The organism is Gaoshiqia sediminis (assembly GCF_025907915.1).
Classification (GTDB): Bacteria; Bacteroidota; Bacteroidia; order Bacteroidales; family Prolixibacteraceae; genus Gaoshiqia; species Gaoshiqia sediminis.
In genome coordinates, this window is sequence record NZ_JAPAAF010000004.1 from 173,015 (window position 1) to 230,685 (window position 57,671).

Annotated in this window: 43 protein-coding genes (2 of these 43 running past the window's edge); 26 read left to right on the plus strand and 17 right to left on the minus strand. The window is 45.7% G+C overall.

The features are described 5' to 3' along the window. From N2K84_RS04785 to N2K84_RS04830, 10 genes are all read right to left on the minus strand, one after another. A protein-coding gene (locus tag N2K84_RS04785) for a GH92 family glycosyl hydrolase (protein ID WP_282590641.1) crosses the window boundary here: on the minus strand, nucleotides 1-116 show its start. Its footprint begins 2,200 nt before the window's first position; the window shows 116 of its 2,316 coding nt (coding positions 1-116); its start codon is at nucleotides 114-116; the stop codon falls past the left edge of the window. Between the two features lie 2 nt (nucleotides 117-118). After that, the gene (locus N2K84_RS04790; RefSeq protein ID WP_282590642.1) at nucleotides 119-1,900 is read right to left on the minus strand and encodes a hypothetical protein; all 1,782 of its coding nucleotides are present in this window, start codon (nucleotides 1,898-1,900) and stop codon (nucleotides 119-121) included. Between the two features lie 164 nt (nucleotides 1,901-2,064). Further along, nucleotides 2,065-3,684, minus strand: coding sequence for a RagB/SusD family nutrient uptake outer membrane protein (locus tag N2K84_RS04795; RefSeq protein WP_282590643.1), 1,620 nt, complete (start codon nucleotides 3,682-3,684; stop codon nucleotides 2,065-2,067). Nucleotides 3,685-3,708: 24 nt separating this feature from the next. Next, complete coding sequence (locus N2K84_RS04800) at nucleotides 3,709-6,990, minus strand: TonB-dependent receptor (RefSeq protein WP_282590644.1); 3,282 nt, start codon at nucleotides 6,988-6,990, stop codon at nucleotides 3,709-3,711. 194 nt (nucleotides 6,991-7,184) lie between these two features. Continuing rightward, complete coding sequence (locus N2K84_RS04805) at nucleotides 7,185-8,237, minus strand: FecR family protein (protein WP_282590645.1); 1,053 nt, start codon at nucleotides 8,235-8,237, stop codon at nucleotides 7,185-7,187. Nucleotides 8,238-8,382: 145 nt separating this feature from the next. Next, the gene (locus tag N2K84_RS04810; RefSeq protein ID WP_282590646.1) at nucleotides 8,383-8,973 is read right to left on the minus strand and encodes an RNA polymerase sigma factor; all 591 of its coding nucleotides are present in this window, start codon (nucleotides 8,971-8,973) and stop codon (nucleotides 8,383-8,385) included. Between the two features lie 83 nt (nucleotides 8,974-9,056). Then, a complete protein-coding gene (locus N2K84_RS04815) occupies nucleotides 9,057-11,534 on the minus strand; it encodes a helix-turn-helix domain-containing protein (RefSeq protein WP_282590647.1) in 2,478 nt (825 codons plus the stop codon). A gap of 171 nt (nucleotides 11,535-11,705) precedes the next feature. Continuing rightward, nucleotides 11,706-12,320 (minus strand): copper homeostasis protein CutC, encoded by a 615-nt coding sequence (locus N2K84_RS04820; protein ID WP_282590648.1) that lies wholly within the window; start codon nucleotides 12,318-12,320, stop codon nucleotides 11,706-11,708. A 311-nt stretch (nucleotides 12,321-12,631) separates the two neighbouring features. Beyond that, nucleotides 12,632-14,170 (minus strand): tetratricopeptide repeat protein, encoded by a 1,539-nt coding sequence (locus N2K84_RS04825; protein ID WP_282590649.1) that lies wholly within the window; start codon nucleotides 14,168-14,170, stop codon nucleotides 12,632-12,634. Nucleotides 14,171-14,527: 357 nt separating this feature from the next. Next, nucleotides 14,528-14,659 carry a ComC/BlpC family leader-containing pheromone/bacteriocin gene (locus N2K84_RS04830; protein WP_282590650.1) on the minus strand — a complete coding sequence of 44 codons (132 nt, stop codon included), beginning with the start codon at nucleotides 14,657-14,659 and terminating at the stop codon, nucleotides 14,528-14,530. Between the two features lie 336 nt (nucleotides 14,660-14,995). Here N2K84_RS04830 and N2K84_RS04835 point away from each other — a divergent pair, with 336 nt between their 5' ends. Further along, nucleotides 14,996-17,692, plus strand: coding sequence for a CHAT domain-containing protein (locus tag N2K84_RS04835; RefSeq protein WP_282590651.1), 2,697 nt, complete (start codon nucleotides 14,996-14,998; stop codon nucleotides 17,690-17,692). Nucleotides 17,693-17,775: 83 nt separating this feature from the next. Here N2K84_RS04835 and N2K84_RS04840 read toward each other — a convergent pair whose 3' ends face one another. Next, complete coding sequence (locus N2K84_RS04840) at nucleotides 17,776-18,321, minus strand: glutathione peroxidase (RefSeq protein ID WP_282590652.1); 546 nt, start codon at nucleotides 18,319-18,321, stop codon at nucleotides 17,776-17,778. 215 nt (nucleotides 18,322-18,536) lie between these two features. Here N2K84_RS04840 and N2K84_RS04845 point away from each other — a divergent pair, with 215 nt between their 5' ends. From N2K84_RS04845 to N2K84_RS04865, 5 genes are all read left to right on the plus strand, one after another. Beyond that, nucleotides 18,537-19,640, plus strand: coding sequence for a DNA polymerase III subunit gamma/tau (locus tag N2K84_RS04845; RefSeq protein WP_282590653.1), 1,104 nt, complete (start codon nucleotides 18,537-18,539; stop codon nucleotides 19,638-19,640). An 86-nt stretch (nucleotides 19,641-19,726) separates the two neighbouring features. Then, nucleotides 19,727-20,284 carry a hypothetical protein gene (locus N2K84_RS04850; RefSeq protein WP_282590654.1) on the plus strand — a complete coding sequence of 186 codons (558 nt, stop codon included), beginning with the start codon at nucleotides 19,727-19,729 and terminating at the stop codon, nucleotides 20,282-20,284. A 200-nt stretch (nucleotides 20,285-20,484) separates the two neighbouring features. After that, nucleotides 20,485-20,997 (plus strand): ferritin, encoded by a 513-nt coding sequence (locus N2K84_RS04855; protein WP_282590655.1) that lies wholly within the window; start codon nucleotides 20,485-20,487, stop codon nucleotides 20,995-20,997. 79 nt (nucleotides 20,998-21,076) lie between these two features. After that, the gene (locus tag N2K84_RS04860; protein ID WP_282590656.1) at nucleotides 21,077-23,263 is read left to right on the plus strand and encodes a RelA/SpoT family protein; all 2,187 of its coding nucleotides are present in this window, start codon (nucleotides 21,077-21,079) and stop codon (nucleotides 23,261-23,263) included. After that, on the plus strand, nucleotides 23,241-24,389 hold the full coding sequence (locus N2K84_RS04865) for a glycerate kinase (RefSeq protein ID WP_282590657.1): 1,149 nt from the start codon (nucleotides 23,241-23,243) through the stop codon (nucleotides 24,387-24,389). The genes N2K84_RS04860 and N2K84_RS04865 overlap by 23 nt, the downstream gene beginning before the upstream one ends. On the opposite strand, the gene N2K84_RS04870 is transcribed toward N2K84_RS04865, so the two are convergent. Continuing rightward, the gene (locus N2K84_RS04870) at nucleotides 24,379-24,975 is read right to left on the minus strand and encodes a nitroreductase family protein (RefSeq protein WP_282590658.1); all 597 of its coding nucleotides are present in this window, start codon (nucleotides 24,973-24,975) and stop codon (nucleotides 24,379-24,381) included. The two genes, N2K84_RS04865 and N2K84_RS04870, sit on opposite strands and share 11 nt — an antisense overlap. Before the next feature lie 159 nt (nucleotides 24,976-25,134). Between N2K84_RS04870 and N2K84_RS04875 the strand changes: the two genes are divergently transcribed. Beyond that, nucleotides 25,135-27,270, plus strand: a complete 2,136-nt coding sequence (locus tag N2K84_RS04875; RefSeq protein WP_282590659.1) for a Tex family protein — start codon at nucleotides 25,135-25,137, stop codon at nucleotides 27,268-27,270. Nucleotides 27,271-27,301: 31 nt separating this feature from the next. Here the strand turns inward: N2K84_RS04875 and N2K84_RS04880 are convergent, their stop codons facing one another. Together N2K84_RS04880 and N2K84_RS04885 are read right to left on the minus strand one after the other, a co-directional pair. Then, nucleotides 27,302-27,499: a PspC domain-containing protein gene (locus N2K84_RS04880; protein ID WP_282590660.1), complete on the minus strand. Its 198-nt coding sequence runs from the start codon at nucleotides 27,497-27,499 to the stop codon at nucleotides 27,302-27,304. A gap of 11 nt (nucleotides 27,500-27,510) precedes the next feature. After that, a complete protein-coding gene (locus tag N2K84_RS04885; RefSeq protein WP_282590661.1) occupies nucleotides 27,511-27,771 on the minus strand; it encodes a hypothetical protein in 261 nt (86 codons plus the stop codon). Between the two features lie 214 nt (nucleotides 27,772-27,985). Here N2K84_RS04885 and N2K84_RS04890 point away from each other — a divergent pair, with 214 nt between their 5' ends. The 3 genes from N2K84_RS04890 to N2K84_RS04900 are packed head-to-tail and all read left to right on the plus strand — an operon-like array spanning nucleotide 27,986 to nucleotide 32,616. Then, entirely contained in the window at nucleotides 27,986-29,665 is a 1,680-nt protein-coding gene (locus N2K84_RS04890; RefSeq protein ID WP_282590662.1) for an alanine/glycine:cation symporter family protein, read from the plus strand. A 21-nt stretch (nucleotides 29,666-29,686) separates the two neighbouring features. Next, nucleotides 29,687-30,076: a response regulator gene (locus N2K84_RS04895; protein ID WP_282590663.1), complete on the plus strand. Its 390-nt coding sequence runs from the start codon at nucleotides 29,687-29,689 to the stop codon at nucleotides 30,074-30,076. A 53-nt stretch (nucleotides 30,077-30,129) separates the two neighbouring features. After that, nucleotides 30,130-32,616 carry an endonuclease MutS2 gene (locus N2K84_RS04900; protein WP_282590664.1) on the plus strand — a complete coding sequence of 829 codons (2,487 nt, stop codon included), beginning with the start codon at nucleotides 30,130-30,132 and terminating at the stop codon, nucleotides 32,614-32,616. 453 nt (nucleotides 32,617-33,069) lie between these two features. Here the strand turns inward: N2K84_RS04900 and N2K84_RS04905 are convergent, their stop codons facing one another. After that, a complete protein-coding gene (locus N2K84_RS04905) occupies nucleotides 33,070-34,437 on the minus strand; it encodes a sodium:solute symporter family protein (protein WP_282590665.1) in 1,368 nt (455 codons plus the stop codon). A gap of 113 nt (nucleotides 34,438-34,550) precedes the next feature. Between N2K84_RS04905 and N2K84_RS04910 the strand changes: the two genes are divergently transcribed. From N2K84_RS04910 to N2K84_RS04920, 3 genes are all read left to right on the plus strand, one after another. Next, nucleotides 34,551-36,161, plus strand: coding sequence for a thiamine pyrophosphate-dependent enzyme (locus tag N2K84_RS04910; protein ID WP_282590666.1), 1,611 nt, complete (start codon nucleotides 34,551-34,553; stop codon nucleotides 36,159-36,161). An 11-nt stretch (nucleotides 36,162-36,172) separates the two neighbouring features. Further along, complete coding sequence (locus N2K84_RS04915; RefSeq protein WP_282590667.1) at nucleotides 36,173-36,754, plus strand: indolepyruvate oxidoreductase subunit beta; 582 nt, start codon at nucleotides 36,173-36,175, stop codon at nucleotides 36,752-36,754. A gap of 174 nt (nucleotides 36,755-36,928) precedes the next feature. Further along, nucleotides 36,929-38,161, plus strand: a complete 1,233-nt coding sequence (locus N2K84_RS04920; protein WP_282590668.1) for a nucleoside recognition domain-containing protein — start codon at nucleotides 36,929-36,931, stop codon at nucleotides 38,159-38,161. Between the two features lie 10 nt (nucleotides 38,162-38,171). On the opposite strand, the gene N2K84_RS04925 is transcribed toward N2K84_RS04920, so the two are convergent. After that, complete coding sequence (locus N2K84_RS04925; RefSeq protein WP_282590669.1) at nucleotides 38,172-38,585, minus strand: Dabb family protein; 414 nt, start codon at nucleotides 38,583-38,585, stop codon at nucleotides 38,172-38,174. Nucleotides 38,586-38,603: 18 nt separating this feature from the next. Further along, nucleotides 38,604-39,410 carry a 3-deoxy-8-phosphooctulonate synthase gene (kdsA, locus tag N2K84_RS04930; protein WP_282590670.1) on the minus strand — a complete coding sequence of 269 codons (807 nt, stop codon included), beginning with the start codon at nucleotides 39,408-39,410 and terminating at the stop codon, nucleotides 38,604-38,606. Nucleotides 39,411-39,944: 534 nt separating this feature from the next. On the opposite strand from kdsA, the gene N2K84_RS04935 reads away from it, so the two are divergent. The 13 genes from N2K84_RS04935 to N2K84_RS04995 form a co-directional block, all read left to right on the plus strand. Then, on the plus strand, nucleotides 39,945-40,685 hold the full coding sequence (locus N2K84_RS04935) for a sensor histidine kinase (RefSeq protein ID WP_282590671.1): 741 nt from the start codon (nucleotides 39,945-39,947) through the stop codon (nucleotides 40,683-40,685). After that, the gene (locus N2K84_RS04940) at nucleotides 40,675-41,760 is read left to right on the plus strand and encodes a response regulator (RefSeq protein WP_282590672.1); all 1,086 of its coding nucleotides are present in this window, start codon (nucleotides 40,675-40,677) and stop codon (nucleotides 41,758-41,760) included. The genes N2K84_RS04935 and N2K84_RS04940 overlap by 11 nt, the downstream gene beginning before the upstream one ends. A gap of 259 nt (nucleotides 41,761-42,019) precedes the next feature. Then, a complete protein-coding gene (locus tag N2K84_RS04945) occupies nucleotides 42,020-42,559 on the plus strand; it encodes an RNA polymerase sigma factor (protein WP_282590673.1) in 540 nt (179 codons plus the stop codon). A 135-nt stretch (nucleotides 42,560-42,694) separates the two neighbouring features. After that, nucleotides 42,695-43,687: a FecR family protein gene (locus N2K84_RS04950; protein WP_282590674.1), complete on the plus strand. Its 993-nt coding sequence runs from the start codon at nucleotides 42,695-42,697 to the stop codon at nucleotides 43,685-43,687. A 177-nt stretch (nucleotides 43,688-43,864) separates the two neighbouring features. Next, nucleotides 43,865-47,224, plus strand: coding sequence for a TonB-dependent receptor (locus N2K84_RS04955; protein ID WP_282590675.1), 3,360 nt, complete (start codon nucleotides 43,865-43,867; stop codon nucleotides 47,222-47,224). Nucleotides 47,225-47,236: 12 nt separating this feature from the next. Then, nucleotides 47,237-48,838: a RagB/SusD family nutrient uptake outer membrane protein gene (locus tag N2K84_RS04960; RefSeq protein ID WP_282590676.1), complete on the plus strand. Its 1,602-nt coding sequence runs from the start codon at nucleotides 47,237-47,239 to the stop codon at nucleotides 48,836-48,838. A 98-nt stretch (nucleotides 48,839-48,936) separates the two neighbouring features. Then, nucleotides 48,937-49,932: an amidohydrolase family protein gene (locus tag N2K84_RS04965; protein WP_282590677.1), complete on the plus strand. Its 996-nt coding sequence runs from the start codon at nucleotides 48,937-48,939 to the stop codon at nucleotides 49,930-49,932. A gap of 136 nt (nucleotides 49,933-50,068) precedes the next feature. Continuing rightward, nucleotides 50,069-51,238 carry an esterase gene (locus N2K84_RS04970; protein WP_282590678.1) on the plus strand — a complete coding sequence of 390 codons (1,170 nt, stop codon included), beginning with the start codon at nucleotides 50,069-50,071 and terminating at the stop codon, nucleotides 51,236-51,238. Between the two features lie 157 nt (nucleotides 51,239-51,395). Continuing rightward, nucleotides 51,396-52,217: an MBL fold metallo-hydrolase gene (locus N2K84_RS04975; RefSeq protein WP_282590679.1), complete on the plus strand. Its 822-nt coding sequence runs from the start codon at nucleotides 51,396-51,398 to the stop codon at nucleotides 52,215-52,217. A 124-nt stretch (nucleotides 52,218-52,341) separates the two neighbouring features. After that, entirely contained in the window at nucleotides 52,342-53,199 is an 858-nt protein-coding gene (locus N2K84_RS04980) for an alpha/beta hydrolase (RefSeq protein ID WP_282590680.1), read from the plus strand. Nucleotides 53,200-53,290: 91 nt separating this feature from the next. Further along, nucleotides 53,291-55,576, plus strand: coding sequence for a glycoside hydrolase family 3 C-terminal domain-containing protein (locus N2K84_RS04985; protein ID WP_282590681.1), 2,286 nt, complete (start codon nucleotides 53,291-53,293; stop codon nucleotides 55,574-55,576). Nucleotides 55,577-55,599: 23 nt separating this feature from the next. Then, complete coding sequence (locus tag N2K84_RS04990; RefSeq protein WP_282590682.1) at nucleotides 55,600-57,270, plus strand: carboxylesterase/lipase family protein; 1,671 nt, start codon at nucleotides 55,600-55,602, stop codon at nucleotides 57,268-57,270. A gap of 340 nt (nucleotides 57,271-57,610) precedes the next feature. After that, nucleotides 57,611-57,671: the 5' portion of a glycoside hydrolase family 3 C-terminal domain-containing protein gene (locus N2K84_RS04995; RefSeq protein ID WP_282590683.1), read on the plus strand. 2,390 nt of this gene lie beyond the right edge of the window; the window shows 61 of its 2,451 coding nt (coding positions 1-61); it begins with the start codon at nucleotides 57,611-57,613; its stop codon lies beyond the right edge, outside the window.

Consider the following 57,671-nt stretch of genomic DNA (forward strand, 5'->3'; position numbering starts at 1 on the left):
ATCATCGGGTTCACGTAGTCAACCAGACTGGTTGTTCGCGTGGTGCTTTGGCAACTGCCCAATACAACGCAGCTTCCAAGCAGGATTCGGGAAAGGTATTTGATTTTTTTCGTCATGCTTATTTTAGGCTTAATGTATGTTGAAAGGGAGTAAAGCCGGTAAAGTAAAGGTGCAGGCCTTTTCCTTTGGCGGTTCCCCGGTGCGTGCTGTACATTTCACCGTCGATGAGGTCGGTACGGTTATGTTGAAACAAGCCCGGCCCAACCCGGATGGTATCAGTCCCTGATGTGAAGGTGGCATATTCACCGGTTTCGAGGTAAAATTCGGAATCGTTCTCCGATTTCAGCACCTGTTGAAGTTGTCCGTTATCCCGAAAGCAAAGTTCTAATGTGACTTCAGTGCCGGGCTCTCCGTCAATTTGAATATCCAGTTCAAATTCACCCTCATTTTCGCGAACGTTGATGGTTGACTCAAGCGTCTGTAGGTTACTGACCGGCCGGTTCTCAAAGTCCATTTTGCTCCAGTAGCGTCCGTCAAGCGACTCGGTCAGCGGGTAATCGCCGTCGGGGTGGAGTAATTCTGCCGGCATTGGTTGGTAATAAACGGCTTCTTTGCGTTCACGGATTCGGAACTGGTTTCCGTCTGCCTCCAGTCCGTTTCCTCTGACATAACCGGTGTTGAAGAAGGAGGTTGAAAGCCGTGCATATTCCAAAATGGCTTCGCCTTTGCGCAGCGTGAAAAAAGTCGGGTTGGTTGCGCGTCCTGATGCAATGACGACCGGAAAATCGTTGCTTGCGTTGATGGTTGCGGTTGTTGATCCCCGCTTCAACCGGGCCATTCCGGTCAGCGGAAACAGACGGGTATAATTTTCGGAAAGCTTCTCCGGGGCAGGCAGTTGTTGGCACAACAGGTCAAATTCGTTGAAATGGATGAGCGAATTTGACAGAACCTGGCGGTCGAAATCGGTGAACTGTTCGATTTGGCGAGCGATGGCCGCCAAAGAAGTATCGTTCTGGTAAATAGCCAGATAGCGGTAAGCTAAATAGAAGATGCTCATGGAGATGTTCATGTATTGATCCTGTCGTCGCGAGTCCAGGGTAACCAATTCGCCGCTTTCTTCCATCAGATAATAGGTTGAAACCAGGTTTTTCCGGACAATTTCCAGTAAACCGGGGCGGTTCAGGTAATGCGCAATGGTTAGCAGGGCGCTGGTTTCAACCCGTGAATAGATTCGGCTACGTTCGGGGAATTGCCCATCGGCATCGATATAAATGCTATCGGCCAGCCATTGGTCTGCGCGGTTCAGGTAACGCTTGTCGCCATATAAGTAGTACAAGCGGGCCAGTGCTGCCGCAATTACCCAGCGATGGTTGGGTGTATGAACGCCACCGGTTAACAGTGCTTCGCCTGCTTTTTTGACAAACGCTTCGGTTTGTTCCAAAATTGGTAGAAGCGGGACCATGGTTGCTTTGCGCAGGAGCAGGATTACCGGGCAAAGGTATTCGAGCAAAAAAGCGGTATCCGGAGGCGACTGCCGGTTTCCACCGGCATCAACGGTTCCGTTGGGGTGTTGGGCCGCAAGCAGTTTGGAAACGATTGCTTTCAGGTAGGCCAAAACTTCGGCTGCCTGGTAATAAGCAGATTGCTCATTTGTGTACGAGGCCGACATAACCGCTAGGTTGCGTGCCAACGTTCTTGTGACTGGAAGTTTAGCTTCTATCGGAATTGATTTCCGGGATAAAATGAGTTCAACTTCCGAATCATTTGCTTCCAGTAACTGGTCGAGCAGATCTTGGTCTGTTTCATCCGATTGATTTCCGTTTTGGGCCCAGGCATAGCCGGGTAGGAGAGTGCTAATGGTTCCAATTGTTCCCAGTTTTATGAATTGACTTCGGTTCATCTTTTCTCGGTTTATGTGATTCGGGTGAATGGCTCTTGCTTGGTGCCGGTTTAGTTTGAGCGAAATAGTTTCTTGTTTTTTTCGAAGAAGAGGTTGAAAAAGAAATGGAGAAGAAGATTTAACCTTCTTCTCCATTAAATTATCCTTTAGTTTGAGGATGCAGATTAATTGTATCCTGGATTTTGTACCAGCAGTGAGTTTAATTTCATCGCATCAGTTGGGATGGGTAAAATACGACGGTAAGTTTCGTTGTTGGTTTTGAAACCCCAGCTATCTTCAAATTTCCCGAACCGGATCATATCGTTCCGGCGCCAGCATTCATACACAAGCTCACGGCCCCGTTCGCTGTAGAGATCTTCGAGCGTTACCGTGGTCCAGGCTGGCGAAGTAGAACGGTTTTCACGTACCATATTGACCAAAGATAAGGCCGTATGACCCAGCGTCGGCGTACCTCCGCGCAGGATCGCTTCTGCTTTCATCAGGATAACATCGGAATACCGGAGATAGGGAACGTCGTTATTCTGGTTCCGGTTGGTCGATGAAGCATCGGGGTAGAACTTGATGTTCCGATACCCCATGTTCCAGGCAATTTCGTCGTTTCCGCAGTCAAACAGATCCGGGTTCTGACGCAAGGTGATATCAGGTGACAAAGTAACATGGTAGGTGTAAGGCTCACCGCCATCGGCACCGGTATAGAATTGGTCATAGCCTTTTTTGGTGGTCGTTACCATAATTGGCGTAACGCCATCATTCATATATTGCGGACCGGTTAGCCATTGGTCGTTTCGGATATCGCCCGGATCACTAAAAATAGCGTAGAATTCGGGCAGGGTACTCATTGGTGCACTTGGGCGGAACGGCAATTCAAATTTAGCCTGAAGCGAACGCGGCACATCGTAACGGGCACGGTACATCTGTCCGTTTGTTCCGGGGTAAGCCGCAGCCGACGGGTCGAACGGAACGGCAAAGATGAATTCTTTCATTTGCGGTCCGTTATCGGGATAGAACATTTGCAGGTAGGAAGAACGTGGTTCGATAGCGAATTTTCCCGAGTTGATGACCGCATCGGCAGCCGCAATGCAATCGTTCCAGCGAGCTGTTCCGGTGTAGTATTCGGCGTTCAGATACATTTTAGCCAGCAGGGCTTGTGCTGTCCATTTGGTTGGGCGGCCATAAGTAGCATCACCGGTTTCTTCACTCAGGTTGGGAATGGCTTTTTTTAGCTCACTTTCGATGAACTCGAAAACCTGAGCACGCGGGGTGTTGGTACGCGGTTCAAAGTCGCCGTACACCGTATCCAGCGGAACATTACCGTAAAAATCCATCATGATAAAGTACGAAATTGCCCGCATGGTTCTAAGTTCTGCCAACGTCCTGTTTTTATTGGCGCCTTCAGGCATAACATTATTCAAAATGTAATAGGCTTGGTTATTCACTCCAATTGCTTTTTCAGTGATGTACCAAAGATAGTTGGTTGCTCCGTGGTCTTTGTCCCAGTTATGATAATGCATCTTCATATAACCTTGGTTATCGTACCAGTTTCCTCCCCGGGCAGGAAGAATTCCCTCATCCGTGCTGATGGTGCTCAGAAAGAAAAATGAATGGGCATATTCTCCTCTGAATGCCGAATAAACAGCGCCGGCGGTTTGTGCGTATTGCTCTTCATTTTGGGGGAAGACATCCGGGGTCATTTGGGTCGTAATCGGAACATCAATATCATGACATGAAGCCAGAAGAAGTCCGGCAACAGCGGATAATACGAAATATTTAATTTTATTTTTCATTGTCTGCTAATTTTTCGATTTTACTTAAAATGTCGCTTTTAAGCCGAATAAGACGGTTCGGGTTTTGGGATAGAAGTTATTAGAATCAACTCCGGGAGCAATGCCACCTTGCTCTACTTCCGGATCGATGCCTTTATATTTTGTAATCGTGAAGAGGTTATTTACAGATGTATAAATACGCAAGTTCTTCACTGATTTGCCGGGATTCCTGAAATTGTATCCCAAGGTCGCATTATCCAAACGAATGTAACTTCCGTTTTCGATGAAACGGGATGAATACTTGTAAGAGTTCAAATCTAGGGGAGACTCGTTGGCAACATCCACCAGAATGTTTGCCGAGTGGGCTGTACTGGGGCGGAACAGATCGGCCCGGGTTGCATTGAAAACTTTATTTCCGAATACCCCGCGAATGAAAATGTTCAAATCGAAGTTTTTGTATTTGAAATCATTTGTCCAACCCATTAACAGTTTGGGTTGCGGACTTCCCATGTAGTGGTAATCTACGCCAATGGCAGGGTTAGTTGTCAGACTGCCGTCGGCGGCAACATACTGCGAAACCCCTTCCGAATTTTTGCCGGCATATTCCAGCGTGAAGAACTGACCAATCGGTTTTCCTTCTTTCAGAATCTGAAGGGTACTTCCGGTTTGGCCGCCACCGTCGGGTTGTGTAATCCGGACGGAGTCGCCACCTGTGAACAATGCATTTTGCAGTTTCTCAATCACGTTTTTATTGTGGGCCAGGTTGATGCTGCTGGTCCAGGTAAAATCCTGGGATTTCACCGGAGTTACATTCAAACTAACTTCAACCCCTTTGTTCGACATTTCGCCTCCGTTGGCTGTAATAACCCCGGCTGGAACCAATACCGTATTAACATTGTAGGTATAGATCATGTCTGTGGTTTTTTTGTTGTACACTTCAACATAACCACTTAATTTCCCGTTGAGTACCGTAAAATCCAAACCAAGGTTGGTGGTGGCTGTTTTTTCCCAGGCCAAATCAGGATTTGCTGCCTGGTTCGGACCGTAGGCAAAGATTTGGTTGCCTTGCGAGTAATAAGTACCCAGCGGACCAACAATAAACTGAGCAGTATAAGCATTAAAGCCTGATGAGTTTCCGGTTACCCCGAAACTACCGCGTAGTTTTAAGTCGCTGAAGAGACTTTGCGATTGCATAAATTCTTCCTGGTCAATTCGCCAGGCTAATCCTACCGAAGGGAAATATCCCCATTCGTTGTTTTCGCCGAACACCGAACTGCCATCCCGGCGAATAGAAGCCTGCAACATATATTTGTTATCGTAGCTATAGTTTAAACGGGCAAAATCGGAGATCAAGCGGGTTTTCTGGTAAGCGTAAGCATCACCAAAATTCACAATGAACCCATTTACTGCAGCGTAGTTACCTAAGGCTAAGTTGTTATAGCTCACGTCATCGACAGGGAAATTCGTGTTCGATGAAGTAAAACCGTCGCCGAAAACGTTGTCCTGCCAGGAATATCCCACGACAGCGTTGATCGTGTGTTTTTCGAACTCACGGGCCCAGGTCAGGTAGTTTTCGAGGATGATATTGGTATTCTCATAAGAACTTCTGGATGCAAGTCCGTTCGATCCAAAGTTAATGATTGAATGCGTTGCCGGAGGTTCCGGATTATTATAAAACTGTGCACTGTTGTAATTGGTTGCATAATAGCTGTTGTAATATTCGCCATTTAGCGATGCACTTCTCTGGTAGGCCACATTCAGGTTGTATTTAAATCCGTAGGGCAGGGTTATTTCGGTTGTGAAGTTCCCCAGCAAGGTATTGATTTTTGAATCGTCATCAGCCTGCTCAATGATGGCCAGCGGGTTAAAATACCCCGAGTGGTTGAAGTTTTCGAAATAAGTACCATCTTCATTTTTTGGGCTGGTTACCGGCAGGTACTTGGCCGCTTGCAATAAGGCTGTGTTTCGCTGAGGTACTTTTGTGTTTTTAATGTTAGAGTTTGTCACGCTCAGCCCGAATTTAACCTTGTCGTTGAATGCCAGTTGTTCTATTGCCATGCGGGCAACAATGCGGTTTTGGTTGCTGCTGAGCAAAATACCCTGTTTGTCGATATAGGTAATGCTGGCGATGTAATTGCTACGCTCATTGCCTCCGCTGTACGACAGGTTGTGGCTGGTTGAAATTGCCGCTGAGCGCTGGATTTCTTTTTGCCAGTTGGTATTCGCGCCCATATCATCTTCGGGAGCAAAATTCATGTTGTTTTTATCAAGGAAAGATCGCAACTGATTGGCATCCATCATGTCGAGTTGATTTGAAACACTTTCGATGCCAACATAACCGTTGTAGGAAATTTGCTCCAGATCTTTTTTCCCTTTTCTGGTGGTAATCATGATCACACCATTCGCAGCGCGGTTACCATAGATTGAAGTTGCTGCCGCATCTTTCAATACATCAACTGAAACGATATCGTCGGGGGCAACCAGTGAGATGTCGGCGCCGGGAACCCCATCAATCACATAAAATGGGCTTTGCGAACTGTTAATGGTTGATGCTCCGCGCATGATAATGGTTGCTCCGCGTGTTGGGTCTCCACTGGATGAGATATTCAATCCGGGTACTTTACCCTGTAACAAGGTTCCAACATCGGCAATAGCTCCCCTGTTCAAATCGTCTGACTTTACAGAGGTAACAGCGCTCGATAGGTTTTTACGCGAGTTCCTTCCATAACCGATGGCTACAACCTCTTCCAGGCCAACAACATCAGCTTTAAGGGTTACGTTGATGGCTTGCTGACCAGTGTACCCAACTTCTTCACTCTTCATTCCAACAAAAGAGATTACCAGGACTGGATTGCTTCCCGATACTTCGATGCTGAAATTCCCGTCAAAGTCGGTGATGGTTCCCTTCGAAGTGCCTTTTTGCATCACGGTTGCCCCGGGGATAGGACTGCCACTTTCATCGGACACCGACCCACGGACCAAGACGGGTTGTTGACTGGTATAAACTGAGCCAACATTTTCTTGTTGTGCCGGACTGAGGATAATTTGCCGGTCTTTGATGTCGTATTTTACATTAGTTCCGCGGAAAACTTCGTCCAGCACTTCGCTTACCTTTTTATCCGAAAGATTAATGCTCACTCTGCGGTTGACATCAATCAACTCATTGCTGTACAAAAAGAAAAATTCGCTGTTTTGTTCGATTTCCATCAACACGTTTTTCACGGTGGTGTTACTCATATTCAGCGACAACCGTGTTCCTTGTGAGTAGGAATTGATCGCCAGCGCCTGGCTGATGGCGATAATAACCAGTAGTGCAGTTAGTTTCATACATCTTACAATTTTTTTGACTTGCGGATAATAACTATCCGGGCCAAACCTTTTACGATTTTTTTCCATAATTTTGTAATGGTTTTAGTTTGACAATAATTATCGATGTTGTTATTCTGAGCGAACCACAAGGGAAGGTGTTGCAGCACTTTCCCTTATTTATTTTTCTTCTTTTCTCATTGGCAAAGGCATGTTTAATTGTGTCTTGAGATCACGTATTTAGTTCTTGTCATGCTGCTGCTTTGTTGCGGGCTTATGGTATACTGTTCTAAACGAAATCCGGCAGCATTGGAAACATACTCCAACACCTGGGGTAACGTTTCGTTTTGGATGGTCATCGTGAACGGATGTTTGCCCAGTTTTCCGGTCGGGTCTTTCAATTCAATTTCAGTATTGTACCATCTGCTCAAACGGGTGATTACTTCTTCCAGCGGGTCATTTCTGAAAATCAGTTTTCCTTCGGTCCATGCGGTATATTTATCCACATCAACTATTTGTTTGGTCAGCGAGCCGGATTGTTTCCGGTATATGACTTGTTCGTTTGGGTTCATTTCCAGTTTCTTTTCCAAATTGTTAGCCGGTGCGAAATACACTTTCCCTTCTTCCAGTACAACCGATGAATGGTCGTCGTCGGGGAATGCCGAAACATTAAATCGGGTGCCGGTAACCGTGATGATGCCATCGGTTGTTTTTACTTCAAACGGATGCTTTTTGTCGGATGAAACATGGAAATAGGCTTCTCCGGTGAGGATGACTTCGCGATTTCTTTGTGTGAACTGACTTGGATACTGCAGGGTTGTTCCGCCGTTTTGCCAAACTTCGGTGCCATCGGGCAATACCGTTTTCAGTTTCGAGCCCATGGGCGTTTCCAGTGTAATATATTGTCCGCTTGTGGCATGATTGGTGTTTTGGTAGAACATCCAGACACTGGCTAGCAGCAGCGGGATAAACAGGACGGCGGCAGCCCGCTGAGCGTACTGGTAAAATTTTCGGAGGATTGGTTGTTTTGCTTTTTGTTCCAGATTAATCTGATGATGAATGGAGTCGAGCATTTGGTTAAGTTCGTCTTCCCTGATTTTGTGCCGGTTTGATGGCGAATGCTGCCAGTATTCGAAAAGCAGCATCCTCAATTGTTCCTTGTGCTCATCCGATTGAAACAACTGAATCATCCGGGCAAGCTCTTCCGGATTGCAGGTATTGTTCAGGTATTTTTCTATCAGTGAAACTATATTTTCAGATTTGTCCATTTGATAATGATTTAAAAAACTGAACTCTGGTTAGCTCCAAGCCAGGAGTGATTGTCAGAAGTTCACAGGTATTACGTAGAAGATAGTTGTATCCCCCAAGGGAAAATATAGAAAAATTAATCCGTTTTTTATAAGTTGTTGTTGGTTAGATGAATAAGGAGGTGAAAAGAAATGATTTTAGTTCTCCTGAATTCAATTTTCTCCGGATGGATTTTAAGGACAGGTTGATTTGGTTTTCAACCGTTTTTACGGAGATGTTGAGTTTTTTTGCGATTTCGGCATGACTGAGGCCTTCCTCCCGGCTCATCTGAAAAATAAGTTTGCGTTGTTTGGGTAATTGCTGAATAGCTTCTTGAAGCTTGTAAGTCAGTTCGTTGAAATGAAAAAGGTTCTCTGTTTCTGTTCCCTCTTTGGTTACATGGGTTTTTAAATATTCGGCATACTTTTCGTCCTTCAGTCGTTTTCGGATCAGGTCGATGGAAATGTTGTGGGATATGGTGAAGAGATAAGCATTCAACGATTGGTTGGGTTGGATTTCCTTACGTTTGTTCCACAGTTTCAGAAAAGTATCCTGTACAATCTCTTTGGCATCTTCGCGGTTTTTCAGAATGGAAAAGGCAAAACTATACAGCCGTTCACTGTATTGACGGTAAAGTATATCGAAGGCTTTCATGTCTTCTTCTTTTAGCCTCTTTACCAGCTGTTTCGTATTTTCACTCGCCGGAGTTCCATTCATTTCAGCACTGTTAATTGCGGATAAAACTATCAATATTTTTCAATTAAGTGATTAAGGAACGATGAAGATGTTTTTGGTGTAGCTTATTTTGCTGATTGATTGGTTACTTCCAGATATTTTAATACATATCGGATTTCAGAGTAAGTGTAACTTTCTCCCAATGCTGCTTTAAGTTTGCCAAATGACAGGTTTGGATTCTTACCGACCAATTCAACAATGGTTTTTTGCTTTTCAGGGGCTACCAAATGTTTAATTTCCAATTCGCCGGTGCCCACGAAATGGGCCAGGTGCCCTTCAATGGTCGAAAGAGCCATTTCCCGTTCCCGGGCAATTTCATCAACTGTTTTACCCGATTTGAAAAGATTAAAGCTTATATTTTTGGAGTCGAGCATGGCTTTGGCGGGTTCTTTTTCAGCTCCGACGGGGAGTTCCATGCCTTTTTCCTTTCGGTAAGCAATGGTCATTTCCAGGATTTCTTTGCCATATTGTTGCAGTTTCTTTCCGCCCAGTCCTTTTATCGCTTTTAACTGGATAAGTTTGGCTGGCAGTTTTTCGGCGATTTCGGATAAGGTTTTCTGAGGAATGATTTTGGAAACGGGAACTTGTTGTGCTTTTGATTTTTTCAGTCGCCAGGTGCTTAACGTGTTGAAAAAAGCGGGATGAGAAGACGTAGCCGCCATGGCATGATCACTAGCGTGGGTTTTGAATCCGGGCGTAATGGTGGCTTTTGCTTTTGTTTCCAGATAGGTTTTCAATTGGAACCCATTCAGGCAACAGTTCAGCACACTTTTCTTTATGGCAAGTTCGCGGTGTAGCTTTTCCATCCCTTCCTGAAAACTTTTGCGGATGGCAGCGTTGTCGGTTTGAAAGCCTGTCTTCTGAAGGGGGTTGATGATGAGGTTTTCCAGTTTCTCCAAAAAGTAGGCGCTGGCTTTTGTTACCCGTTCCTGAAGTTGGTCATTTGCTTCTGCATCCGCTGTCAGGGTGATCAGTTGCCGGATTTGACGGTCGAACTTTTCGGATACTTCCAGCATATCCGTTTTCAAGTGAGGCAACACCTGTTGAAGTGTTTGCGGCAGGTTGCCCAACAACAAGGCGCCGTGTTCGGTGCATAATTTCTGAAGGTATTGGAGCTGCCAAAGTAACGGTTTGAAATCGAAAAGTTCGCTCAGCAGTTGTTGCTGATAAATTTTTCGAGAATTGGTCAGTTCTTTCTCACCGGGTTGGTTTTGTTCAACCTGTTGGGTGAACGAACGGACGGTGCCGTCATTTTTGATACTTTGCGTTTCAATGGGCGAACTCAGCACCAGTCCTTCCAGAGATTTGCAGCGGCTGAGCGCCACATAAACCTGTCCGTGGGCAAATGATAATCGCGCGTTGATGATGGCTTTTTCAAAAGTAAGTCCCTGACTTTTGTGGATGGTAATGGCCCAGGCCAGTTTCAGCGGAAACTGCTCAAAGGTCCCAATAATTTCTTCTTTTATTTCTTTGGTTTCGGGGTCGAGCGAGTATTTGGCATTCTGCCAGGTTTCGCGTTCTACGACAATTGGTTCAAAATCACCTTTACACGAAACTTCGATCTTATCTTCCCAAATACGTGTGATTTTTCCAATCTTTCCGTTGAAATATAGCTTTTCCGACGAACTGTCGTTTTTTACAAACATCACCTGTGCGCCGGTTTTTAATACTAGTTCAAAGTCGGTTGGGTAAAGGTATTCCGGAAAATCAAGATGCACATTGGCTTCAAAAAAATGTTCTCTGCTTTTCAGTTCTTTCAGCTTGGTTTGGTTGATTTGTTGTGCTTGGTAATTGTGTGTCGTCAGGGTGATGTAGCCTTCTTCGTCGGTTGGCTTAAAACCGGGGATATAGCGTTTGTTCAGTTCGGAAAGGGTGTTTGCGTCGGCATTGTTTTCTCGGATTTGGTTGAGAAGATGAATGAATTTTTCATCGCTTTGGCGATAGATGTGACGCAATTCGATGCTGATGAAATTCGATTGACGGAGGGCACGGCTGCTAAAAAAATAGCAGGTGTCGTAATAGCTTTTCAGGATGTTCCATTCTTCTTCCTTCACCACTGGGGCGAGCTGTTGCAGATCGCCGATCATTAAAAGTTGTACGCCGCCAAAAGGTTTTCGCCGGTCGCGGAAACGGCGCAATACCTCGTCAATGGCATCTAGCAAGTCGGCACGGACCATGCTGATTTCATCAATCACCAATAAGTCGAGGCTTCGGATGATGTTGATTTTTTCCTGGCTGTACCGTTTGATGTTGGTAGGCGCATTTAATCCTGATTGGCTGCTAATGCTCATCGATGGATTTTCCTGAGGAACCTGTGGCCCGAATGAGACCTGGAAGAAGGAATGAATGGTGACCCCGCCTGCGTTGATGGCAGCCACGCCGGTTGGCGCAACTACAACCATGCGCTTGGGTGACTCGCGTTTCAGGTTTTTCAGGAAGGTGGTTTTTCCGGTCCCGGCTTTTCCGGTCAAAAAAATGTTTTGGTTGGTGTAGCGTACGAAATCCGAAGCCAATTGAAGCTGGTCATTTTTAATTTCTGCCATGATCGATAGGGTTGTTATTTTTGATGGAAATTGATAGGGGCGTCCCAAGAATTTCTGCTTAACTAAAATACAACATTCTCGCGGAAACAAAAACAGCCTGTTCAACTTTGTTGGTTAATCCGACTATGGCAGTTTATTTTGCCTTTTTACTTGATACTTACGAGAAACAGATTATACAATCTTCTTTCCGTGAAATTCGTTGGTGCGTATTAATTTACTTAGCTCAGGCAAGTTTTCTCTGGTTACTTTTCCGGCTGCCACAATGATGGTTCGTCCGCTTGCTTTTTCTATCAATTGGTTCAGCATGTCCATACCTTCTTCGGCTGTTGCTTTTGTTCCCGAGGTAAGTATTCGGTCGGCGCCTATGCGGATCAAGATTTCCATTCCGGCCAATGGATCGGTCAACTCGTCGAATGCTTTGTGAAAAGTGACCTGCATAGGCCTGGCATGTTCAATTAGTTCGCGTGTATTTTTTACATCAATCTCACCGGTCGGGGTCAGCAACCCGAATACAACCGCAGGTACACCTAGTTGCTTGCAGATGTCAATATCGGTCTTCATAATTTCCAACTCTTCCGTCGAATATACAAAGTTTCCTCCGCGTGGACGGATCATGATGAAGGATGGAACAGCCAGTTTTTGAACACACGTTTTAATCGTACCATAGGATGGGGTAGTGCCGCCAACCTGCAGGTTTTCGCAGAGTTCAACCCGGTTGGCGCCGGCTTGCTGTGCGGCCAGTGCTTCGGCAAAATTTTCTATACAGGCTTCTTTTATCATGATCATTTTTTGTTGGAGCGGTAAAGATAGTTGGTTTGATTTTTACACACACCTGTCTCGACCAATTTTCATCAATACCAAAAGCCCGGAGCTACCGGGCTTTTGCTGTATTAACCATTTATTTGAAAAACTTTACTTGCGAATGAAGGTATTCAGAATTACTTTTTGAACAGGTAAGGATAGGATAATTAAGAATTTCATTTTGAATACCGTGTGAAAAATGAACGCTTTGACCAGGATAATTTGAACTAAGGAATTTTGAACTAAGGATGTTGCCAGTAACGCTTCACTTTTCTGCTAACTATATATTGATCTTTTTATTCGATGTATTTCATCTTTCGTAATATGGCCGAGGCTTTTTCACTGTAGTAGCTATTACTTTCGGCTATCTTTTTAAATTTTCTGAAGGCTTTTTTCCGCTCGTCGGTTTGCAGGAAGCAAAGTCCGGCGTACCATTCAGCTTGTTCTACAAAAAGGTTGTTTTTTGCTTTAATAACCGATTCGAAAGAGGTAATTGCCTGGTTATATTCTCCCGTTTGCTGATAAGCCATCCCGGCGTAAAAATTTCCCACAGGGTTGTCTTGGTCAATGGCGAGCACATCGTTGAAGAGTTGCAGTGCTGCCGGGTAATTTTCGTCATTATATTGGTGCAGGGCCAAGGTGATTTTATTATCGAGCGTAGCATGACCCGACCTGAAAATGCCTGCTGCCTGATACGTTTCGTAATATTGACTGTATAATTGGTCGTTACTGGCTGCTTTATTCCGGCTGATCAGGCTGGTGATGCTGATTATCAGTATCAATGAAGCTGCAACTGTGGCAATGGCAACCCGAGAGTTCGGAATCCGGGCGACAAACGAACGTTCTTTGCGTTTTTCTTTGATGATATCTTTGCTGATATGGTCCAGTTTTTCCCTCAATCCCATGACATCAGTTTCCTGAATTGCGCGGTCAATGTCTTTGTAGAGTTCCAGCTCGGCAACCAAATCCAGGTTGTTGGTAAGTTCAGATTCGAACGAAGCCAATTCATCTTCTGAAAGTTCGTTGCTCAGATACTGATCAATCTCCTCGATTTTGCGGGATGTTGATGATTCGGTATGCTGAATGCTTTGCAGGCTGGCCCTCAAATCCATAATATCCGTTTCGGCAGCTGCCTGGTCAATTTCCAGGAAGAGTTCAACGTCGCGTGCTAATCCCTGATTGATAACCAATTCGTTTTCAAATTCGGCCAGGGTAGAAGCTTCCAGTTCTTGATGAATGTATTGCTCAATTTCCTGGGCGCTGCGTTCGTGGGTCGGAATGTTGGCAGCAATTTGTTGCAGGTTAGCCCTCAGGTCCAGAATGTCTTTCTCGGTCATGGCCTGTTCGATATCGGCAAAAATGGCTTCATCGTGCGGGGTGAGCGAAAATTCGTCTTCTGCGTGAACGTCCTGTTTTTGTTGTTCTTTGTAGAATTGATGAATGTTTTCTTTTTCAGCGTATTTATGCTGGGCCATATGCAGAATAGGCAAACTTTGGCCGAAGCTGAAAATATCGTTGATATTGACCGGGTTAGTGAATTCTTTGAAAGATGACAGTTCTTCTGACAAGTCGAAGTTGTAAGATTGGTGTTCCATGTGAACCAGTTCTTCCATTTCTTCAGTTTGTTCTTGAGCCATAATGCTTTGCAGGCTATTTCTCAGAGAAGCGATCTCTTTTTCCTGCATGGCGCTTTCGATTTCCTGGTGAAGTTCAATTTCTTCCCTCAGGTCCGAATTGATGGCCAATTCTGCATTGAATTCCCTCAGCTCGTCGCCGGTCAACTCCAGGCTCAGGTATTTGTCAATGTATTCGGTGTATTGTGACTTGCGTATCATCTTTCAAAATTTGGTAAATTTTTTCTACAAAAAGAACAGTGAACGGTTGTTTTTGCCAGTGTACTTATTATTGCAATATGATCAGGAAAAACGTGTTTTTGAAATAAACAATCTAATCGGTTTGCAAAAAATACGGGCGAAAGAACAGAAATTTTTTTGGTTGATTTTGCTTTGTTTAAATTATCGTCGCTTGATTGATTGAATCTCTTCTGAAAAGTCTGGCTTTGTTTGGGCTGTTTGATCTTAAAATTTGACGTTGAAGATTGTTGTGAAGTAAAATCTTATTTGTCAGTATTTTAATGATTTGTTTATTCAGAATGTTTTTCAATTTTTTGACGGGGTAATTTTCACAAAAATTTAGTCCAGATCTTCGATATAAGAATCTAAATCACGGGAAATTCCGCCTTTAACTTCGTTTAATTCTTCTTTTGTTAAAATTTCGAATGATTCAAAAAGGTTTTTTTCGTTGTTAGCAAATAAAGTTTTCATTACTTTTCGTTTTTAATGGTTAATGTTTAAAATTCCTTAATTATCCTTTGTTCGTGATTTTATCCGGTAAAGGTGAAAAAGGTAACCCCGGTAGAATTGAAAAAAATGAAAGAAAAATACCTAATAATTGCTAAGTGTTTGATTGAATGTCGTTTGTGTTTGTTTGTTTTTTTTATTTTTTTTGGGGAAACTCTTTATTCTTATTCGCAGCCATCAAAAATTTCAGCTACTGATCAGGATAGTTTGTTGATGATTGAGTACAATCGAGAAGGTATTAAGGCCGGGAGAATGGGGGATTTCGAACTGGCAAAATCATATTTTCATAGCGTATTGAAATTGAGAGAAAGAATTTATGGTGTGAATTCTTCTCGATTGTCTGCTGTTCTGAATAATATCGGAATTCAGAACAAGAATTTAGGTGAATATGATTTAGCTATTAATAATTATTTACGCGCTGAAAAATTATATGTAAATGATTTTGGCGAGGATTATTCTCGACTTGGGTATATTTATAGTAACATAGGTACAATTTATAAATTGAAAGGCGATTACATAAAAAACTTTGAGTATCAACAAGGAGCTTTGCGTGTCTTATTGTTGAATTATTCTTCGAACAAAGATCAGGTTGAAATTACACGTTACAACATCGCCGAATCCCTCTTTCTGTTAAAACGCTACGAAGAGGCCATTTCCAGTTGTATGGCCAATATTTCGGGAGTTGGCAATGAAATTCGTTCGTTTTATACCAGCCTGTTGGCCCGCATTTATGCCGAGAAAGGCGATGCTGAACTGGCGGACCGGTATTACCATGAAACGTTCAAAATTTTGGCAGCTGTGTCGGGTGAGGATAGCTATGATTTAGGGCTTGAATATGCCAATTACGTTTCTTTTTTGTTGTCGGAGAAACAATTTGATCTGGTGCCTGAGTTTAATGCGCGTTCGGAGAAGATCATTGAGAAGTATTTTACCCATAAAAGTATGCAATATAGTCAGGTGATGCTGAACTATGCCGATTATTATTTCGGGCGGAGCTCTGAGGCTAGTTTGCCGGCTGATTTCAACCGGAAAAAACAGGAAGACATGCAACTGGCCCTGGCTTATTACCAAAAGGCAGTAGTTGCCGTCACCGATTCATTTTCCGATTTAAACCCGCAGGCGAATCCCGAAATCAGCGAGGCAATATCCGAAATTCAATTATTGGAAATTCTGAAAAAAAAATCACACTGCTTCGATGTGCTGGGTGATTTGAATCTGACTATTTCAAAAAAGAAAGAATCGGTTGAAAATTATCGGGCAGCGCTCGATGCCATTTCGCTTTCAGCCGACCTGGTCCACCAAATCCGGACTGGCTATGTTTCGGAAGAAAGTCGCCTTTTCCTTTCTGAAAACCAGGAAGCCACCTTTATTGAGGCTGTGCACCTTTGTTTTAAATTGTATACACAAACCAGCGACCAGGCCTATGCGCTGAAAGGTTTCGAGTTTACAGAGAAGAGTAAATCGGCCAGCTTTTTGGCCGCAGTAAAAGATTCGCGTGCCAAGCAATTTGGCGGCATCCCCGACAGCTTACTGAACCGTGAGGATGTGTTGAAGCTGAATATTTCGAACTACAAGCAAATGTTGTTTGAAGAGCGCCAACTCGAAGAGCCGGACCCGGAGAAACTGGCGCTGTTCAATTCAAAAATTTTCCAATATTCGGAACAATACAGCCAGTTGACACAATATCTGGAGGATTCCTTCCCGAACTATTACAATTTTAAGTACCGAAATGAAGTGATCGACCTTGAGTCGGTCCGGGCTAACCTGAAGAGCAGGGACGCTATCGTCGAATACCTGATTGAAGAACCGGATGATGAACAGAAGTCGGGAAAATTGTTTCGGTTTGTGATAACGAGCGACCAACTTAGCTTTACCAAAACTAATATTGACACCGGTTTTGTGCGGAACATCGAAACCGTTTATCAGTTTCTGACCAGTCCGGCCTATTTATATACCGGGCTGAACGAATACCGGGATTACGCCGTTTCTGCCCATCAATTATATTCGGATTTATTGGCCGGAGTTAAATCGCAGATTGGAGGGAAGCATTTAATTGTAATTCCTGACGATAAACTGGCATATATTCCGTTCGATGCCTTGCTCACTTCGCTGCCCGATACGTCGGTCATGAATTTCAGGCTTTTGCCGTATTTGGTGAAAGATTATTCGGTCAGTTATACCTATTCAACCACCTTGCTTTACAATTATTTTGGCAAAAAGAAAGTGGCACCCAAAGACTTACTGGCCTTTGCGCCCAGTTACCTGAACGATGGTCGTGATTCGCAGGACTTTGCCACCTTCCGTTCAGGTTTGTTGCCCCTGCCAGCCGTTGAGAAGGAAGTGAAAATGATCAGCAATTATGTGTCGGGCGATATTTATCGTGATTCGTTGGCGCAGGAAATGCAGTTCAAGCAAGTGGCTTCGGAATACGACATTTTGCACCTGGCTATGCACACCATTCTAAATGATACGCTGCCCATGTATTCGCGCCTGGCTTTTTCCAAGCCCCTGTCTAATGCCGAAGATGACGGTTGGCTGAATACGAGCGAAATTTACACGATGAAGCTAAATGCCCGGATGGCGGTGTTGAGCGCTTGTAACACGGGCAGCGGGAAGTTGCAAAAAGGCGAGGGCGTTATGAGCCTTGCCCGCGGGTTTTTGTATGCCGGTTGCCCTTCTATTATTATGACACTGTGGGAGGTGGAAGATGAGTCGGGCGCAATAATTATGCGCGATTTCTACAAGATGCTTTCTAAAGGAAAAGACAAAAACGAAGCTTTGCGTATGGCCAAATTGGCCCACATCGAACAGGCCGATCCGCTGAAAGCCCATCCTCATTATTGGCTGGGATATGTGGCCGTGGGAAATACCGAGCCATTGTTTGCCAGTAAAGACATGTATTTTGTAATGATTATCTTTGGGCTATTGATCTTGTTCTTTATCGACCAGGCCTACCGCAAGCGGCAACGGGCAAAAAGTAGTGAGGAAAAGAAATAAGCACAGAAATAACCACCGGAGAATAAAAAAGTCAGCAGAAACCGGGCGAATTCTGTTCCTGCTGACTTCTTCTTTTTTCCACCTTAGTTGGCTTTCCCGGTAATCCAGTTCACAATTTTCGGATCATCGGGTTTGGTTTTTGGGCTGAAAAAATCAACCAGTTGTCCGTTTTCGTCAATCAGGTATTTTTGAAAGTTCCAGCCAACTTCTGAGTCCATTACACCGTTTTTTGATTTTTGAGTTAGCCATTGGTAGATCGGCGCCATGTCGGAGCCTTTCACCGAAATTTTCGACATCATGGGAAACGACACGCCATAATTACGCTGGCAAAATTCCTGTATTTCGTCATCGCTGCCTGGTTCTTGCCCCAAGAAGTTGTTGGCCGGAAAACCAATGATGGTGAAGTTAAGACCACCGTATTGTTTGTATAACGCTTGCAAAGCCTCGTATTGCGGGGTCAATCCGCATTTGGAAGCCGTGTTGACCACCAGTACTTTTTTCCCTTTCAGGCTGGAAAGACTAAAATCCTGTCCTTCGATGTTCTTCACCGTAAAATCGTAAAACGACTCTTGTCCAAAGCCAATGGTAGCAATCATGGCAAAAAAAATCAGTAGGGTAAATTTCTTCATACACGTTATTTTTAGTTGATAGTTGTTGAATCCTTTTCACTGGACGGTAGCACTGTAATTTCTTGTTTTTACAAGCTATCGTCCAGTTTTGAAAACAGTTTTCAGCCGAAAAAGTTTAGGCAGAAATAGTTACAAATCATGCTTCGCTTTGTTGATAAAAAAGCTCCCTGAAAATAGGGCAAAATGTTTATCTTTGATTTTCATTTCGCGAAATTATGGAGAATTTTATTGTTTCTGCACGAAAATACCGGCCAGACACCTTTCAAACAGTTGTAGGACAGGCATCGATTACTGCGACCCTGAAGAATGCCATCAAAAACAGCCAGTTAGCCCATGCATACTTGTTTTGTGGTCCGCGCGGGGTTGGAAAAACGACCTGTGCCCGTATTTTCGCCAAAACCATAAATTGCCAGAACCTGACCGCCGAAACAGAACCCTGCAATCAATGTGAATCCTGCCAGGCATTCAATAGCAACCGGTCGTACAATATTCACGAGCTGGATGCTGCTTCAAACAATTCGGTGGACGATATTCGTAACCTGACTGATCAGGTACGTATTCCGCCGCAGATCGGTAAGTACAGCATTTATATCATCGACGAGGTACACATGTTGTCGCAGGCGGCTTTCAACGCTTTTCTGAAAACTTTGGAAGAACCGCCAAAGCATGCGATTTTTATTTTGGCAACGACAGAAAAGCATAAAATTATTCCAACGATTTTGTCGCGTTGTCAGATTTTCGACTTTAACCGGATCAAGATTGGAGATATTTCTGAACATCTGGGTTATGTGGCCCGGCAAGAATCTGTTGATATTGAATCGGAAGCGCTGAACGTAATCGCGCACAAGGCCGATGGCGCCATGCGTGATGCCTTGTCGATTTTTGACCAGATTGTAAGTTTTTCGGGCCGGAGCATTTCGTATAAAGATGTGATTTCGAACCTGAACGTGCTGGACTATGATTATTATTTCAGGCTGATCGAAATGCTGTTGAAGAATGATGTGCCCGGCGCATTGATGTTATTTAATGATGTGCTTGACCACGGTTTCGACGGGCATCATTTTATTACGGGCCTGAGCAGCCATTTGCGCGATTTGTTGGTATGCAAAGATGCCGTGACCGTGCAATTGCTTGAGGTGGGGGGCGAAATCAAAGAAAAATACAAATCGCAGGGAGTAGCTTGCGATGCCGATTTTTTACTCGAAGCGCTAAAAATCAGCAACGAATGCGATATTCAATACAAGGCAAGTCAAAACAAGCGGTTACTTGTTGAGCTGAGCCTGATCCGGATGGCACAGCTTTCCTTAAAAAAAAAATAGCTGACGAACCCAACTCCGACGAGTTAGCTCCGATTTTTAATAGCGATTCCCCCGGTCAGCCTGCGCCAAAAGCTGTTTTGCCACAGGTGCAACCAGCTGCCAAGTCGGCCGGAGCCGATGAGCAAAAAACTTCCCGCGTTTCTGTCAAACGGATGATTAAGCGAACCGGAAGCGGATACACTCCCTCTATCAAAGATGCGATTTCCGGTAAGCTCACCGACGACACGCAAGTAGAAGATGCCAAGGAAAAGATGAAATATTATGCCGGCGAAACCTTGCACGAACCTTTTACAAAAGAACAGTTCGAAGCCAAATGGGCCGAATACCTCCGTCGGCTGGATGAACGCCCGAACCTGAAAGCCACGCTTTCGCGCACGCCGGAAATTTTTGAGAGGCACAAACTCCAACTGAAAATTGAGAATTCGGTTCAGGATGGTGAGATCAGTAAAATAAAACCCGACTTGGTTTCCTGGTTGCGAAAGGAATTGCGCAACACCGATATCGAACTGATCACAGAGATCATAGTGTCGGAAGTCGAGGTTAAACCCTATTCCGAAACTGAGAAATTGATTGAAATGATCAAAAAGAACCCCAATGTCAATTTGTTGAAACAGACTTTTAACCTGGATTTTGGAGAACATTAATTCCAGAAAGAAAGTAAACGTAACTAATTATAAGGCGGCAAATCGGGAGTTTGCCAAACAATATTTTTAACGGAAGAAAAATATTTTGCAGGCTTTGCTGACGGATTAAAACATTCTTAAGAAATAAAAGAATGTTATTTGGATTGCAGGAAATATAGCTTTTTTAAGTATTTTTGAAAGAAACCAAAAAAATAACTGTTATGCTTAAAGATACCGTTTTAAAAGCGTTGAATGATCAAATTAATGCAGAGATTCATTCTGCTTATTTGTATTTGTCGATGTCGGCCTGGTTCGAAGCAAAAGGATTGGGTGGGTTCGCTAACTGGATGAAAGTACAATATCAGGAAGAGTTGACCCACGCTATGAAATTTTTTGATTATGTACACGAACGCAGTGGCCGTGTGATTCTTGAACCAATTGCCGGTGTTCAAACCGAATTTGAAAGTATCATTGATGCGTACGAGAAGACGCTGGAGCACGAACAGAAGGTAACTGCGCTGATTAACAATTTGGTGGATGTCGCGATGGCAGCCAATGATCATGCCACGCAAAGTTTTCTTCAATGGTTTGTCAATGAACAAGTAGAAGAAGAAAAGAACGTGAACCAGATTTTGGATGACCTGCGTTTGATTAACGGGCAAGGAAATGGCTTGTTTATGATGAACCGTGAACTGGCATCGCGCGTATTTACAGATGAAACAAAGGCAGAATAAGTAAAAAAGAGATTGATATTTTTTGAAAGGCTGCCATTTTGGGTAGCCTTTTTTATTGTTGTTTTTAAAGCACAAATCCATGAACAAACGAATTGAAGAGGCCTGGAATGTCCTGCTGGACTCGTGCCGTTCGTATTTGGGTGAGCCGGAAGTGGCAGAAATTAACCGGGCCTTTGATTATGCCTGGAAAATTTTAGGCGAAGCTACCTGGCCAAACGGGGAAATCATTCTGATTCATTCTATTGAAGTCGCACAGGTAGTCAGTAAAGAAATTGGACTGGGGGCCGACTCGATTATTTCAGGTTTGCTTCATAATGTGGCTTACGAGGATGTTCCGAACCGGCCTGATTTTAAGGAGATAGGCAAGCATTTTGGCCCGACAGTGGGCGGTATTCTCGAGGGAATGGCAAAAATCAATGCGCTTGGAACCGACACGGTTGACCTTCATTCCGAAAACTATCGGAAACTGATGCTTGCGTTGGCTGGCGACGTACGCGTAATCCTGGTGAAAATTGCCGATCGTTTGCATGTGATGCGAAATCTGGGAAAATACAGCCCCGATGTTCAAAAGAAAATTTCGGTGGAAACTTCCCATTTGTATGCGCCGCTGGCCCACCGGCTTGGTTTGTACAACATGAACTCCGAATTGCTGGATTTGTGCCTGTTATACTTGCATCCGGAATCGTATAAATTGGTTGATGAGCATTTGAAAGAATCGGAATCCGAACGACGCAACTTTGTGGCCGAATTTGTAAAGCCGATTGAGGAGAAGTTGCGTTCGCGAGGCTTTCAGTTCGATATGAAGGCGCGGACGAAATCCATCAACTCCATCTGGAACAAAATGAAAAGTCAAGGTGTTGGCTTTGACGAAGTGTATGACCTTTTTGCTATTCGCGTTATTCTGGATTCGAAACCGGAGATGGAAAAATCGGATTGCTGGCAGGTTTATTCTATTGTTACGGATGAATATCAGGCCAACCCGGAACGGATGCGCGACTGGATTACCGTGCCAAAATCCAACGGCTACGAGAGTTTGCATGCCACTGTACTTGGTCCGAACAAAAAGTGGATTGAAATTCAGATTCGCACCAAACGGATGGATGAGGTGGCCGAAAAAGGACTGGCTGCGCACTGGAAATATAAAGGCGGATCAAGTTCGTCCGAAATGGAACAGTGGTTGGCCGGTGTGCGCGAGATTTTGGAAAATCCCGATCTGAACGTAGTTGATTTTATTGATGAATTCCGGACAAATATTTACAGCGACGAAATTTTTGTATTCACGCCGAAGGGTGATTTAAAACGTCTTCCGGCCGGGGCAACCCTGCTCGATTTTGCCTACGAAATCCACTCGGTGGTTGGCGATCGGTGTGTTGGCGGAATGGTTGACGGCAAAAAAGTAACCTTGAGGTATCAGTTGAAAAATGGCCAGCAAATTTCGGTGGACACTTCGAATAATCAAAAACCAAAGCTCGATTGGCTTGATTTTGTAGTAACCAGCAAGGCAAAAAACCGCATCAAAGCGAGCTTGAATGAAGAACGAAAACGAGAAGCCGACAATGGGAAAGAGATTTTGCTGCGGAAGTTGAAGAACTGGAAAATTGATTATAACGATGAGGTAATCCGCACATTGCTGAAGCATTACCAGCTGAAACTGGCGCAGGACCTGTATTACAATATTTCCACCGAAAAAATTGATACGCTGGATGTTAAAGAAGTGCTGATTGCCAAAGATGAAGAGCAATCGGTGCGCCAAAAACTGGAGGAGATTATTCCCGGTGAACAGATCAAAGAGTTCGATTTTTCCGGGGGCGACGATTACCTGATCATCGACAACAACATAAAGAACGTGAACCATAAGCTGGCGCCTTGTTGCAACCCGATTTTTGGCGATGACATATTTGGTTTTGTCACCATTAACGAGGGGATCAAAATTCATCGGCGTACATGTCCGAATGCCAAACAGCTTTTCGAACGTTATCCGTACCGGATTATTCCGGCCAAATGGCGCGATTCCAACAAACGGACTTCTTTCCAGGCAACCATAAAAATGTCGGGAACTGATGAGGTGGGCATTGTTGCGCAGATTTCACACGTCATTTCGAAAGACATTGGCGTGCAAATGCGTTCGATCAACATCGATTCGGTCAACGGCGAGTTTGAAGGGACCTTACGGGTGTATGTAAACAACATCGAACACCTTGACTTTTTAATGAGAAAGCTCCAGCATATTAAAGGCGTGTTACATGTTTCCAGGGCCGACCAGTAAATATCGGGTCATTGCGGCGCCCAATAGCATGAAAGGCAGCCTGGATGCATTTCTTTTTGCCGAAATCATCGGGAAGGCTTTTCGTTCGGTTTCCGATCGTTTTGAGGTGATTGAGCTTCCGGTAGCCGATGGGGGTGATTTTACAGCTGAAGTGTTAATTCGTGCATTACAGTTGAGCCGGGTAACTTCTCCGGTTCACGATCCGTTGGGCCGTATGATCGAGGCAGAATACGGATTTGGCAACCAGTTGGCTGTTGTTGAAATGGCCAACGCCAGCGGATTAAAACTGCTTAGCCTCTCCGAACTCACTCCGCTTGACACTTCGAGTATTGGAACCGGAGAGTTGATTCGGGATGCGGTGGAACGTGGTGCAAATACTATTTTGCTGGGGGTTGGCGGAAGCGCCACTATCGATGGTGGAATGGGACTGTTGGAAGGTCTTGGCGTTTCCTTTTATGATGAACATGGCGAACGCATCCGGGCTTCCGGTGCAAATGCCGGGAAAATCCATTCCTGGGATGAGGTAGCACTTAGTCGCTATGATGAAATAAGCGTTAAAATAATCTGCGATGTTGATAACCCTTTACTTGGGGCTTCGGGCGCTGTGGCGGTTTTTGGCCCGCAAAAAGGAGCAACCGGCTCCATGATGCCGGTTTTGGAGAAAAACCTGGAGCATCTTGCGAACGTAATTTTTCAGAAAAAAGGATTGGATTTAAAACAGGTTCCGGGAATGGGGGCAGCCGGGGGCATCAATTTGGCCTTGTGTGGCTTCTTGAAAGCTGAACTTGTGCCGGGAGCCGAATTTATCCTTGATGTGCTAAACTTTGACAATCAGTTGCCGGGAGCGGACCTGGTAATTACGGGCGAAGGTCGCATTGATGCGCAAACGGCCAATAACAAAGCGCCTTTCGCCGTGGCCCGGAGGGCAAGGCAACGGGGCATACCAGTCGTGGCCATTGGCGGCGAGATCACTCCCGAAGGTGCTGCTTTGTTCGATGAAACTTATTCGTTGGTCAGCCATCATGTGGACCGACAAACGGCCTTGCAGCAAACGGAACGGCTTGTTTATGATCGGGCGCGGCAGGCCGCGGTTGATTTTTTTGAAAGATGCCAATCTAATCCCTGATCCATTCCGTTTTTTCGCCTACCGGAATTCGCATGCGCGGCGGACGCTGCACGGATGCATCCGGCTCGCCCAATATGAAAAAGCCAATAGGCTCATCCTCCTCGCCCAGTGCCAGGAACCTGTGCATTTGCTGTGAGTAGCAAACTTCGCCGGTACTCAGGTAGCCGCCAATACCAAACGCTTCCAGACTGAGATAAATGTTCTCGACAGCACAGCCTACAGAAACAATATCTTCCTGCTTCGGAAACCGTTTGTACGGATCACGTTTTGCGATGATAGCAATAACATGCGAAACGCGTTTCCACTTATCATCGTAAGCTTCGTATTTGAAATCGAAGAATTTATCAGCCGGGGTAATTTGTTTGTAAATTTCCTTTTGCACCGCAAAAAAGCGTTTTACCGCTTCGCCTGCAAACACTTTGAAATGCCAGGCTTGTACCAGTCCGTGCGACGGAGCCCAACTGGCATTTTCCAGAAGTTGTTCAATAACCTGATCGTCAATTTTACTGCCTTCTTTCAACCCGTTCACAAAAGTTGATTTCCGGCTTTTTATCCATTTCGAAACCTGTTCTATCGTATATTCCATCTTGATAATTTTATGTTTTCAATAACAAACAGCAGGCTGATTGGTTTTTTGAGTGGATCTTGTGTGTTGTTTTATTTCGCACAAAGTCAAAACCTCCCTTGAAATTCCGCAGAACTTATTTTTCTGTGTATCTTCGTTCCCCCAAATAAAAAATGCAAGATGACTCCGGAATTGATTCAACGTATAGCCGGTTTGCTCAATCTGAGCCCGGTACAGGTGAAAAATACGATCGACTTACTAAATGACGGCGCTACCGTTCCCTTCATTTCGCGCTACCGGAAAGAACGTACCGGCAGTTTGGACGAAGTTCAGATTGGCCGGATCAAAGATGAAAAGGCCAGCTTGGAAGAACTGCTGAAACGGAAAGAAACCATCCTGAAAACGATTGATGAACAGGGGCAGCTTTCATCTGAACTTAAAAGCCGGATTGAAACCTGTTTTGATGCCACGGAGCTGGAAGATATCTACCTTCCGTACAAGCCAAAGCGTAAAACCAAGGCTTCGATTGCCCGCGAAAAAGGATTGGAACCTTTGGCAAAGATCATCATGAAACAACAGGAGAGGGACATAGAGGGCCGGGCCATGACCTTTGTGAAAGGCGAGGTAGAAACGGTTGAAGATGCCCTGGCAGGCGGCCGCGACATTATCGCCGAATGGATCAACGAAAATGAAAAGGCCAGGAATATGGTCCGCCGTGCTTTCGATATAGGGGCAGTCATCAAAAGTAAGGTTGTCAAAAGCAAAGAGGAGGAAGGCGAAAAATACCGTGACTATTTCGATTGGGAAGAACCGTTGAAGCGCTGTCCGTCACACCGGTTGCTGGCCATGCGCCGGGGCGAAAACGAGGGCTTTTTACGCTTATCTATTTCCCCCGACGAAGCCGGTATTCTGGAGCGGCTCGACCGCTTTTTTGTGCGGTCGGAAAGTGATTGCGGTCGGCAGGTTTCGCTGGCCGTAAAAGACAGCTACAAGCGTTTGCTGGCCCCTTTTATCGAAACGGAGTTTGCCAATGCTGCCAAGCTAAAGGCCGACCAGGAGGCAATTCGGGTGTTTGCCGAAAACTTGCGCCAGTTGTTGCTGGCTGCGCCGCTTGGACAAAAGCGGGTGTTGGCCATCGATCCGGGCTACCGCACCGGCTGTAAGGTGGTTTGCCTGGATGCGCAGGGCAACCTGTTGCATAACGAAACCATTTATCCGCACAAGCCGCAGGAAGAAACCAAGCAAGCAGCGCGGAAAATTACATCGCTGGTAAGTGCATACCAGGTTGAAGCCATTGCTATTGGCAACGGAACGGCCAGCCGCGAAACGGAGCATTTTATTAAAAAATTGCGTTACGACCGTGAACTGAAAGTGTTTGTGGTTTCGGAAGATGGCGCCTCGGTGTATTCGGCATCGAAAGTGGCGCGCGACGAGTTCCCGCAGTACGATGTGACAGTGCGCGGCGCGGTTTCTATTGGCCGCCGGCTGATGGACCCGTTGGCCGAACTGGTAAAGATTGACCCGAAATCAATCGGCGTGGGACAGTACCAGCACGATGTTGACCAGAAAATGCTGAAAGAAAGCCTCGATACAGTGGTGGAGTCTGCCGTTAACCTGGTAGGCGTGAATGTGAACACCGCATCGAAGCACCTCCTGACCTATATTTCAGGGTTGGGGCCCCAGTTGGCCCAAAACCTGGTGGATTACCGGAAAGAAAACGGCGCCTTTTCGTCGCGAAAAGAATTGCTGAAAGTGCCCCGCATGGGAGCTAAAGCCTTTGAGCAGGCTGCCGGTTTTTTACGGATCCCCGATGCAGATAACCCGCTGGACAATTCGGCTGTGCACCCCGAATCGTACCGCGTTGTGGAAAGAATGGCCGGCGATTTGAAGTGTACCGTGGCCGAATTGGTTGCTGATAAAAGCCTTCAGGAAAAGATTCATTTGGAAAAATACGCGGATGGAATCATTGGGATTCCAACATTGAAAGATATTCAGGCAGAACTGGCTAAACCGGGAAGGGACCCGCGGCGGGGCATTAAGGTGTTCGAATTTGCTGACGGCATTTATAAAATAGATGATTTGCAGGTGGGCATGATCCTGCCGGGAATCGTTACCAATATTACTAAGTTTGGAGCTTTTGTGGATGTGGGTGTTAAACAGGACGGGCTGGTGCATATTTCGCAACTTGCCGACCGGTTTGTGAGTGATCCCAATGAAGTGGTTAAACTTCATCAGCATGTAAAAGTGAAAGTTACGGAGGTAGATATTGCCCGGAAAAGGATACAACTAAGCCTGAAAGATGTTCCTCAGGATTAGTTGTATGTTTTGGTGCCGGATGTTGTGTGGATCAACTTTTTTTCGGCATGACCAGCCAAAGGATCACATAAATCAGTAATCCGGGAAAGCCTGCCGTAAATATAGACAACAACACGTAAATAATACGTACGATGGTCGGATCAAGCTCGAAATACTCGCCCAAACCGGCCAACACGCCAGCAATTACTTTATTGTCAGAGCGTGTTAGTTTTTTCTTTTCTGGTTCCATCAGTTCCGGCACTAATCTTCGTCTTCTTCGTCTTCGGCATATAAATTATCCTGGTTCTCAAATTCTTCTTCCAGGAAGTTTTCTGCATCTTCCAGCAACGCTTTGATTAGTTCTTCCGACCCGGGAGCTTCACTTAGCCAGTGAACTTTCTGGTTCGACCAGAAATCTTCAATGTCACTTTCAACAATAAATTTAGGTTCTTCGGTATGTACCACAAAGATGGTGTCCGGACATTCCTGAGAGTTGTCTGCAAGTAAGAATTTTGGTAGCATAATGGATCTGTTTAATTGTTCGTAAACAAAAATAGGCAAAAACCAATTCATAATGTTGATTTGTTTTTGAATTTTCAGTAAAAAAATAGGCCAGGTTCAGGAGTCGTTTTTTATTTTATGTTACTAATCGGTTGGTTTGTGGATAAAATGTTTTATTTATTTGGTCTTCAAAAAAACTAAATTGTATTTTAGGCTGGCAAATTAAACGGGGCTTATGAATAATTTAAACGGATTTCTTTCGGTAATTGATGGTTACATTGGGGGTAGCGATTGGTTTGTGTACTTGCTTTTGGGAACGGGCCTGTTTTTTACCCTTTATCTGAAGTTTCCGCAGTTCCGTTACCTGAAACATGCCTTACGAATTGTGCGCGGAAAGTTTGACCGCGAAGGCGATGTTGGGGATACATCCCATTTCCAGGCGCTTACCACGGCGCTTTCGGGAACAGTAGGCACGGGTAACATTGCCGGGGTGGCCCTTGCCATTCATCTGGGTGGTCCTGCTGCCTTGTTTTGGATGTTGGTGACTGCCATGCTGGGGATGACCACCAAATTTGTTGAAGTTACCCTTTCGCATAAATACCGTGAGAAAACGGATGATGGCACGATGGCCGGGGGGCCGATGTATTACATGAAAAACCGGCTCAACCTGAAATGGTTGGCCGTTATTTTTGCGGTGGCCACGGTTTTCTCCTCGTTTGGCACAGGCAGTTTGCCCCAGGTCAATTCGATTTCCAATTCCATGTTTACCACGTTCGGGATTAATAAGGTGCTTACCGGTGCTGTGCTGGCTCTGCTGTTGGGATTTGTGATTATTGGCGGGATTAAGCGCATAGCCAAAGTTACCTCGAGACTGGTTCCGCTGATGGCTTTCATCTATTTGACGGGGGCGCTGGCGGTAATCTTGTATAACTACGAAAATATTGTTCCGTCATTTATAGCCATCTTTCGCGATGTATTGACCGGAACGGCTGCTGTTGGCGGTTTTTTGGGGGCTGGGTTTTCATTTGCCTTTAACCGGGGGGTGAACCGGGGATTGTTTTCCAATGAAGCTGGCCAGGGGTCTGCACCCATTGCCCACGCTGCCGCCCGGGCACACGAACCGGTTTCGGAAGGGCTGGTTGCCCTGCTCGAACCGTTTATCGATACCATCATTATCTGTATGCTTACCGGGTTGGTCATTCTTTCGTCGGGTGTGTGGACCGAAAAAATCGATAACCGGTTTCAGAATGCTGACATGCAAATATTGGCTTCCCAATATGATGACGGGCAACAAGAAGATCGGGAAGACTTGCATGATTTTTTGCTCGGAAGGAAAGATTTGCCCTTATTTTCGGGCGATCTGGAGGTTATTGGGGGAGTTATTCAGGATGAAGTTACCGTGTTGCATGCCCGGTCGGTGGCCGAGCACGTGACGGTTTTATCGGGCGAAATGCTCTATTCGGGAACTGTGACTGTTCAAAATGGGACGCCGGTGAATCAAGGTCCGGTGGCTTTTCAGGGAAAATCGCTGATTCACAGTGCACCCCTCACTACTTTTGCCTTTACGAAAAGCTGGCTGGGCAACCGGGGCAGTTATATTGTGGCCATTGGCTTGTTGCTGTTTGCTTTTTCCACGGCTATTTCCTGGTCATATTACGGCGATCGTGCTGTTACTTTTTTGTTCGGATCGAAAGCGGTTTTCTATTACCGCGTGGTGTATGTCCTGGGGTTTTTCCTGGCGTCGTTTACGGATACGACGATTATCTGGACATTTTCAGGAATTACTATTGCGCTGATGACTATTCCGAATTTAATCGGTATATTGTTGCTGCGAAAAGAAATGAAATCGGAAGTGAAAAGTTTTTGGCAGGAGTATGCCGTGCGGTTCCCCGGTGAAAAAGTTCCTGTTGATTAATAATTTACACTAAACTTTAGTATGTTGACGGATTATTCAAACTTGAGTTTGCTGGTTGTGGACGATAGCCCGATCAATCACCGGGTGGTGACTTTGTCGTTACGGGGTCGCTTTCAGGAGATCGACAGCGCCTTTAACGGATTGGAGGCTTTTGAAAAATTCAGGCAAAAACCCTATGATATCATTTTGATGGATGCCATGATGCCGGTGATGAACGGTTGCGAATCGACCCTGGTTATCCGGTTGTTTGAGAAGGAGCAGGGCTTCGATAAAAAGGCCTGCATCATTGCCATGACTGCCAGCGATGGCGATGCCGATATCGACCGTTGCCTGAAATGCGGCATGGATGCTTATCTGGGCAAGCCATTTTTGGCGAACCAATTTCTGCGGATCTTGGAAGAAATGTTTTAAGCGCTGGCATTTACCGGCACTTCTTTCTATTTTTGCCCCGGCAAAAAACGACTATGGCAAAAATTTATCCGGATAATTTCGAAACAAAAATTGGATTTGACCGAATCCGTGAACTGATCAAAGGGAGTTGTCTCAGTACCCTGGGAAAAGACAAGGTGGATGAAATTACTTTTCTGACGCATCCCGGGCGCTTGCTTTTTGAACTTTCGGCAACCGAGGAATTCTCCAAATTGATTATCGAAAACGATACTTTCCCCACCAATTATTATTTCGACCTGCGGCCAGCCCTTTCAAAAATTAAAACTGAAGGGCGTTTTCTGGAAGTACAGGAACTGTTCGATCTGAAACGGTCGCTGGAAACCATCATGGCCATCGTTCGCTTTTTGACCAATCAAAAGGATGAAACGTTCCCCACGCTAAAAAAACTGCTGGAGCAGGTGAAGGTTTTCCCGTATGTGAAAGAACGCATCGATCAGATTTTGTCGCCCTACGGAAAGATCAAAGATTCGGCATCGCCCGAGCTGGGGCGCATCCGCCGGGAGTTGCTGGCCAAGCAGAACAATGTTTCCAAACGCCTGCACAGCATCCTGAAGCAAGCCCAGCGCGACGGACTGATTGATGACGATGCCAGCATTTCAATTCGCGACGGACGGCCGGTAATCCCGATTTCTTCGGCGGTAAAGCGCAAACTGAACGGGATTGTGCACGACGAGTCGGCCACCGGGAAAACCGCCTATGTGGAGCCGGCCGAGGTGGTGGAGCTGAACAACGAAATCCGCGAACTGGAATACGCCGAAAAACGGGAGATTGTCAAAATCCTGGTCGAATTTTCGAATGATATCCGACCGTATTTGACCGAATTGATGGGGCAATACGAATTTTTGGGTACCATTGATTTTATCCGGGCCAAAGCTCAACTGGGCAACCGCATGGGCGCCATCAAACCGAGGATTGACCTGTACGGCCAGCTGGAGTGGAACAAAGCCGTTCACCCGCTGCTGAAATTCAACCTCGAAAAAGAGAAGCGGACAGTGGTGCCCCTGGATATCTGCCTCACCCGTGAAAAACATATTTTGCTGATTTCCGGCCCTAACGCCGGTGGAAAATCGGTGTGCCTGAAAACGGTTGGCTTGCTGCAATACATGTTGCAGTGCGGTTTGCTCATCCCGGTTGACGAAACCAGTCGTGCCGGTATTTTCGACCAGCTGTTTATCGATATCGGCGACGAGCAATCTATCGAAAACGACCTGAGTACCTACAGTTCGCATTTGATGAACATGAAGTTCTTCCTGAAAAACGCGAACGACAACACGCTGATCCTGATCGACGAATTTGGTACCGGTACCGAACCCATGTTGGGGGGCGCCATTGCCGAAGCCATTTTGGACCAGCTGAACCAGATGGGCGCTTTTGGGGTGATCACCACCCATTACACCAACCTGAAACATTTTGCCTCGTCGGCCGAGGGCATTGAGAATGGAGCCATGATGTACGATTCGCACCGTATGGAGCCGCTATTCCAGCTACAGATTGGCAAGCCCGGCAGTTCGTTTGCCTTCGAGATTGCCCGCAAGATCGGGATGCCCGAAATCATTTTGGAGGAAGCCACGAACAAGATCGGCAAGGACCACATCAACTTCGACAAGCACTTGCGCGACATTTTGCGCGACAAACGATACTGGGAGTCCAAGCGCCAGCGCATCCGGCAGGTGGAGAAAGGCTTGGATGAAATTTCTTCCAAATACGAAGTTGACCTGAAGAAGCTGAACGAACAGCGCAAGCAAATCCTGGAAGAAGCCAAGGCCGAGGCCGAAAAAATCCTGTCCGAAGCCAACAAAAAGGTAGAAAACACCATCCGCGAAATCCGCGAGAGTCAGGCAGAAAAGGAGAAAACGCGCGCCATTCGTAAAGAACTGGAAACGTTTAAGGAAGAAGTGGTGCAGGCCGATACGGAACAGGATGAATGGATCAGGCGCAAGATTGAAAAGCTGAAGCAAAAGCAAAACCGCCGAAAAGAAAAGAAAGAAGCTGTCCCGGTGAAAAAGCAGGTAGCGGCCCCCAACGAAAAGAAAGAACTGGCGCCGGGCGACATGGTTAAAATTGAAGGACAATCGACCATTGGCGAGGTGCTGGAAGTGGGCGAGAAGACGGTGGTGGTGGCATTCGGGCAGCTACGTACCTCGGTGGACCGCAAAAAGCTGGAGGTGGTGAGCAACAACGAGGCCAAACGCGAAATGCGCGGGTTGAACCGCACCAAGTCTAATATCAATAAAAACATTTCCGAGCGCAAACTTACCTTCAAGCCCGACATCGATATTCGCGGCCAGCGCGCCGAAGAGGCCATTTCGAACATCCAGGCGTTTATCGACGAGGCCATCATGCTCGATGTACACGAGCTGCGCATTTTGCACGGCAAAGGAAACGGCATCCTGAAGGAAGTTATCCGCAGCTTTCTGAAAGCCGATCCCGCCGTCCGTTCCTTCCGCGACGAGCACGTCCAGTTTGGCGGCTCCGGCATTACCATTGTCGAGTTGGGGTAAGTGAACCGCCTTCCCCGGGTACTTCTTCCTGCAAAGCCGGAGACGGGGTGGTGGTTTCTGCCAAGCATTCCGTTCTGACACATTCAAAACACTCTGGATTTTTTAAACCGGCTATCATCGCAAAATCGGTTTCGTACCATGCAAACACGGCAACTATCGATGCAATGAAGGTTTCGAACTGTGCAGTGGAGGCGCCTATCGGTGCAAACTTTCTTTCGAAGTATTGAATTTTACTTTCTTTCGATGCCGTGGAGGTTTCGAACTATGCAAAGGACAGTTCTATCTGTGCAGAAACGTTGCCGAACAAGTGAATTCTATTGGCTATCTATGCAGCGTGGATTTCGAACCATGCAAACAAGTTTTCTATCTGTTCGGTGAGAAACCTTCGAACGGTTTGGATGATCCGCCGGGCAGCACGAGGCCACAGGGCAAATGACAAAACTGGTTAGCTCATCATTTAGCGGGTTCTTCTTCTTTGTTAACGGGATTGAAGACAAATGGAATCTTCAGTATGATGAAGTTGATGGCAAAGGCCGAAACAATTACCCAGTTTCCCCAACTCATCCCCAAATTGGAAACCAGGATTTTCCCGGTAAGGGCTATGGTGCCGCCAATAATCATGGCTGGGATACTCAGCTTTTTATTGATTTTTATATCCGCCAGCGCTGCGATCAGCGGGACGATAAATGCCCCGGAGTAAAAGGCCAGCGCCAGCAAAAGGGTGCCAATGATCGATGTCACTTTCAAGGCAATCACCATGCTGGCCAAGCCGACAAGCACGATGAACAGGCGGGTTTCGTTCAGCGATTTCCGGTTGTCGATGTCGGGGTTGAACAGTTCGCTCAACATCATGGAGGCAGTCAGCAACGTGGTATCGGCCGACGAAAGTACGGCTGAAAGCAGGGCCGCCGCCATCAGTCCCACAACCCATTCGGGCAGGTAAAAGTCAATCAGTTCCATTAAGGCAACCGAGCTGTGAAGTTGTTCATACGGCAGGTTTTCGGTGGCGAAAACGCCCAGGTAAGTCGGCAAAAAGGCAAACGGGATGAGGATGGAAGCCACGATCAGGATGCTTTTACGGGCCGTGTTTTCATCGCGTGCGCAAAATACGCGCGAATAAATATCGGGGCCTACCACAAAGGTACTCGAAAAGGTGAGGAACAGGATGAACAGGTCAACCGGGCTGAATTGGACATTGAACGGGAAAGACGACGCGATGGGCGTGGTGTGTGTACCGTGTTCGAAATACAAAAAGATGCCCGAGAAAAGAATCCCCAACAGGATGATGATGGCCTGAAGGAAGTCGGTTTTCAGGATCGACACCTGGCCGCCAATCAGCGTGTAGGCAATAAACACCGCGCCCGACAACCAAACGCCGTTTTCGTACGAAAGCCCGAAGATGCTGACCAATATTTTTGAAGCGGCAATTACCTGGGCTGCTACGATACCGGTCCAGGCCAGCGGAATGATCACGGAGGCGGACTTTCGGGCCGTTTCGCCGTAAAAGCGGCCAATCATGTCGGTGAGGGTGAATTTGCCAAGTTGGTTTACTTTCTTTACCAACGGAAGCAGCAGCCACAGCCCGGCCGAGGCGGCCAGCAGGTACCAGGCCGCCGCCCAGCTTTGTGTCATGGCGAGGTTGGCCGTACCTAAAATGGCCGATCCTCCCAGAATGGAGGCCAGCAAACTGCCCGAAATCTGTAGGATTCCGTTCCGCTTTCCGGCAACGAAATAATCCACCGGCGATTTGATCCGAAAGGCGGAATATACCCCAATCAGCAATAGTACGAGTCCGTATGTGGCGAGAATGGCGATCTTCATATTGATTCGGCAAAAATAGGAAAAAGAATAGGGTTGAAGCTGACAATTTATATTGTTTCTAAGTGGCAGGATGCTAATTTTGGGTGCGCAAAAACAAACCAATAAATTATTCCATGCAAAAGAATTTATTACTGGGCGTTGAAGCAATCGGGCAGGGAGCTATTGATGGCGGCATGTCGGGCGTGTATGCCTATCCCGGGACACCTTCAACCGAAATCACCGAATACATACAGGAAAACCCGTTGGCGGAAGAGCGGAACATTCATCGAAAATGGTCGGCCAATGAAAAGACGGCATACGAAACTGCCCTGGGCATGAGCTATGCCGGGAAACGCGCGATGGCCTGCATGAAACATGTAGGGCTGAACGTGGCTGCCGATGCTTTCATCAATTCCTCTATTACCGGGGTGAACGGCGGATTGATTCTGACCGTGGCAGACGACCCGTCGATGCATTCGTCGCAGAATGAACAGGATTCGCGTTTTTACGGGCAGTTTGCCATGATACCTGTGCTGGAACCATCGAATCAGCAGGAGGCCTACGATATGGCGCGCGAAGGTTTTGCACTTTCGGAAGAAACCGGGGTGCCGGTGATGCTGCGGATTACTACCCGTTTGGCCCATTCGCGATCCGGGGTTGTGCGCAAGGATGTTTTGCCTGAAAATGAGCTGCTATTACCAACTGATCCGCTTCAGTTTGTGTTGCTGCCAGGCATTGCCCGCCGTCGCTACAAAGGGTTGCTGGGAAAACAACAACTGCTGAACGAATTGTCTGATTCGTCGAAATACAATCAATATATTGACGGGAAAGAAAAAAGCCTGGGCATTGTGTGCTGTGGGATTGCCTACAATTACTTGCTCGAAAATTACAAAGACAGCGTGTGTCCATATCCGGTGGTCAAAATTTCGCAATACCCCATCCCCGAAAAAATGATGAAAAAGCTGGATGCCGATTGCGACGAAATTTTAGTACTGGAAGAAGGCTATCCGTTGGTGGAAGAACACCTGAAAGGGTTCTTTGCTAAAGGAACACCGATTAAGGGGCGTCTTGACGGCACCTTGCCCCGCGATGGCGAACTGAACCCCGACCATGTTGCTAAAGCGCTAGGACGCGAAGTATATGAAGGTATTCCGGTTCCGTCGATTGTGGCCAACCGTCCGCCTGCCCTTTGCCAGGGGTGCGGTCACATGGACGCCTATAATGCCATGAACGAAGTGTTGGCCGAGTTTGGCCGCGGACGTGTGTTTTCGGATATTGGCTGTTACACGCTTGGGGCGCTTCCGCCATTCGAAACCATTAACTCGTGCGTGGACATGGGGGCATCGATCACGATGGCCAAGGGCGCTGCCGATGCCGGTCTGATTCCTGCTGTTGCCGTTATCGGCGATTCTACGTTTGCCCATTCAGGGATCACAGGTTTGCTGGATGCTGTAAATGAAAATGCCAACATCACGATTGTGATTTCGGATAACGAATCGGTTTCGATGACGGGTGGGCAGGATTCGTCGGCTTACGGCAAAATTGAAAGTATTTGCGCTGGCGTTGGGGTCGATCCGGACCATATCCGGGTGATTGTCCCCTTGAAGAAGAACCACGAAGAAATGGTGAAAATGTTCCGCGAAGAGCTGGCATACGAAGGCGTTTCGGTTATCATTCCGCGCAGGGAATGCATCCAACGCGCCAGTCGCCGCAAACGAAACATCAGCCGTCAAGCAAACCATTAAAATTGAAAAACATGAAGTCAGATATCATTTTGGCCGGCGTTGGCGGCCAGGGAATTTTGTCTATAGCAGCCGTGTTGGGAATGGCTGCCCTGAAAGAGAATTTGCACTTGAAACAAGCAGAAACGCATGGGATGAGCCAGCGGGGCGGGGCCGTGGTGTCGCACCTGCGTATCTCTGACCAGCCCATTGCTTCGGATTTGATTCAGCTTGGCACCGCCGATCTGATCCTGTCGGTTGAGCCGATGGAGTCGTTGCGCTACTTGCCGTTTCTTTCCGCAAAGGGCTATTTGGTCACCAACACCAATCCATTTATTAATATCCCGAATTACCCGGACGTGGAACAGGTACTGGCCGAAGTTGGCAAGCTACCCCGCTTTGTGGCCATCGATGCCGACCAGATTGCCAAAGAAGTTGGTAACGTTCGCGCGTCGAACATGGTGATGCTGGGCGCAGCTTCACCCTTTATCGATTTGGAATTTTCGAAGCTGGAAGATGGCATTCGTACTATTTTTGAGCGGAAGGGAGAAGCTATCGTTGAATTGAATTTAGCGGCATTACGCGCCGGGCGCAGCTTCGCCGAAAAAAATATGTAAGACTGTTTTTTTTTTTTTTTTGATAATCAGAACGGGAGCGAGAGATCGTTCCCGTTTTAGTTGGTATTCTATGACCGAAAAAGGGAATATGTCGATAATAACAGATGGCAGGAAAAAATAGAATATCCGCGTTTTTTTGTAGTTTCACCTTTCATAAACCGTTTGCATCTTCCTATGGCATTAAATTACATCTGGGTATTTTTCTTTCTGATTGCTTTTGTTGTTGGTTTGGTAAAGCTGATTTTTTTGGGCGATACCCAAATTTTCCCGGACATGGTCAGTTCGACCTTCGACATGGCAAAAACCGGCTTCGAAATTTCGTTGGGCCTCACCGGTGTGCTTACCTTGTGGATGGGCATCATGAAAATTGGTGAGGACGGGGGAGTGGTGAAGGTTTTTTCCCGGTTGGTTGGTCCGTTCTTTCGGAAACTTTTCCCGGAACTTGGTGAAAATCACCCGGCACACGCGTCCATTATGATGAACATTGCCGCCAACATGCTGAACCTGGACAATGCAGCCACGCCCATGGGATTGAAAGCCATGCAGGAAATGCAGGAAACCAATGTCAACAAGAAGGTGGCCTCCAATGCGCAAATCATGTTTTTGGTGCTGAATACCTCCGGGCTGACCTTGCTGCCCATCAGTATCATGGTTTATCGGGCGCAGTTGGGGGCAGTCAACCCAAGTGATATTTTCATCCCGATTATGCTGGCTACCTATTTTTCGACTCTCGCTGGACTGATTGCGGTGGCTTGGCATCAGAAAATTAATTTGTTGGATAAAACCATCCTGTCATATTTGGGCGGCATTACGGCCGTGATAGTGGGCATCATCTGGTATTTCTCGGTGTTGGACAAGGACCAGATTACGACAATCTCAAACGTGGCCAGCAACCTGATTTTATTTTCGGTGATTGTATTGTTCATTTTGCTGGGCCTTCGGAAAAAGATCAACATCTACGAAGCCTTTATTGACGGTGCGAAAGACGGGTTTAGAACGGCCGTAAAAATCATTCCTTACCTGATTGCCATTTTGGTGGCCATTGGCGTTTTTCGGGCCTCCGGCGCTATGGACTGGTTTATCGACGGTGTTGCCTGGAGTATGCAACAGTTGGGGGTGAATACCGACTTTATCGGTGCGCTCCCCACCGCACTGATGAAACCATTGAGTGGAAGCGGCGCACGCGGCATGATGGTGGATGCCATGAACACGTATGGCGCCGATTCGTTTGTGGGGCGGGTGGCCAGTACCGTGCAGGGCGCCACGGATACTACTTTCTATATATTAGCCGTCTATTTTGGTTCGGTGGGAATAAAGAAAACCCGCCATGCGCTGGCATGCGGGCTAATTGCAGATTTTGTGGGTATTGTTGCGGCCATCCTGATGGCTTACCTGTTCTTTTATTAATGCGAAAGGATTAATTCATGGCATCGTACACGATCACTTTTTTCCACAAATCGCCATACTCTTCCACAAACTTCAAATGTGTGGGATGAATCTGATAGCTGTCCTGGTCGGCCTCATTCTCGAAAATAGCCATGTAAGAATAGGTAAACGAATCATCCACCACCTCGCGAGGCGATTGGACAGGTTTGCCAACATGGCTCAACTTTATCTCCGGGATGGTCAGCAACAGGTTGATGCCTTCTTCAAAGCGTTTGCAGTCGGCTTCGCTGTCCGGGTTTTTCAGCCAGAAAAAAACATGGTGCACCAAGCCTTTATCAATGGTGATTTTCAGCTCGGAAGCTTCGGCCTTTTTTGCGAAGACTGAAAGGCCCAGAAAGCCGGCACCAGCCAGGGCTTGTTTTACGAAGTTGCGTCGGTTTTTCATCCTGTTGGGTTTTATGGGTTATAGTGAATCGACCGTTTTTTTCAGCTTGACGAGTTTTGTGAGCAAGTCCTCCAGCAAATCCAGACGCAGCATGTTGGCGCCGTCCGACTTGGCAATGGCTGGGTTGGGATGGGTTTCAATAAAAATGCCATCGGCGCCAACGGCAATGCCTGCTTTGGCGATTGTTTCAATCAATTCGGGTTTGCCTCCGGTAACGCCGCTGCTTTGGTTGGGCTGCTGCAGCGAATGGGTAATGTCGAGAATGACCGGACAATTATTCTTTTTCATTTCCGGGATGCCACGGTAGTCAACCACCAGGTCTTGGTAGCCAAACGTTGTTCCGCGCTCGGTGAGCATCACGCGCTCGTTTCCGCTTTCGCGAACCTTGTCAACGGCAAATTGCATGGATTCGGGCGCCAGAAACTGGCCTTTTTTTATGTTGATCACTTTGCCGGTTTCGGCAGCAGCAATCAGTAAATCGGTTTGCCGGCAAAGAAAGGCCGGAATTTGAAGTACATCAACATATTTTGCTGCCAGGCTTGCTTCGGCTGCCGAGTGAATGTCGGTAACCGTGGGAATGCCAAATTTTTCACCTACCGCTTTCAAAATGCCCAGCGCTTTTTCATCCCCAATCCCGGTAAACGAATCCAATCGGGAGCGGTTGGCTTTTCGGTACGATCCTTTAAAAACAAAGGGAATATGCAATTTCTGGCTGATGGCATTTATCTTCTCAGCAATCTCAAAAGCCATTTCTTCTCCCTCAATAACACATGGGCCTGCCAGTAGTATAAAGTTTTCGCCTGAATATTTTATTTTAGGAATCATCGTTATTTTTTTGACGAAGATACGAATTGAAAAAATATTTCTTTACATCGGTGGAAATTGATATGTAAATTAATCTGCCGTCAGGTTAAACAAGGGGCCTGTGGTTTTTGTTAAAATACGGATCGTTTACTAACATTTATGGAAACCGAAGCTAGTGTTGAGTTAAGCTTAAAATAGCGGTCGTCATGCTGAATTTATTTCAGCATCGCATTCTATAGCAACAGATTCCGAAACAAGTTCGGAATGACATTCCGTCATTAGAGGCTTAACGCAACACTAGCTTTACCGGTACTGTTTTCGCGAAAAATTGCATTAAAATATGGAATGTATTCTCATTTTACGGATTGACACATAATGCACCCTTTCAATAATTGAATGGAAGCAACTGGAACGATTTTCAGGAACCTAACCAACCGGAGGCGTTGTTCGGGTTTCAATAAGAAAATCATACTACGCTTAAAAATTTTATTCAAACAGTAGGAATATTTCACGAAATGGCCTTAATTTTAGCTCAGTAATTGCGATTAATTAAATATGACCGAGGAACCCAAAGAGACGTTTTCATTGGCTCAAAATCCCCCTGATAACGGTTTAGAGTTCGAATCCAGCAAGCAAATTATCAGCTCAATTTCACATGAGCTGCGTACTCCGCTTGCCATAATCAGCTCAAACATTCAGTTGCTGAAGAAGTTTAGCTATGGGCTCGACAGTAAGATGGTGCGGGAAACATTCTCCTTGTGTGAAGAGGCTGTTGGGGCGATGACCAATTTCATCGAGGACATCCATTTTTTGAATGTTTCAAACAAAGGTCAACTTAAAGCGGTTTTCCAAAATGTTGAGCTGGAGCCTTTTTTTAAGGAATTTGTTGACCGTATTTCGGATTCGGATTTTAACCGGAAGCGAATACATGTGGAAACTACGTTGGAAGTTCCGTATATTTGTTGCGATAAACACCTGCTATTTAAAGTTTTGGCTAAATTAATGGATAATGCGTTGAAATTTTCTGGTGAGCGGGTAGATTTTACCGTATCTTCCAGCCATAATGGATTGATTGCAGAGGTGGCTGACCAGGGAGTAGGAATCCCACCGGAGGAAATATCAGCGATCTATGAGCCCTTTAAAAGGTGTGCAAATGTTAGGATGATTACCGGTTGTGGATTAGGACTTGCCATTGCGAAAAAATGTACCGATGCATTGAACGGGGAAATTGAAGTGGCAAGTGAGCTGGGGAAGGGTACAAGGTTTAAAATTAAAATTCCGGACCATGAGTGTTAAAAGAATATTGGTTATTGAAGATGATGTCTTGCTGGCAAAAACACTTCGAAATGTGTTGATGGCAGACGGATATAAAGCTTATGTGGCAAATTCGGGGGCTGAGGGGATACAGAAGGCCTATGAACTTGCACCCGATTTGATTTTATGCGATATCAACATGACCCCAATTGATGGTTATCAGGTTTTTAATATTCTCAACGACAGTTCAATAACCAATAAAATACCGTTCATTTTCATTACCGGAAAGTCGGATATTGAAGATATCCGGTTGGGTATGGAACTGGGTGTGGATGACTACATTGTGAAACCTTTCAGCAATGATGAGCTGTTGAAATCCATAAAGGTCCGCCTGGCCAAATATGAGAAACTCGTCAATATGGGCAAGAGTGATTACAACGCTCTGGTTGAACTTTCGCCCAATGGCATTTTCCTTTTCGATGGTGAAACAATATACGAAATCAACCAGGCCTTTTCGGTGATGACTGGTCTCAGTGCCGATGATTTGAAGAAAGTGACTTTTAAAAACCTGGTTGATGAAAAAACGTACAGCTCCATTCAGCCCCGTATCCAGAAATGCACCAGCGGATTATTGAAAAGTTTTGATGACCAGATTAACCTGATTACCCCAAACCGCTCCTTCAACGAATGTAAATTGTACATCACGACCAGTCATAAATACAACGGTTTTACCTTGCTGATCGGATTACTTGCACCGGCAGAAACCAGCAAGCCGGTTGATCATTCCGAGTACGACCGGTTGGTAAGTATTCTCTCCGAAGAAAAGGTCGATATCAGCGGAGATTTGGCACTGAAACTTCAAACGGTTTTTCATTTTCCGTCGGTTAAGCCGGTTGGTGAAAGCAAGCCTCTGATTGAAAATATATTTTCAAAACGGGAGCAGGAAGTGCTGAAATTATCCTGCAAAGGCCTCCCGATTAAAATTATTGCCGATGAACTGTGTATTTCGGACCGGACAGTGGAAAAACACCGGGCCAGTCTGATGGAAAAAACCGGCTCCAAAAATATTGTCGAAGTGATTATTTATGCACTCAAGAATGACTTGATTGACCTTTAAAACAACGTATTTCGGTTTTATTATTTTGGAATCGATTAGTATGATTTAAAGGATATCTGTCAATAATGCTCAACCTGTGTTGGGCTTTTTTTTTGAAATTTCGAAAGCAATTATTTTACTGCGAAAATAGTGAACTGCCAACAAATATTTCAAAATGTATTTGTGACATTAATTCCGGTATTTAAAGAAAAAATGGAGTTTTAGTCTGTTTTTTCAACTACGTTTGTGTATCATTGCAGAGCGTCAAGACACACACGGCATGGATCGAACCGATGAGCAACTTTTTCAACAGATCAGGGATGATGATTATTTTAGCTATAATCAATTGTTTATGCGCTACTACGCCAGGTTGTGCGCCTTTGTGTACGAATATCTCCAGGATGAAGCGGTTGCCGAAGATCTGATTCAAGATCTCTTCCTGAAATTATGGGCAGAGCGCAAACGGATTGAAATCCGTGAGCGGGTGATCTCCTACCTGTATAAAGCCTCGCGGAATGCTGCTCTGAATCATCTCCGGTCTGAAAAAAATAGACAGAAAGCAATTAACACGCTGCCATTGACTGAAAGCCAACCGGAAGATGAATTTACCGATTTTGACGAATTTGTAGTTCAGTTGCAGGCTTGTATTGATGAATTGCCGGACAGGAGCAAGCAGGTTTTTGTGATGAGCCGGATAGATGGCTTTAAGCTTGCCGAAATCTCGGAGAAACTGGGCATATCCGTAAAAACCATTAAAAACCAAATCTGGAAATCGATGCAATATTTGCGTTCCTGCCTGAAACAGAAAAATGTTCTGTAATTAACTGAAAATCTGTATTTAAAGCTTTTTTAATTTCAGCTCGCGAAGATTCTTCCCTTTTATTTTATAAATAAATCAATTTTTGGATAGGACTTTTTATAGGGTGCTGTGTCATACCTGTAAAAAGCCAAAATAATGGACGAGCAAAGAAAATTGGGTGAGCAACTGATCGATCATTTCGATGCAACAGATGGTGGGACAGGTAAACTTAGTCCGGAATTAGACACATGGATACAATCTTCGCCCGAGAACAAAAAAACATTTCGGGATATGCTCCGCATTTGGCGGGGAGCAAATTACCTGGCCAAATCACGTGAGTTTGACACACAAAGCGCCTGGCAAGACGTTGATCGGCAAATCAGTGGGCGGCAACGAAAAAAGCAACAGGTTTACAGCTTGGTTTTTGCCCTTTCAGGTATGGCTGCCACCTTGTTGATTGTTATCGGGCTCCAGTTTTATTTTTCAATTTTTTCCGGCAATCCGGTTTCATTAGCTGCTTCCACTGCTTACGGAAGTCGTACCGAAATTACCCTGCCCGACGGGACAGCCGTTCATATGAATGCGGGTTCATCTATTTCCTATCAACGAAACGCTTCGAACCGACAGCGGCAGGTCTTGTTCTCGGGTGAAGGCTTTTTTGACGTGGCCAAAAGCAATCAGCCATTTGTGATTACCACTGGCGATGGCATGAAATTAAAAGTACTGGGAACAAAATTTAACCTGCAAGCCTACCCGGGTGACGCCATTAACCAAACCGCATTGATAGAAGGGAAAGTTGAATTGCAGGTTGAAGGTGGTCATACGCTCACGCTGTTGCCAGGCCAAACAGCCAGCTTCGAAAAAAATGGGAAAACGCTAAACCTGGTTCAGAGCGAAATGGCACAAGTGCTGAGTTGGATGGAAAATAAACTGTACATGGACAATATGCCTCTGGGTGAAGTCTGCAAAAGGCTGGAACGCTGGTACGATGTCCGGATCGAAATCCAGGATAAAATGCTTTCCGGTTCAATACACTACAGTGGCGTACTGAATGAAGAAACCATTATCGATGTGCTGGATGCGCTTTGTGCATTGAGCGAAATCCAATACACGATGAAAGGAAAAAACATTATTATCACTAAAAAATAATTGCCTATGAGTAACTGAAAAAACGGGAAATGTTCCCGCATTCCCCGTTTTGCAATCTTCCAACCTAATGCGCTAACATTAGCTTGATTTATTAACTAATTACACAACAAACTTATGAAAAAAAATTATGAATCCGGGAGAGGTATATGCCTTATTCCACAAAAGCTTTGGCGAATTATGAAGCTGACCGTTTTTTTCCTGATTGTTTTTGCCGTACATGTTTCGGCAACAGTCTATTCTCAAAACACACGCTTGTCGCTATCCATGCAGAATAGCACCATAAAGGATGTTTTGCACCAAATCGAATTGCAAAGTGAGTATCGATTTATCTATACAAACGAAACTATCAACCTGGACCGGAAAGTTGATTTGCAAATTCAGAATAAGCAGGTGGAGATGGTTTTGGATGAATTGTTTAAAAATGAAGGCATCAAATACCGGATTACCGACAACAATCTGATTATCATCAATCCGTTGAACCGGGAAGAACAGGCTGAGTTTAGGCGCCAAGCCTTGATGCAACAGGAAATCTCGGTTAAAGGACAAGTGACTGATGGGATCGGACAACCGCTTCCGGGAGTTACAGTGGTATTAAAAGGCGAAACTATCGGGACAATTACTGATGTAAACGGGAATTATTTTCTGGATAAAGTTCCCGGTAATGCAGTACTGGTTTTCTCTTTTGTTGGTATGAAATCTCAGGAAGTTGAAGTTATGGGACGGCAGGAAATCAGCCTTACACTTGAGGAGGAAACCATTGGTCTGGAAGAAGTCGTGGCCATTGGTTATGGCGTTCAGCGAAAAAGCGATCTCACCGGCGCCATCTCGCAGGTAAAAGCCACCGACATGGAAAACCGCACCATTACCCGGCCCGAACAGGCATTGCAGGGAAAAACAGCCGGGGTGCAAATTATTCAAACCTCGGGCGCGCCCGGGGCAAGCGCTACCGTGCGCATTCGTGGATATAGTACCAATGCTTCATCCGATCCGCTTTATGTGGTTGACGGGCTGCGTACAACAGACATAGGTTCCATCGACCCAAATAATATCGAGTCTATGGAGGTATTAAAAGATGCTGCTTCGGCTGCCATTTACGGTGCACAGGCTGGCAACGGGGTGGTGCTGATTACCACAAAGAAAGGTAAAAAAGGGGCAGGCAAAATTTCGTATGACTTTCAATATGTATCCAACCAACTCAACCGCATACCGGAGGTGATGAATGCCAGTGAGTACATTAATTATATGACAGAAGGTAACCACATTACACCCGGGGAAATCAACTCGGTTTGGGATGAGACAACGGATACGGATTGGGTAGATGTTGCTTTCGAAAATTCGCTGATGCAAAAACATAACCTGAGTTTTCAGGGTGGAAATGAGCGTGGCTCGTACAACCTGTCGCTTTCTTACCTCGACCAAAACGGTATTGTGCGTGGTGATAAAGATGTGTATTCGCGCATGACAGCCATGATTAACGGTGAGTACAACATCAACAATTGGTTAAAAGTGGGGACAACCAATGTGGTTGAACGCTGGAAAAGTAAATCGGTTTCCGAAAACTCTGAGTACGGTAGTTTGCTGGCTGCGGTATTGACCATGGACCCGCTTACACCAGCCTATTTTTCGGAAAATGATTTGCCGGATTATATGCAAAGCTACCTGAACTCGGGGAAAGTGCTTCTGCAAGATGAAACAGGCCGATACTACGGATTGTCCGAAATTTACAAGGCAGAGCAGGTACATCCGTTGCTCATGCGCGACCGCACGGATGCTGAATATCAGGGAGCTAATGTAATCGGAACCATTTATGCCGATTTTAAACCGTTCAAAAATTTCACAGTTACGTCTAAGTTGGGGTATCGTGGTTCATTCTTTGGCAGTTATAATTTCGATTACATCTATTATGCAAATGATGTAAATAAAAGTGATAACATCGGCGTAGGGCGTACCAACTCCAATAGTATTTATTATCAATGGGAAAATTTTGCCAATTATATGTATGATAAGGGTGATCATCACCTGACCGCCATGTTGGGGGTATCATATTCCGAGCCCTATTCAACTACCGTTACAGCCAGCGGAAATGCGATTACGAAAGATGATCCAATGTTCCGCGACCTGGATTATCTTTCGCCAACTGCCGCCAAGAGTATTTCCGGTGGATATTCCGACACGGGGCGCCAGTTCTCTTATTTTGGCCGTTTGAGTTACAATTTTGCCGATAAGTATCTTATTCAGGCTTCGCTACGGCGCGATGCCAGTGATTTGTCTATCCTTCCGGCCGAAAATCGTTGGGGAACTTTTCCGGCTGTTTCAACTGGCTATGTTATTTCAAACGAAGACTTTTTCCCAAAATCAACCCCGGTAAGTTTCATGAAGTTACGGGCCAGCTGGGGGCAAAATGGCAGTATTGGCCCGTTGGGCGGTTTTCGCTACAGGGCTTCAATCGGATCTGGTGGTAGCTATCCCTATTCCGATGAGATTGCCTACCAGGTAGCATCTTATCCCAGCACCCTGAGCAATCCCGAGTTGAAATGGGAAACGTCGGAGCAGCTCGACCTTGGTTTTGACTTGCGCGCATTCAACGACAGGTTAACCTTCTCATTCGACTATTTCGACAAAAAAACAAAAGATTTGCTGGTGGACACAACGCCGCCTTTTGAAACCGGTGTGAGCTCGGTTACTGTAAATGCAGGGAATGTGTCGAACAAAGGCCTTGAGTTTGAGTTAGGCTGGAGCGAACGGATCAACAATTTCAGTTACAGCATCCGGGGCAACCTGGCCACCCTAAAAAATAAAGTAACCTATCTCGATCCAACGATTTCACGCATTAATGGTGCCTCGTTCCACACGCAATCCGGCATTACTGTGTTTGAGCAGGGGTTTCCGGTCTGGTATATGCGGGGTTTCGAACTGGCAGATATTGATGATGCTTCAGGCGATCCGGTTTTTGTGGATCAATTAACTGTAGATACCGATAGCGACGGTAAACCTGATACAGCCGACGGAAGCATTACTGACGATGACAAAGTGATGCTGGGAAGCGGGATCCCCGATTTTACTTATGGGATTACCATTAGCGCCAGCTACAAAGGTTTTGACCTGGTTTTATTTGGAACCGGATCGGAAGGGAACGATATTTATAATGCCCTCACTCGTATTGACCGCCCGCGTGGAAATAAGTTGAAAATCTTTTACGACGATCGTTGGACAACCTCCAATACCGATGCCTCCAAGCCAAGGCCAAACGCTAATGGCGAAGATAAATACTGGATTAGCAGCGATGCTGTAATGGATGGTTCATTTTTCAAGGTAAAACAAATTCAACTGGGTTATACCTTGCCGAAGCATCTGAGCAAGAAATTGTATATGAGTAGTCTGAGGATTTATACTTCGTTGGATGATTGGTTTGTATTCACCAATTATCCGGGATTTGACCCTGAAGCATCGGCTGGCTCTACCTCATCGCTGGGTGTCGATAAAGGATCCTATCCCAATTCCAAGAAGGTCGTGTTTGGTGTTAATGTAACCTTTTAAAAATTGAAAATTATGAGAACAAAATTAATATACCTGATCGCTATCTTATTCAGCATGGGCTTTTTTACTGCTTGTGAAAGCCTGTTGGATGATGTGGAACAGCAAGGGAGCACTTCGATTGAAAATTTTTATCAAACGGATATAGATGCGGAAGAAGCCATTGCAGCTGTGTATCTTCAGTGGCGGAGCCAGGCGTATAACGATTTCTTCCTGAAAAATACACTTTCTGATGATATTTACTCAGGAGGTGGTGCACGGGGTGATAACTCTATTCTGGAGCAGCTGAGCGAATACCGGTTTTCCACTTCAAACTCAACCATGTCCGACTATTTTAGTGGACTTTATACCCTGATTTATAGATCAAACCTGGTGATCAACAATTTTACGGATGATACGGAGGCAAAACGCCGGGCTATAGCCGAAGCGAAAGTGGCGCGCGGATGGGCTTATTTCAACCTGGTAACTTTATGGGGCCCGGTTCCTTTTGTAACCAGCCAACTTACGCCAAGCGAGTACCAACAGCCAAACGGAACAATAAGCGAAATTTGGGCGCAAATTGAAACCGATTTGTCAGAAGCTGCCGCATCCGGGGTGTTGCCCGAAAAAGCAAGTGCAGCTGACAAATCTGTCGGTGGCAGGCTGACCAAGCAGGCAGCCCTTTCATTTTTGGGCAAGGCACAGGTTTTTCAGGGAAAATACAGCGATGCAGCCACCACCTTAAAGTCAGTTATCAATTCCGGCAAATATGAATTGATTGACAATTACGAAAATGTGCTCCGAAAAGTGGAAGATTTCGGCCCGGAAAACATTTTCGAAGTTAACTCGATAAACGATGGCGAAAATGCTTTTAACCAGGGAACAACTATTTTGGGCAATATGTACGGTTGGCGAAGCGACCGGCTCGACCTGAACGGATACTGGTTTGGGGCGCACGATTTGTATCCCGGAGGCTGGGGGTTTGCTAATCCCAGGGGAAATTTGTACGATGCTTTTGTTGAAATGGAAGGGACTGATGGTTACCGGCTGAATGCTACCATGAAATCCTATCACCAAGTAATGAATATCGGCGCTCCGGCAGCCCCGGTTACGGTGAATGCCGGTACCAGCCTTTATGGACACGAAGGTTATTTCAACTGGAAATGGCGATTCCTGGGATCCGAAGTTATTCCCAATTCGTGGGGGTTGGCTACCGATAATAACTACCGGATTATGCGTTATGCCGAAGTGCTTCTGCTGGCGGCGGAGGCCTGCCTGCTATCCGGCGACGACGATGGTGCCCTCAACTACATCAACCAAATTCGTACCCGGGCACAGTTACCTAACTTATCTGCTGTTACGTTGGACGACATTAAAAAGGAAAAACGGCTGGAATTGTGTATCGAGCAAATCAGATATCAGGATTTGGTGCGTTGGGGAGACGCCGTCACTGCCTTGGCAGAGCAGGGAAAGCAAGTTCCCGTTTTCTCAGGCTTGAACGAAGACGGAACGCACAATGTCAGCTTTCCCTATACAAATCCGGTTTATGGCTTTAAAGCAGGAAAACATGAGTTGCTGCCTTTCCCGGAGCATGAAATGAATGTGAATGATAATCTGGTTCAAAATCCAGGTTGGTAGTATCTTAATAATGAAAAGGCTGTTCCGGATATTTTCAGAAAAGAAGAATACTGAATTAGTATCCGGATCAGCTTTCACAAAACTGGAAAAATATGAAAATGGATAAAATTAAAAGCACCCTCTTTTTATTTTGCATAGCCTGTGGACTAAACGCTTATTCACAATCGTCAGCGCCTGCCAAACCTTTGCCGATCATTGATGTACATGTGCATACCATGAAAGTAAATCCGGCCTGGTCGTCGCCGATGTGTCCCTGGTTTTTGAGTGATATGCCGGGAGCCGATCCGAACGAACCTGCGCCGTTTTTCATGAACCTGGATTGTTCCGATCCGCTTCAACCAGCCAGGAGTGATGAGGAAATGCAGGCGGCGGTTTTGGAAACCATGGAGCGGTTGAATATGACTATCGTTGCTTTTAGCGATGCTGAAATTCTTCATCGATGGTACAATGCAGCGCCCAAAGGGCGGATCATTCCCGGAATTGGGATCAGCAACGCGAATGAAATGTCGGTTGAAGCTTTTCGGGATTCTTTGTCAAATGGTTTTTATAAAGTAATGGGGGAGTGTGCCCCCCAGTATCAGGGTATTTCGCCAAGCGATCTTTCTTTGGACGAATATTTTGGTATTGCAGAAGAGTTAGGCATTCCTGTTGGTATCCATTTGGGTACTGGTGGAAACGGGATGGCAAACCTGACCCAGCCAAAATATCGTGCATCGCTCGGTAATCCCTTTATTCTGGAAGACTTGCTGGCCCGTCACCCCAACCTAAAGGTTTGGATTATGCACGCCGGTTACCCGATGATTGATGAACTGATAGCCCTGATGGGAGCCAATGCGTATGTGTATTGCGATATTTCCGGCTTCATCTGGAGCTATCCGCTCGATGAAATTCATGCCTACATTAAACGGATCGTGCAGGCAGGTTTCGGAAAACGAATTATGTATGGCACTGATTTTATGATGTGGCCAAAACTGTTTGAAACTTCAATTGGCGTTATCGAAAATGCACAATACTTATCTTTCAACCAGAAACGGGACATCCTTTTCAATAATGCGGTCCGATTTTTCCGTCTGGATGAAGATCAGTTTAAGTGATGCATGTTTTATTCAAGGTCAATTTTTATCGCTTGAATAATCGAATAGAAAATAAATAAAAAATAGATTTGTGTCGATTAAACACAATAAGATGTTTCAAGTCTAACACCTATTAATCTAACTAAAAACGAAAAGAATGAAACGAATCTTCTCACTTACAATTTTAGTGATTCTGTTTTGCGCATCGGCATCTGCCCAACAAGCGCTTTGGGGTGGAGCGCAAATTACCTCGCCCGAAGTAAACTCGGATAAAACGGTAACCTTTCGCTTTCAGGCCCCTGATGCCAAAGAAGTAAAACTTACCGGCGATTGGATGCCCTCAGAAGGTTGGGTGCCCGGCTCCGAATTAATGATAAAAGACGACAAGGGGGTGTGGTCTTTCACAACCAAGCCGCTTGAATCTGACCTTTATGGTTATGCTTTTCTGGTTGACGGTCTTCGCAGCACCGATCCAAACAATCCCTTTCTGATTCGCGATGTGGCATCAGTCACCAATGTGTTTATCGTTGGGGGCGGAAAAGGCGATTTGTATTCAGTAAATGATGTTCTACACGGTTCGGTAATCCGCCGGTGGTACGACTCACCTAGCTTGAAAAAGCAACGCCGCATAACCATTTATACCCCTCCGGGTTACGAAAGCAGCACTGATAATTACCCGGTACTGTACCTGTTACATGGTGCCGGCGGAGACGAAGAAGCCTGGATTAACCTGGGGCGCCTATCGCAAATCATGGATAACCTCATTGCCCAGGGAAAAGCAAAGCCAATGATTGTGGTGTTGCCCAACGGAAACGTTTCGCAATCGGCAGCGCCCGGCGAAGGCCTGAGGGGATTCTACAAACCACAGTTTATGGTGCCCAACACCATGGACGGCAACTACGAGGCTTCGTTCCCCGACATCATGAAGTTTGTTGAAAGCAACTATCGCGTCAAGACAGACAACGCTAACCGGGCCATTGCCGGACTTTCCATGGGCGGATTCCATTCGCTGCACATCTCACGCTATTATCCCAACACATTCGATTATGTGGGCTTGTTCTCGGCGGCTATTTTGCCCAATCAGGATGTTTCTCACGAAGTGTACAACGATATTGACGGAAGCTTGGAAAAGCAAATGGAAAATGGCTACAAGCTTTACTGGATTGGCATGGGCAAAACCGACTTTCTCTATAAATCGGGCGAAGAATACCGCTCTAAACTCGATAATATGGGCATGAAATACAATTACGTGGAAACTGACGGTGGCCATACCTGGACCAACTGGCGCGTGTACCTTTCACAATTTGCACCAATGCTTTTTAAATAGAATGGATGGATAAACCACAGAGTTTTCAGGAAATTAGAACAGAAGGGGAAGATCTTCACTTCTTTATTCTCCTCCTGATTTCTGCGAATCTCTGTGGTTTGTTTTTTCTCTCAACTATGCCGGGCCAGATTGTTTTAACCGAATAAATTACCTAACCATGAAGCCGATCTTCTTAATCGCTCTTATGCTGGCATGTTTTGCCGGAATTTCCTCTTCCGGGCAGGAAGTTTTCAGAAACAATGAGCTTACGATCACCAAATTCGAAAAAAATATGTGGGTGATGGAAACCAGCGATCATACCACCATGTACCTGATAGAAGGGACACAAAAGGCCATGCTTATTGACACAGGGACCAAAACAGAGAAACTTGACTCCATTGTTAAACTGATCACTGCAAAGCCGCTTTGTGTTGTCGTTACCCACCTGCATCCTGATCATGCAGGCAACGTCCGCTTTTTCGATGAAATCCATTATCATCCGGCCGATACCTTACTACTTGGACGAAAAGGGGTTTCGTATGGAGGAAAAGTCAATTTTGTTGCCGATGGACAGAAAATTGATTTGGGCGAAACAGTATTGGAGGTTCGCTTAATGCCGGGCCATACTCCCGGTTCAATCGTTTTGCTCGATTGGAAAACAGGTAACTGTTACTCGGGTGATGCATTTGGTTCGGGGCAGGTGTGGATGCAGTTACAGCCACATGTTTCTATGGCCACTTATGCCGAATCGTGCCGAAAAATGGAAGCTTTGATGGAAAATGGCATCTCCGGAATCTATTGCGGCCATTATCCTTATGTCAAAAAAGCATTTGACAAAGCATACATCACCGATATGCGGATACTTGCCGGGGAACTTTCAAAAGGAGTAGCCCCCGAGGCAAAACCTTACTCGGTAAAAGTGCCGATCGGCGCGCAAAACCCGATGATTACCACCAACGGAAGTGCAAGCATTGTCTTCGATCCGGAAAACATCAACTAAATGGTTTGATGGATAAAGAGTCCCGAAAAATGATTGAAGGGTACAATATGTCCGAATACGACAATTTGAAGCGCCGCGAATGCATGGCGTTTGGAAAAGAAAATTTAAACTTAAATTGCTCAAAATGAAAAAAATAATTGGCTCATTCGTTTTTATATGTATTGTGTTCACCGCTTTTGCACAATGGCCTGCCATGGGAAAAGTGGAATACAAAACCATGCCCAGCAAAATTTTAAACGAAGACCGCGAGTATGCGGTTTACCTCCCCAAAAACTATATGGAAAATACGGGAAAGTCATACCCTGTGCTTTACTTGTTACATGGTGGTGGTGGCAGCCATACCGACTGGCCGCAAAAAGGAAGCCTGGCCGGAGTTGCCAATCAACTGATCGAATCGAACGAGGCAACCGAAATGATCATTGTTTGCCCGGAGGCCGGAAAAACATTCATGAATTATTTCAACAACCCGGAATGGCAATATGAAGACTATTTTTTCCAGGAACTGATTCCCTTTATTGAATCGAATTATAGGGTGATTGCCGATAAAAAGCACCGGGCTATTGCCGGGCTTTCAATGGGAGGCGGCGGAACTTTCGTATACGCGTCTCATCATCCCGAAATGTTTTGTGCTGCTTATGCCATGAGCGCTTATTTGTACCATCAGAAAGAGTTGTTTTGGTTGAATACCGATAACGATCCGGTTCAGAAAAAAATACATCAACTGGTGGACGACAACAATTGTGTAAAACTGGTTGAATATGCGGATGCAGGGAAGGTTGAGGCGATGAAAACCGTAAATTGGTTTATTGATTGCGGTGACGACGATTTTACGTTACGACCTAACCTCGAATTGATCATGGCCATGCGACAGGCCGGAATCCCCATGCAAATCCGCATCCGCGATGGCGGCCACACCTGGGAATACTGGCACTCGGCCTTGTATATTGCGATTCCCTTCGTCACCGATTGTTTCCGAAAATAAATCGTTCATCATGAACAGAATTATGGTTCTCTTTTCCACATTAGAAATATTGATCTTTGATATAACAGTATGAACACATTAAACTAAAAAAATGAATCTGGCCAAACTTTTAACAACTATTCTTTTTACAATCGTTCTGGGAGGTTGCACTGCCGAAAATGTGCGCCAGTCAGCTTTACTTCAGTACGATAAACAGATTGATGGGATTATCGGACAAATGACATTGGATGAAAAAATAAACATGCTCCATGCAAAACATATGTTTGTATCGGCAGGAGTTGAACGGTTGGGAATTGCCGATATGATATATGCGGATGGCCCCTTTGGCATTCGCGAAGAAATGCAACCGGATGGCTGGATGCCTTTGGGATGGGAAACCGATAAAGCTACTTTTTTCCCTACCGGTTCGGCATTGGCAGCTACCTGGAGTCCCGAACTGGCTTATGCTTATGGAACTGGTATGGCTCGTGAGGCCCGGTTGCGAGGGAAAGATATGATCCTTGGACCGGCCATAAATATTCAACGCATTCCAACAGGAGGACGTACTTACGAATATTTAAGCGAAGACCCGTTTTTAAGTTCGAGGTTATCGGTCGGTTATACCAAAGGCGTCCAGGACAACGGGGCCGCAGCTTGTTTAAAACACTATGCCCTCAACAACCAGGAGAATAACCGGGGAACAGTAAATGTGATTGTTGGCGAACGTGCCATGCGCGAAATTTACCTTCCTCCATTTCAGGCGGCTGTTGAAGAGGCAGATGCCTATGGTGTAATGGCTGCCTATAATAAAGTAAACGGTTGGTGGTGTGCCGAAAACGATATCCTGCTCAACAAAATTCTACGCGACGAATGGGGCTTTGCAGGCTTGGTCATTTCAGACTGGAATGGTACACACAGCACCGTTGATGCCATAACCAACGGCCTGAATATTGAGATGCCAACTAAAAGATTTCTGGGAGATGCTTTGCTCGATTCGGTAAAAGCAGGATTGGTTTCCGAAGAAATCATCAACCAGCGCGTTCGCGAAATTTTACGCGTTCGGCTGGCAATTAAGCCAATTCCGGCCGACGAAGCCAACAAGGAAGTCACTTCACAACCGGCACAACAACAAATTGCGTATGATGTAGCTTCAAAGTCAATTGTATTGTTGAAGAATGAAGGTGTCCTTCCTTTAGATCTTAGTAAAAAACAGGTATTTGCAGTTATTGGGGCTAATGCCGAACAGACTCTGGGGCTTGGCGGAATGGGGGCCGGTGTGAAAACATTGTATGAAGTCACTCCACTCGAAGGCTTGAGAAACAAAATTGGCGATCGGGCAGAGATTGTTTATGCAAAAGGGTACGAGCCTGTTGTTTTTAGTTTTGCCGATATGTTCAGGAAAAAGACACCCGAAGAAATTGAAAAGGAGGCCCGTGAGACAGAAGCAGTAGCTGAAAAATTGACAAAAGAAGCCGTAGAAGTGGCCTCGAAAGCTGATCTGGTTCTTTTTGTAGGTGGCAACGACCGGGCTGTGGAAACCGAAGGCAGCGACCGGAAAGACATGCAATTGCCTTCCGGACAGGATGATTTAATCCAGGCAATTGCCGCGGTAAATCCGAACATTGTAACCGTTCTTGTCAGTGGTGCCCCAAACGATCTGAATGTAGTACAACCCCTTTCAAAAGCGCTGCTGATTTCCTGGTTTAACGGAACTGAAGGTGGAAATGCGCTGGCCGATGTATTGGTTGGAAATATATCACCCAGTGGGCGTTTGCCTTTTACACTTCCGATAAAACTGGAAGATTCACCTGCTTATGCTTTGGGTAATTATCCGCAGGGTAAAAAGGGAGCCGATATTTTTGCCGACCTGGTTTCGGAAACCGAAAAAGTGGAAAAATCTGAAGACAATGCACCGGATGAAAAATTAAATGACGATCCAAATACCGCTATCTATTCCGAAGAATCGCTGGTGGGTTACCGATGGTTCGATACGAAGAACATTCCCGTGATGTACCCGTTTGGTTACGGGCTTACTTACACCAATTTTGAATATTCCGATCTGAAAACTGACAAAGATAGGTATGGAAAAAACGATGTGATTACCGTTTCCTTTGAGCTGAAAAATACAGGTTCGGCTGCAGCCGACGAAGTGGTCCAGGCTTATATTCATCGGATAAACCCATCGGTGGAGTGGCCTTATAAAGAACTCAAGGCATTTTCTCGTGTGCCATTAAATCCTGGTGAAAGCAAAACGGTTTCGTTGGAAATCCCGGTAAAAAATCTTCAGTATTGGGATGAAACGCTTCAGAGGTGGAACGACGATTTCTGCAATATCGAATTGCTGGTTGGCTCATCAGCCGGCGATATCAAGCTGAAAAAAGAAGTGACATTGAAATAAAATCAACCTAAATCTTATGCAATATGAAAACTAACAGACGTAACTTTTTTCAGACCCTTGGGGTTGGTGCTGCCGGGATCGGATTGGCATCGGTGCCATTAAGTGGTTATTCAGCCCTCAATAATTTATCAACGGATGACGATGATCAGCAGTTGTTTATCGGCGATGATATTGCCATTGCCGAAACTCAATACGGAAAAGTGAAGGGTTTTATTTTGCGTGGAATCCACCAGTTTCGTGGAATCCCATACGGGGCCGATACCTCGGGCAAAAACCGCTTTATGCCTCCCCTGCCACCTCAACTCTGGAACGGGATATTACCAACTGTTTGGTGGGGAAACACAGCCCCTCAATTGATGGACAACCGCTACGCAAACGCGTATTCCTCGTTTGTTGATCACTGGAACTACGACGATGTGAGTGAAGATTGCCTGAAGTTGAACATCTGGACCCCTGCGCCCGACAATAAGAAACGTTCGGTGCTGGTGTGGCTGCACGGCGGCGGCTACACCAACGGAAACGGCATTGAGCAGGACGGCTACGATGGCGAAAACCTGAGCCGCAAGGGCGACATCGTATTTGTATCGATCAATCACCGGCTGGGGCCAATCGGCTTTTCCGATCTGTCAGCGGTTGGCGGTGAAAAGTATGCTCATTCCGGCAATGTTGGCGCACTCGATATGGTCGCTGCCCTTCGGTGGGTGAAGGACAATATCTCCAACTTTGGTGGTGATCCTGCCAATGTAACCATCATGGGGCAATCGGGCGGCGGCGCAAAAGTCTGCATACTGACTGCGATGCCTCAGGCAAAAGGGCTATTTCACAAAGCTGTTCCGCTGAGTGGATCCACCATTAAAGCAATGGACCAGGACTATTCGAGGAAGATTGGCGAATATATTTTGAAAGAGGCAGGACTAACGGCTTCCGAGGTGGACAAACTTCAGGAGATGCCCTGGAAAGAATACATCTTACTGGCTAATAAGGCGGCCCAGAAAGCTGCGACTGAGATGGGGACTGCCGGTATGCGCGGCGGTTTTGCCCCGGTGGCCGACGGGGTTAACCTTCCCAAAGGGCAGTTTTATGCCGATCCAACTGGCCTGTCGGCTGTTGTACCCATGCTGATTTGCACCACTTTTCACGAGTGGGGAATGGCCCGTACCATGCCCGAGATGGAAAGTATCACAGCAGAGAAAGCCGTGGAGATGCTGAAAGAGCGTGCCGGATTTGGCGGTGGCTTAGGCGATAAAGCACAAGCGGTTTACGAGGCGTATGCCAAAACTTTCCCGAATGCCAAGCCTATCGAAATTATGACCCTGGTTAGCAGCAACCGGAAAGGGGCGATCGAAACGGCCAATGCAAAAACTGCTCAGACGGCACCGGTTTACCTGGCCTGGTTTGGATGGGAGCCCCCTTTATTCAACAACCGCATGCGCGCCTTTCATTGCCTGGATATTTGTTTCTGGTTTGCCAATACCGACCTGATGCTGACGCACACGGGCGGTGGAAAACGTCCACGGCAGTTAGCAGATAAAATGTCCTCGGCTTTGTTTCAGTTTATGAAAACCGGAAATCCAAACGGAGGAGGCCTGCCGGAATGGAAACCTTATTCTCCTGAAACGGGAGAAACCATGGTTTTGACTGATGTACCGGAATTGAAAAATGATCCCGACCGGTCAGCCCGGCAATTGCTGTAAATAATCAAACTTTAAAAGTTGACCGGGCGCTGTGCCTCGTTCCGGGAATATTCGCCGATGAAATCGAAGCTAATCGTCCGGTCTCCATTTCTGCTTCTCTCAGAATTCATCCAGATCAGGAAATTTTGGTTGTATAACATATCTGGTTTGTACTTTCATTTTTTAAATCTATCATTGTGTCAATACGACGTGAATGTTTGATTTGCTTGATTCTGGTTGACTTTGTTCTTGTTTTTGAGCGGGGGTGCTCAATTCAAGATTGTGCGGCAATGTTTCGACTGACTGAACAATGCCTCTTTTATGAAATAGAAGAAATTAAATTTTAGAAGAATAATCGATTATGAATAAAAAATGGTCTTATAAAAAACGAATGATTCAGTTCTCCTTGTTGATGTTGGTAA

Excerpts from the sequence above, each read along its gene's own strand:
- N2K84_RS04790 (WP_282590642.1), bottom strand. The coding sequence starts at position 1,900 with ATGAACCGAAGTCAATTCATAAAACTGGGAACAATTGGAACCATTAGC.
- N2K84_RS04795 (WP_282590643.1), bottom strand. The coding sequence starts at position 3,684 with ATGAAAAATAAAATTAAATATTTCGTATTATCCGCTGTTGCCGGACTT.
- N2K84_RS04800 (WP_282590644.1), bottom strand. The coding sequence starts at position 6,990 with ATGAAACTAACTGCACTACTGGTTATTATCGCCATCAGCCAGGCGCTG.
- N2K84_RS04805 (WP_282590645.1), bottom strand. The coding sequence starts at position 8,237 with ATGGACAAATCTGAAAATATAGTTTCACTGATAGAAAAATACCTGAAC.
- N2K84_RS04810 (WP_282590646.1), bottom strand. The coding sequence starts at position 8,973 with ATGAATGGAACTCCGGCGAGTGAAAATACGAAACAGCTGGTAAAGAGG.
- N2K84_RS04815 (WP_282590647.1), bottom strand. The coding sequence starts at position 11,534 with ATGGCAGAAATTAAAAATGACCAGCTTCAATTGGCTTCGGATTTCGTA.
- N2K84_RS04820 (WP_282590648.1), bottom strand. The coding sequence starts at position 12,320 with ATGATCATGATAAAAGAAGCCTGTATAGAAAATTTTGCCGAAGCACTG.
- N2K84_RS04825 (WP_282590649.1), bottom strand. The coding sequence starts at position 14,170 with ATGATACGCAAGTCACAATACACCGAATACATTGACAAATACCTGAGC.
- N2K84_RS04830 (WP_282590650.1), bottom strand. The coding sequence starts at position 14,659 with ATGAAAACTTTATTTGCTAACAACGAAAAAAACCTTTTTGAATCATTC.
- N2K84_RS04840 (WP_282590652.1), bottom strand. The coding sequence starts at position 18,321 with ATGAAGAAATTTACCCTACTGATTTTTTTTGCCATGATTGCTACCATT.
- N2K84_RS04845 (WP_282590653.1), top strand. The coding sequence starts at position 18,537 with ATGGAGAATTTTATTGTTTCTGCACGAAAATACCGGCCAGACACCTTT.
- N2K84_RS04855 (WP_282590655.1), top strand. The coding sequence starts at position 20,485 with ATGCTTAAAGATACCGTTTTAAAAGCGTTGAATGATCAAATTAATGCA.
- N2K84_RS04860 (WP_282590656.1), top strand. The coding sequence starts at position 21,077 with ATGAACAAACGAATTGAAGAGGCCTGGAATGTCCTGCTGGACTCGTGC.
- N2K84_RS04865 (WP_282590657.1), top strand. The coding sequence starts at position 23,241 with ATGTTTCCAGGGCCGACCAGTAAATATCGGGTCATTGCGGCGCCCAAT.
- N2K84_RS04870 (WP_282590658.1), bottom strand. The coding sequence starts at position 24,975 with ATGGAATATACGATAGAACAGGTTTCGAAATGGATAAAAAGCCGGAAA.
- N2K84_RS04875 (WP_282590659.1), top strand. The coding sequence starts at position 25,135 with ATGACTCCGGAATTGATTCAACGTATAGCCGGTTTGCTCAATCTGAGC.
- N2K84_RS04880 (WP_282590660.1), bottom strand. The coding sequence starts at position 27,499 with ATGGAACCAGAAAAGAAAAAACTAACACGCTCTGACAATAAAGTAATT.
- N2K84_RS04885 (WP_282590661.1), bottom strand. The coding sequence starts at position 27,771 with ATGCTACCAAAATTCTTACTTGCAGACAACTCTCAGGAATGTCCGGAC.
- N2K84_RS04890 (WP_282590662.1), top strand. The coding sequence starts at position 27,986 with ATGAATAATTTAAACGGATTTCTTTCGGTAATTGATGGTTACATTGGG.
- N2K84_RS04895 (WP_282590663.1), top strand. The coding sequence starts at position 29,687 with ATGTTGACGGATTATTCAAACTTGAGTTTGCTGGTTGTGGACGATAGC.
- N2K84_RS04900 (WP_282590664.1), top strand. The coding sequence starts at position 30,130 with ATGGCAAAAATTTATCCGGATAATTTCGAAACAAAAATTGGATTTGAC.
- N2K84_RS04905 (WP_282590665.1), bottom strand. The coding sequence starts at position 34,437 with ATGAAGATCGCCATTCTCGCCACATACGGACTCGTACTATTGCTGATT.
- N2K84_RS04910 (WP_282590666.1), top strand. The coding sequence starts at position 34,551 with ATGCAAAAGAATTTATTACTGGGCGTTGAAGCAATCGGGCAGGGAGCT.
- N2K84_RS04915 (WP_282590667.1), top strand. The coding sequence starts at position 36,173 with ATGAAGTCAGATATCATTTTGGCCGGCGTTGGCGGCCAGGGAATTTTG.
- N2K84_RS04920 (WP_282590668.1), top strand. The coding sequence starts at position 36,929 with ATGGCATTAAATTACATCTGGGTATTTTTCTTTCTGATTGCTTTTGTT.
- N2K84_RS04925 (WP_282590669.1), bottom strand. The coding sequence starts at position 38,585 with ATGAAAAACCGACGCAACTTCGTAAAACAAGCCCTGGCTGGTGCCGGC.
- kdsA (WP_282590670.1), bottom strand. The coding sequence starts at position 39,410 with ATGATTCCTAAAATAAAATATTCAGGCGAAAACTTTATACTACTGGCA.
- N2K84_RS04935 (WP_282590671.1), top strand. The coding sequence starts at position 39,945 with ATGACCGAGGAACCCAAAGAGACGTTTTCATTGGCTCAAAATCCCCCT.
- N2K84_RS04940 (WP_282590672.1), top strand. The coding sequence starts at position 40,675 with ATGAGTGTTAAAAGAATATTGGTTATTGAAGATGATGTCTTGCTGGCA.
- N2K84_RS04945 (WP_282590673.1), top strand. The coding sequence starts at position 42,020 with ATGGATCGAACCGATGAGCAACTTTTTCAACAGATCAGGGATGATGAT.
- N2K84_RS04950 (WP_282590674.1), top strand. The coding sequence starts at position 42,695 with ATGGACGAGCAAAGAAAATTGGGTGAGCAACTGATCGATCATTTCGAT.
- N2K84_RS04955 (WP_282590675.1), top strand. The coding sequence starts at position 43,865 with ATGAAGCTGACCGTTTTTTTCCTGATTGTTTTTGCCGTACATGTTTCG.
- N2K84_RS04960 (WP_282590676.1), top strand. The coding sequence starts at position 47,237 with ATGAGAACAAAATTAATATACCTGATCGCTATCTTATTCAGCATGGGC.
- N2K84_RS04965 (WP_282590677.1), top strand. The coding sequence starts at position 48,937 with ATGGATAAAATTAAAAGCACCCTCTTTTTATTTTGCATAGCCTGTGGA.
- N2K84_RS04970 (WP_282590678.1), top strand. The coding sequence starts at position 50,069 with ATGAAACGAATCTTCTCACTTACAATTTTAGTGATTCTGTTTTGCGCA.
- N2K84_RS04975 (WP_282590679.1), top strand. The coding sequence starts at position 51,396 with ATGAAGCCGATCTTCTTAATCGCTCTTATGCTGGCATGTTTTGCCGGA.
- N2K84_RS04980 (WP_282590680.1), top strand. The coding sequence starts at position 52,342 with ATGAAAAAAATAATTGGCTCATTCGTTTTTATATGTATTGTGTTCACC.
- N2K84_RS04985 (WP_282590681.1), top strand. The coding sequence starts at position 53,291 with ATGAATCTGGCCAAACTTTTAACAACTATTCTTTTTACAATCGTTCTG.
- N2K84_RS04990 (WP_282590682.1), top strand. The coding sequence starts at position 55,600 with ATGAAAACTAACAGACGTAACTTTTTTCAGACCCTTGGGGTTGGTGCT.